This window comes from Nisaea nitritireducens (assembly GCF_014904795.1).
In the GTDB taxonomy this organism is placed as follows: domain Bacteria; phylum Pseudomonadota; class Alphaproteobacteria; order Thalassobaculales; family Thalassobaculaceae; genus Nisaea; species Nisaea nitritireducens.
This window is the reverse complement of record NZ_JACZFS010000040.1, coordinates 1-57,671: the sequence shown is the minus strand read 5'-3', so window position 1 is coordinate 57,671 and position 57,671 is coordinate 1. Positions and strand designations below refer to the sequence as shown.

Below are 57,671 nucleotides of genomic sequence, written 5' to 3'. Positions count from 1 at the left end.
AGCGCCGCCGTCCGTGTCTCATCCTCCAATGCCTCACGCAGCATCAGGGCAATGGTTTCCGCTTCCTCGTGATGGCCAGGACAGGCCAGCATGGACAGGCCGTCGATGCCGCCGGACAGAAGCTCCGCATGCTCTTCCGGAAGCCGCCGCCAGGCTTCCGTCGTCTCCGCCGGGCGCAGGGTTTCCTGGATCAGCCGCCTGCGCGGCGCCCGCACGGCACCGGCTCCCGATGTCGGCCATTCGCGCACGTCCGACCGCTCGCGACCGAGACTCTTCAGCAGGTGAGCCAGTCCATGCTGTGCATGGCCCGGGTCCTGCCCGATGGCGGCCCAGGTTACCTCATCCGCGTCCCGGTCCAGCCCTGGCAGCACCACGGCGCCGAGCGGCAGGTCCAGCACTGCGCCCATCAGGCGCGCGGTGGCCGGGATACTGCCGGTCGAGCCAGCGACGATGACGGGATCTTCAGGGGGATGCTCCGCCCAACGCGCCGAAAGCCGGTCGACCAATTCGGAATGCCTCAGCGGCGCTTCCACCGCCCCTTCCTCTGCCAAGAGAGCGGGCCAGAATTCGGTAGCGATGGAGAGGAATTCCAGCACTTCCTGCCAATGCGATGCGTAGCGCTCTTTCGCGAGGCTGGCGAGGCCCGCATAGGGCACCTGTTCGGTATGGACCTGATCGAGAAAGTTCGCGAGTTCGCCCGCCAGCAGGGCCGCATGATCGATCCCGGCCGCCTGGATCGCGGTCCCGCTATCTTTCCGCTCAAGAAAACGCTGAACAAGCTGGGTCAGCAAAAGCTGTCGGCGCAGGCCCGGAATGGCCGGCGCCAAATCGCCAGCGGCAGCGGCACCGTCGAGCCCACTGAATCCCGCTTCGTCATCGTCGATATCACCAACGGGCCGGAGCGCGGGCAACAGCATTGGACGGCCGTTGCCGAGACGGAGAAAGCTCTCGCGAAGGGTCCGGACCGCACGGCGGGTCGGCACCAGGACGGACATCCGGGCAAGGACCATCGGGTCTTCCCCGGCCTCCTGCCAGAGCCCCCGCGCCAGCGTATCAGCGAAACCGTCCGTCGCCTCGATGGCGTAGAGCCCGCCGACACCCATGCCGTCTCCCTTGTTACCGGACCTCAGAAGAAGGGCACATCGGGCACATGCCCCTGCGCGAAAAGCCTCCGCGCCTGCTCAAGATCCTCAACCGTGCTGATATGATACCAGAGCCCGTCATGCAGGGCACCGTAGAGACGTTCCGCCTCCTGGGCCTTGTCATAGAGAAGGTTCAGGGAGAAGGCCCCGTCCGGCGCACCCTCGAACAGGCGCGGATGCAGGATCGAGGTGCCCATATAGGTGTAGGGCGCGACTCGCCTCTCTTCCCGACGGGTAAGGTGGCCAACCACGTCCATGGTGAAATCCCCGCGGCCAAGAGAGCCGGAGACTCGGGCCGAAGGATGCAGCAACAGCAATGCATCCATGTCTTTCGCATGCCAAGCCTCGGCCAACCGCGCCAGCGTCGGCTTCATGGCATCGACCCAGAGGCTGTCGCCATTGATCACGAAGAACGGATCGCTCCCCAGAAGCGGCAGGGCATTCACAACGCCTCCGCCGGTATCGAGAAGGCTATCCTCACGGCTGATGACGATCTCCACATCCGTCCGGCCGTCGAGATGCGCTTCGATCTGCTCGCCGAGGTAGAAGACATTCACCACCACGCGCTTCACACCGACCGCGACCAGGCGCTCCAGAATGTGGTCGATCAGGGCCTTGCCGTCGACTTCCGTCAACGGCTTCGGAGTCTTGTCGGTCAAGGGCGCCAACCGTGTGCCCCGTCCGGCTGCGAGGATCATTGCAGTCTCGGGAATCGTGGTCTTTTTCGTCTTCAGTCGGGTCAGCAGCATGGCGTTCGGATTTTCCTCAGGCAGCGTATCCGCCCGGCGGCGGTGTCACGCGATGGGACTCTGGCACGTGTTTTTCGATCCATTCCCGGACGGGCGCAAGAGCTTCATCGGATAAATTCTCCAGAGTAAGCCTCCAGAGCCGCGGCATATGCACCAGATAGCCGTGATTGCCGTAAAGCACCGTCTGCCGACCGAAGATCCCGAGCACCTTGAAATGACGCTGGGCTCCAAGCACGCGATAGGAGCTCAGGAACGCCTGCTGGTTCACGATCTCTGGCATGGCCGCGAAATAACGCTCCATCGCCGATTTGACAACAGGTCCAGAGATATCCCGGCGGCAATCCTGCAACAGCGACACCAGATCGTAGCTGGCGGGACCGACCACCGCGTCCTGGAAATCCAGCAACCCGCAGGCCGCTATGCCAGGACGATCCGGGAGCAACATCATATTGTCTACATGATAGTCTCTGAGGACGAGCACCTCCGGAGCGGAACGCGCAGCAGGCAGGCAAGCCCGCCAGGCATCTGCGAAAGCTTCGCGCGCCGAATCGTCGACCTCAAGTCCGACGCCTGGCCGGAGATACCAGTCGACAAACAACATCACTTCCTGCAGCAGCTTTTCGTCGCTGTAGGCCGGAACATTGCCCGCGACACCGTCGAGCCCGCGCCTTGCCAGATCCGTCAGCAGGTCCGTCGCAAGGCTGTAGAGAGCATGTTCGTCCTGACCCGCCGCCAGCGCGCGGGTATAGGTCGTGTCGCCCAGATCCTCGAGAAGCAGAAAGCCGTCCGCATCATCGGCAGCCAACAGGCGCGGGACGCTGTAACCGAAACCCGAGAGGATTTCTCCGACAGAAACGAACGGCCGGACGTCTTCCTTCTCGGGGGGCGCGTCCATGACGACCGCAGCCCGGCCATCCGCGTGCTTTAGCCGAAAATAGCGCCTGAAGGACGCATCGGCGGCAAGCGGTCCTTCCACGGCGCCTTCCCACCCGGCCCGCTGCCAGAATGCGCGGCGCTTGGCTTCTCTGGCATCCACCGCATTCATTTCACTCATCTGGTCCACGCACCTCAACTCCGGCTTTCTCACAGGCGGCGGCAAAGTCCGCGCGCCATTTGTCCGGAACCCGCGCGATAACCTCCCGCACTTCCGACCCCGCGCCTTTATCCGCTGCAAAGTCGAAAATCAATTCAATGGCATCATTCGGTGCAAAAGAGCCAAGACGATCCGGCCACTCAATGAGGCAAATTGCAGTCCCGAAGGCTTCGTCTAACCCCAGTTCAAGAACCTCGTCCGGGTCGCCGAGCCTATAAAGATCGGCATGCCAAATCTCGATATCGACGCCGCCACGATCAATCGGGCCATATTGCTGGACCAAGGTAAAAGTCGGACTGGGCACCTCCTCGTCCGCTCCAATCAGAGCACGGACAAAGGCGCGGGCGAATGTCGACTTTCCGGCACCGAGGCCACCTGAAAGCAGGAACGTACAGCCCGGGATGGCAAAACCGGCGCAGGCGCCGGCCAGGTTCTCGGTTGCCGGCTGCCCATTGACGGTAAGGCGCACCAAGCCAACGCCTGATGTCATAAGACCAGCTCACCTGCCAGTTTTGCCGTTGTGCCCGGCGTAATGGCATGGCGCGGCAGACGGCACTGAATACACAGTCCCGCTCCTTCGACCGGCTCCACCGACATGGCTCCGCCATGCAATTCGACCAGGCGCCTTACGAGGGGCAGCGCCAGATCCGGCCCCTGCGCTCGGCCGCCGCGATCGGGTCCGCTAAACGCTTCGAAAATCAGGTTACGCATTTCGTCCGGAACACCGCTGCCGTCATCCATGACAGAAAACAGAATATCGTCGTCCTGTGCTCGGACGGAGAGATTGATACGCTCCCCTTGCGACGTGAACTGGAGCGCGCTGGACACGAGATTGAACAGGATTTGCCGCAGCCGACGGTCGTCTGCCTCTATACCGGACACCGCGTCATCAATTTCGACCTCTATCTCGACACCCTGGCTACGGGCTCTTTCCTCTATCAGCAAGATAGCCGCATCAGCGACCTCGCGGACGTCAAGCTCCTGCGGCTCCAGTGTCAGGTACCCCGCCTCGATGGAAGCGAGATCGATAATGTTGCCGATCAATGCCGAGAGACGGCCGGACGAGTCGAGAATTGCCTTCAGGTAATCCCGCTGCTTGTCGCTGACTTCGCCGACATAGCCGTCATTAAGCATCTCGGCGAAACCGATGATCGCGTTCAGTGGCGTACGCAGCTCATAAGACACATTGGCGATGAACTCACTCTTCAGCCTATCCGCCGTTTCCAGCGCCTCGTTCCGGTCCTGCAATGCACGCTGGACGTTCAGTGTATCCGTCACATCCAGGAAATTGACCAGCGTTGCGCCGTCGGGCAACGGAACAAACGAATATTCAAGGGCGGTCCCGTCAGGACGCTCCGTGCGTCCATGCTCTGAGACCCGGTCTGCAAACCGGGCGGCGAATTCCTGCTTGTAGCTGTCCCAGTCCCGTTCTTCCAAGGGCGGAAAGAGTGGCCGCATGGCATCAAGAACGTCTGACACATGAAGCGATTGATCCCGGAAATCCGGATCGAGGTCCCACATACTGAGGAAGGTCGGGTTGGACAATGTCATCCGCCCGTCCGCGCCGAACACGACAACGCCTTCGGCAAGATTGTCGATGGTCTCACGCTGCACCTCGTTCAGCGTGTTGTAGCTCCGTTCCAGCGCGAGCCGATCGGTCACATCCTCGAAGGTCAGGAAAAGACCGCCGAAAGGATGCGGCATCACCACCATGCGCAATGTGCGGTCGTCCGGCAGGAAGAAGAAATCCTCCATCGGATCGATCAGACGCGTGAAGAGCCCGTTCCAGTGATCCCGGTACGCACGGAAATCCGATTGCTCCGGCAGCCGGCGCAACTCCCGCAGCAATTCAAGAAACTCGGTGATGGTCGGATCAGCATCAAGCTGCGCCGGATCGACTTGCCAAAGCTCCGCGAAAGCGCTGTTGAAGAATTTCAGCCGCTTGTCCGGGCCGAAGATCGCGATTGCCGTGGACAGCCCTTCAAGCACGTCTTCATGCGCTGCGATGTGTCGCGCGATTTCGGCCTGCGACTCTTCCAGAGACGTAACGTCAATGGCCCAGCCGACCGTCCCGCGCGCATCCGGGCTCGGCGCCTCGGTCACCTCGAACAGCCGGCGCTCGCCATCGACGACGATAAACCGGCTTTCCGAATAGGGCGCCCCAAGACGCCGGGCACGCCGTGAGGTATCGCGCGCCGATTCCGAATCCAGATCGATGATATCCGCCGCAATGTTGGCAAAACGGATCTGCAGGTTTTCGTCGCGGCGCCAGAACGGCGTGGTCTGCAGATTGATGGAAGCGAGCAAATCCTCGTTCCTGCGCCTTCTGCTCCGCGCTTCTTCTTCCGCAATCGCGCGGCTTTGCACTTCGTCGGAGATGTCGACCAGCGCGAGAGCCGCCCGAGGGGACTTGCCGGAGCCGGCTTCGACCGGAATACCCGAAACCTTGAGAACGCGCGCTCCGTGGCGGATCTCGGCGACGAAGGAGAAGGATTTCCCTTCGGCCATCAGCGTCCGAACCGCAGACCCCAAAGTGACCCCTGAACCTTCGGCGAGATAGCCGGCAATATCATCGATGCTTTGAAGGCGTTCAGCATCTGCGCGCAGCAACGTGCAGACGGACGGGCTAACATAGCGCAGCACAGACCCGCCCCCGGACGCATTGTCCGTGATCAGCCCGATCATTCCGACAGAAGGCATCTGAAGAGCAGCGTCGCGTCCGTCCAGGGCGGCGGCAAGCGTATCGCGTTCCGCCCGCAAGGCATTGAAACGCCCACGGTACAAAAACTGGACCACCCCCAATGCGATCACAGAGGCAAGCGCAAATGCGAGAAGCACCGCGGTGAACGGGCTCGATGAAATGCCGAGCGAGAGACTTTCCATCGCCTCTACAGGTTCCGCACGCGCGACCGGGATCAGAGCGGCCAGACAGACGGCCGACACGGACAGGGCACTACAACGGATCGCATAACGTTTCATGCGCGTCAGCCTACGCGCCCGATAAACACCGCTCAAGGAAAGACGCTCCGTGCTTACCGGTTGTTCCCAAAAAGAAAACCGTAAATTGTTTGATCCAGACTGGCCGCAGCGACACCTGCTTCTTCCAAAGCCTCCGCCAGCCCGTCATTTGCGTCCCGTACCGATGCCTCTGTAGCGCCATCCAGCAGCACGACCCATTCCGGGGTCTGCCCTGGCGGCACGGGTTTTCCCTGAGCAGCGAGACCGACGTTACTGACATCGATGTTGTTCTCGGCAAGGCAGCCGCCAAGCATGTTCAGGCGCTTGCCGAGCTCCGGCAGCACAGTCGTCTTGAGAGACTCGCGCAGCCGGTCATGCACGCCTTGTTCCGGAAACAACCGGGTCACGCCGAGCCAGCCGGAAAATCCATGGGTCTGATCGACAGTGACATCAACCGTCAGCCGGTCGAACTTTGTGAAGCCTGCCATAACCTTCTGGCTCCACTCACTCTGCACCGCGAGCCGGGCCATATAGTCCGGGTCCGCCAGGTCCTGGACCGTCCCGGTCTCATAGCTGGCGAAATATTTCACGCGGGCATCGGCATCCGCCGCGACATAGCGACGGGCACGATGGAAACCGGGCATCCAGACGCGCTCGTCGATATGCTCGCGGTTGTACCACTCGTTGAACTCGTCCTCGTCTTCCGGCGCGACCTCGGTGAAGGTCATCAGCATACCGGTTCCGTACAAACTCATAAGTCCCCCTGGCTCCTGTTGTTCAGAGTCCCGTTTCCAGACTGCGTGCTATTTCGGTGACCACGTCCCAGCCTTCGCGGACATGGCGCTCTTCGGTATTGGTCTGCCCGATGGAAAAGCGGATCGCCGCCCGGCCCCGCACCTTGTTCTGGGTGAGGTATATTCGTCCATCGTCGTTGATCCGTTCAAGCAAGGCCGCGTTGAGACGGTCAAGAGCCTCCGGCTTGTCGATGCCCGCCGGGCGATAGCGGAAATTGATCAGCGCAAGCGAGCGCGGTGCGACGATTTCGAAATCCGGCTCGGCCTCGATCCGCTCCTCAAGCTCCGCTGCGAGATCGATATGTTTGCGGATGATCTTGCGCAGGCCCTCGACGCCGTAGGACCGGATCACCATCCAGAGCTTCAATGCCCGGAAGCGGCGGCCAAGCGGCACGCTCCAGTCCCGGTAATCGATCACAGCGCCCTGCTCCCGGCTTTTCAGGAACTCCGGCAGGATCGAAAGCGTGCGGATGAGCGCATCCGGATCGCGCACGAAATGGGCGGAACAGTCGAAATTCGTCAGCATCCATTTGTGCGGGTTGAAGACCAGACTATCGGCATATTCGATGCCGTCCAGCATCCAGCGCTGTTCCGGAAGCAACCAGGCCGTCCCGGCCCAGGCAGCATCGACATGCAGGAAGATGTTGTACCGCTCGCAAATCTCGCCGATAGCCCGGAGCGGATCGACAGCACCAACACCGGTGGCACCGACGGAGGCAACGACACAAGCCGGAACGCATCCAGCCGCAATATCAGCCTTGATCCGCTCTTCCAGCACCTCCGGGCGCAGGGCGAAATTATCGTCAACGTCGATCAGCCGGAGGTTTTCCCGGCCAAGACCGATGATCTTCACATTCTTCTCGGTCGCGGAATGGGTCTGATTGGACGTGTAGACGGTCAGTGCCGGCTGCTTGCCGAGCCCCTGTTCGTTCGCTTTCCAGCCCGTCGCCTTTTCCCGCGCCGTCAGCAGCGCACAGAGAATCGCTCCCGAGGCAGAATCCTGGATGACGCCGGTCAGCCCCTGCGGCAGTCCAGTCATCTGCCGGAGCCAGTCCAGCACCCTGGTTTCCATCTCGGTCGCCGCCGGACTGGTCTGCCACAGCATGCATTGCGCGCCGAGCGTCGCCGTCAGCATTTCCGCCAGCACCGAAGGCGGCGAGCTGTTGGCCGGGAAATAAGCGAAAAAGCGCGGATGCTGCCAGTGGGTGATGCCCGGCATCACGTCCGATTTGAAATCCGCGAAGATCCGCTCCATCGGCTCCCCCGCTTCGGGCGGTGCCTCCGGCAGCTTCGACGCGATCTCGCCCGGCGCAGTCTGCGCGCGCACCGGATATTCCTCCACCGTCTCCATATAGTCGGCCATCCAGTCGACAAGGTCGTGGGCGTGGCGGCGGAAATCTTCGGGCGTCATCGTGGTCGCTGCCTCCATCTCGATTTTGAGCGGCAGCTTAAACGGACGCTCCGGCATAGGCCAGAGCGTCCCGCACCTTCAGCGCTGGGCGGCCTCGATGGCCTCGCCCATGATCTCGAGGCCCCGGTCGAGCTCCTCGTCCGTCACCGTCAGCGGCGGCGCGATCCGGAATACTGCCCCCATCGCCGGGACCTTGACGATATTCATGCTGAGACCGCGCGACATCGCCTCGGCGCCGATCCGGTCGCCCATTTCGAGATCCGGCACCCGGCTGTTCCGGTCTGTCACGATCTCGATCCCGAGCAACAGTCCCCGGCCGCGCACATCGCCGATACATTCGAAGCGCTGCTGCAGGGATTCGAGCCCGTTCCGGAGGCGGGCTCCGGCCGTCACCGCGCGCGCCATCAGCTGATCCCGCTCGATGACGTCCATCACCGCCAGGCCGACGGCGGCTGGCAACGGGTCGGAGACATGGGTGGTGAGGAAGGTGAAGCCGCGTTCGAAGGCCTGTTCCTCAATCTCCCGGCTTGTCAGCACCGCTGCGAGCGGCAGTCCGGCACCAAGGGTCTTCGAGAGAGTGAGGATGTCCGGCGTCACGCCATCGCGCTGGAAGGCGAACATGTGACCGGTGCGGGCCATGCCGGTCTGCGCCTCGTCGAGGATCAGCAGCATGCCGCGCTCTTCGCATTTCTTCTTCAGGGCGGCGAGATAACCCTCGGGCAACTCGATGATCCCGCCGGAAGAGAGGATCGGCTCCGCGATGAAGGCGGCGAGATTGCCGGTGCACTGACTGTCGACCTGCGCGAAGGCGTCGTCCAGTTCGGTCTGCCAGTCGAGGCTGCCGTCAGCATGCTTGAAGCGCGGCCGGTAGGCATTCGGTACCGGGATGGCGAAGGCGCCGACATTTGCCGGCCCGTAGCCGCGCCGGTTGGTACTGTAGGTCGCCGAGGCCGCACCGCCGGTCATGCCGTGCCAGCTGCGGGTGAAGGCGACGACCTCGTGCTTGCCGGTGACGAGCTTGGCGAGACGGATCGCGGCCTCGTTCGATTCCGCGCCGGTGGAGAGCAACAGGACCTTTTCCAGGCCGGGCACCAACGCGCCAAGCCGCGTGCAGAGGTCGACGACCGGGCGAGACAGCATGCCGCTGAAAATATGGTCGAGATTGCCGATCTGCTCGCGCACCGTTTTGACAATTTCGGGGTGCGAATGGCCGAGCACCGCGCTCATCTGACCCGAGGTGAAATCCATGATCGGTTCACCGTCGGTGTCGTACATGAAGCACCCTTCGGCACGCTCGATCACGCGTTTCTCGAACTCTGGGCCGTAGCGCATCACATGGTCAGAAACGTTGGACCAGAAGGCGGCATTGGGAGCGGCGGCGGGCATGGCGGTTTCCTTCATTCCGGCGGGGCGCGATCAATGCCCACAAAGGTAGGGAGAGATCAAAACCAAGAACAATTCATAATGCAAAATTCCGTAATCAATTTTATTGATATCAAATGCAGACCCTGGATATCCCGCTGCTCCGCAGCTTCCTTCTCGTCGCTCGCGGCGGCTCCGTCAGCGCCGCCGCGCAGCAGGTCGGCCGGACGCAGTCCGCCGTCAGCATGCAGATGCAACGGCTGGAGACCATCATCGGCGAGCCTGTCCTGCACCGGACCAGCAAGGGCGTCGTGCTCACCGCCGCCGGGGACCGCCTGCTCGCCCATGCCGAGCGCATCCTCAGCGCCCATGACGAAGCCCTTGCCACGCTGTGCGGCGCAGGGTTGCAGGGTTCGGTCACTTTCGGCTGCCCGGAGGACTATCTGACTGCCTTCTTTCCGGATCTCCTGCGGGGCTTCGCCGCGCGTCACGGAAATGTCGAGATCGAGGTGATCTCCGCCCCGACGATCGAACTGCGGGCCCTGCTCGAACGCCGCCGGATCGATGCCGCGCTTATCTCGCTACCCTCGGACGCCGATCCGGAGCAGATCATCCGTCCGGAAAGCTTCGTTTGGGTCGGCAACAACCCGAACCCGGAGATTCTGCAAAACCGGGTCTTGCCGCTCGCGCTTTCGGCGCCGGACACGCTGGATTACCGGGCCGCGCTTTCCGCCATGAACCAGGCCGGGCTCACCTACCGGATCGCCTTCGCCAGCAACTCGCTGGCCGCCCTGCTCGCGATCACCCGCTCGGGCCAGGCGATCAGCGTGGTGACCCGGAGCGCGGTGCCCGAGGACCTGCATGTGCTCGACGCACTGCTGCCGCCGCTCCCCGATATAGGCATCAGCCTCTCCTACGCTTCTCCGCGCCCCTCCCCCACCGTCAAGGCCTTCGGGGAATATGTAAAACAGAGTCTCCGCCCCTAAATCCCCGCCGCCAGCAGAACTCCCCGGACGCGGCATCACCGGTAAGCACGCGAGATGTAGCGTGCAATTGATTCAAAAAATTAATCGAATTTTAAGGAACTCGTTCCATATACGAAAAAGGAAACTCCAAAATTCGCCTGCTATCCGCACTCCAGCTATCTGCATCAGGGTAGCGCCTGCCGGTCACTTCCCGACCGGCACCAGGCATCAGGAAAGGCTTCAGAACGGAGCCGGAAAAGTGTTCGCCGCATGATCATGGGTCACTATCGAGCCGATCATAGATACCGACGCGACCACAAGCATGCCTGCAACCGGGCGGAGGGCCTGCTCGCTTTCTGGCACGCCAGCTGCGAAGGTGGTGGCATTCCGGACCGAAACGCTTTCGACCCTCAAGCTCTCCGTAAATGGCTCGGCTTCATCAGCGTTTATAAATATGTCGAAGAACTCGATGATTTCGTGAACGCTCTCGAAGGCACGCTGATCTCGCAAATCACCGGGCAGGACTGGACCGGAAAACTCGCCTCCGATGTCGACAGCGAATTCGGCTCAACATTTCATGATGAACTGTGCGCCGTACGCAGATCGCGGAACCCATTGATGGATCATGTTACGATCTATCAAAAAGAGTATAAATCCGCGACAAGACTGCTGATGCCTATCTCCGACAAGGGCAGCCAGGAAGTGGACCAGGTGTTCCTCGGGCTATTTCCGGACTGGTCATGACGGGCTGCTGAAAGCGCTTTTCCGCTTCAGCCATTCCGCCCGGACATCCGGGTCATCCTCGCCTTCAGACAATCCTCTTGCCAGATCTGAAAACCGCTGCTCCGGCAGCAACCGCCCCAGCGCCCAGACCGCCATGGCGCGCACCAGCGGGGACGCATCCGTCAGAAGCGCTTCGATCATCGGCACAAGACGGTCATCACCGCTATTGCCACAGGCGATCAGCACGTTGCGCAGAAACCGGTCCCGGCCGATCCGCTTGACCGGCGATCCCCGGAACCGCTCCCGGAAGGCTGTATCATCGAGGCCGAGAAATTCGGCCAGCGGCGGCAAGGTCAGATCATCCCGTGCAGCGAAAGCGGCTTCGGCGGATTGTTCGGCGAACTTGTTCCAGGGGCAGACGGAGAGGCAATCGTCGCAGCCATAAATCCGGTTGCCCATCGGCACCCGGAATTCCTCCGCTATATGGCCTTTATGCTCGATGGTCAGATAGGAGATGCAGCGCCGTGCATCGAGGGCATAGGGACGCGGGAAGGCGTCGGTCGGGCAGATATCGAGACAGCGGGTGCAATTGCCGCAATGGTCGATCTCCGGCGCATCCGGCGCCAGCTCCATGTCGGTGAAGACTTCGCCAAGAAAGATCCATGAGCCGTGCTCGCGGGAGACCAGATTGGTATGCTTGCCTTGCCAGCCAAGCCCGGCGCCGGCGGCGAGCGGTTTTTCCAGCACCGGCGCCGTATCGACGAACACCTTCACCTGACAGCCGAACTCGGCGACCATCCAGCGGGCCAGCCGCTTCAGGCGCTTCTTGATCAGGTCGTGGTAATCCTTGTTCCGGGCATAGACGGAGATATTGGCCCGGTCGGCAGCATCGAGATTGGCCATCGGATCGTGGTCCGGGCCGTAATTCTGGGTCAGCACGATAACGGACCGGGCGTCTTCCCAGATCCCTTTAGGGGCAATCCGGCGCTCCATATGGGCTTCCATCCAGCCCATGTCGCCATGCTCGCCATTATCGACGAATTCACGCAGCCGATCCTGCTCCCGCGTGCCGATATCGGCAGCGGTGATACCGGCGGCGGAAAACCCGATCTCCGCCGCTTCCTGCCTGATCCGCTGTTCCGGCTGCATAAGCCCTTTCCGTCCGGAGACCTTACTTAGAGGCGCTCGATATCGCCCTCCGCCTGCCCGGCCCGGAAGGCCGCAGCATGCGCCGACAGAGTGCCGGTCTCGATCGCGCCGCGCAATCCGGCCATCACTTCCTGGAAGTAAGAGAGGTTATGCCAGGTCAGCAGCATCAGCCCGAGCACTTCGCCGGTCCTGAAAAGATGATGCAGATAGGCCCGGCTGTAACTGCTGCAGCACGGGCAGGAACAACCCGGGTCGAGCGGGCGCGGATCGTCCATGTGGCGGGCATTGCGGATATTGACCGTGCCGCGCCGGGTAAAGGCCTGGCCCGTGCGCCCGCATCGGGTCGGCAGCACGCAATCGAACATATCGATGCCGCGCTCCACCGCGCCGACCAGATCGTCCGGCTTGCCGACGCCCATCAGATAACGCGGCTTGTCGGCCACCATGGACGGCGTGGTGAAATCGAGGGTCGAGAACATCATCTCCTGCCCCTCGCCGACAGCCAGACCGCCGACCGCGTACCCGTCGAAACCGATCTTGGTCAGCGCCTCGATGGATTCATGCCGCAGATCTTCGAACACGCTGCCTTGCACGATACCGAACAGGCCGTAGCCGTCACGGTCGACAAAGGCATCGCGGGAGCGCTGCGCCCAGCGCATGGAAAGCCGCATGGACTCCGCCGCTTCCTTCTTCTCCACCGGGTAGGGCGTGCATTCGTCGAAGCACATGGTGATGTTGGAATCGAGCTGGTGCTGGATCTTGATCGAGCTTTCCGGGGTCAGCTCGTGGGAGCTGCCATCGACATGGCTCTGGAAGGTCACGCCCTGTTCGGTGATCTTCCGCAGCTTGGAGAGCGACATCACCTGAAACCCGCCGGAATCCGTCAGGATAGGGCCGTCCCAGTTCATGAACTTGTGCAACCCACCCAGCTTCTCCACCCGTTCCGCGCCGGGGCGCAGCATCAGGTGATAGGTATTGCCGAGCAGGATTTCAGCACCGGTTGCCTTCACCGATTCCGGCATCATGCATTTTACCGTCGCCGCCGTGCCGACCGGCATGAACGCAGGCGTCTCGATGCTGCCATGCGCCGTGGTCAGGCGCCCGCGTCGGGCGGCGCCGTCGGTCGTGATGAGTTCATAGCCGAGTGTCATGTCACATTATCCGCACGTTCGAGCAGGCAGGCATCGCCATAGGAGAAGAAGCGATAGCCTTCCCGCTTGGCATGTTCATAGGCGACGAGCATGCGCTCGCGCCCGACCAGTGCCGAGACCAGCATCAGCAGGGTCGATTTCGGCAGGTGAAAGTTTGTCAGCAGCATATCGACCGCCTTGAAGCGATAGCCCGGCGTGATGAACAACCCGGTCTCGCCGGAGAAAGCCGGCACGGTTCCATCTTCCAGTACCGCGCTTTCCAGAAGGCGCAGGCTCGTGGTGCCGACGGCAACGACACGGCCGCCCGCAGCACGGGCGCGGTTGATCCGCCGCGCCATTTCCATCGAAATCTCACCCCATTCGAGGTGCATCTTGTGGTCGTCCGTATCCTCGGCCTTCACCGGCATGAAGGTTCCGGCACCGACATGCAGGGTCAGCTCCGCACGCTCCACACCGGCGGCATCGATCTCAGCCAGCAACCGGTCGGTGAAATGCAGCCCGGCGGTCGGCGCAGCGACGGCACCGTCGCGGGCGGCGAACATGGTTTGATAGGAGGTCGCGTCATCAACGGCGGCATCGCCATCGCGCTTTATATAAGGCGGCAGCGGCATACGGCCGACGCGCTTCAGGGTCTCGATAAGGGCCGCGCCAGTTTCCGGAAAAGCCAGAATGACCTCCCCGCCGTCGCGTTTTTCGCGAACCTCGGCTTCGAGTTCGCCCTCGAAGAGGATGATATCGCCGACACGGCATCGTTTCGCAGGGCGTACGAAAGCAGCCCAGGATCCGTCGGCTTCCGCCTTGTGCAGCGTCGCCTCGATCTTTCCCTCGCCCCGGCGCCCGGTCAGCCGGGCCGGGATCACCCGGGTGTTGTTGTAGACGAGAATATCGCCCGCGCGCAGCAGACCGGGAAAATCCGAAATGGAGCGATCCGCCAGCCCCGCCCCGGTCAGGTCGAGAAGCCGCGCGCTGTCGCGCGGCTCCGCCGGTTCCGTGGCAATAAAGTGTTGGGGCAGTTCGTAGTCGAACAGATCGACGTGCATGCGGAGACCTTACTGGGCAGCGTCCGCCGCCGTCTCTTCCTGCGCAAAGCGCTGCGGCAGAAGCGAGATGAAGGCACGGAACGGCACCAGAAGGACCGCTGCCATGGCCAGCTTCGCCCCGTAATCGCCAATCGCCCATGTCACCCACGGCAAGCCCGTGGCGTAGAAGGCGAGAGAGAAGAACAGCGCCGTATCGAGGGCGGAGGACAGCAACGAGGAAATCACCGGCGCTTTCCACCAGCTTTGCTGGCGCAACCGGTCGAACACCCAGATGTCCAGCAGTTGGGCGGTCAGGAAGGCGGTGCCGGAGGCGAGCGCAATGCGCTGATCGGCGAACCACAGGGACAGCGCGACACCGGTCGCGAAGCCGGCATAGACAACCTTGCGGGCGGGTTTCGGGCCAAAGATCCGGTTAACCAGATCGGTAACGAGAAACGCGATCGGGTAGATCAGCGCGCCCCAGGTCAGCCAGTCATTGATTGGGTAATTGACCGCGATGTTAGAGGCGAGCACGACAACGCCCATGGCGCTCATACCCGCGACAAGCCCTGTACGGCTGAACGCAGCGTTTTCTGTGGTGGTCATGGACCAGGTCCTTTTCTGTTCTTGCCGATGCGGGAAGCCACATCGGCACGATGTCTTCTGCCGGTGTGGGAAGCCTCACCGGCCAAACAGTGGGGCAGCTCATAGGTCTTTCACTGCGCTTTGTCGATGCGAAACTGCCCTCAAGGCATCAACGGCCCGCAAGGCATGTAAACAAGCCCGCAGTATACCGCAGCGCAACATGCATGATACTGCACATTCATGCTGGCTGCGATGCATTCTCCTGCTGCATAGCAGCCTCCAATTATATCCATTTTGGCATCAATTTGATGTCAAAAATATTAATTACCGGATTATCGGCAATTGTTATGCTGCACTCATAGCCAATTCAAAGGAGGCCGATATGAGAACCACCCTGATCCGCACTCCGAGTAACGCCGAAATCGTTGCCGGCATTGCCCACGGCAAGTGCGAGCGCGCAAAGGCAGTAAAATCAATGATTTCCGATATCTACGATACTGTCAGGAAACACTTTGAATGGCGCGCGAACATGAGCCGCACCGCCATTTCAGCCCGGTGCCCCGATTGCAGTTGCTGATTACAGGGCACGAAATCGCCACTGCGCGGCATCTCGCACATGCATCATTTCCAAAACGGCATACCAGCCTTGCTGCATCGCAACATTGAAATGTCAATGAACCTGACCTAAATTGTCAGTCATTGGGAAACGCAAATGGCCAAGCAGCAAGAATCAGCGGGCTCGCCGAGCAAAAGGAGCACTGTTATGACTGCTACAAAAACCCTCATTAATCGAGAAACCATCAACTTCTCTGAAGTCGAGCGTTATGTCGCCGCCGGCCGCGCCGAGCGGTCCAAAGCCGTCCACGAAGCGCTGCGCGCTCTTGGTCGGAGCATCGCGACACTGTTCGACCTTCATGCAGCGATGCAGAAGAAGGTGAGCTTCGAGCCGACCATCAAGGTCGCCCCGAAGCACTAAACTAATACCCTCCCCCGAGTTCGAGGCCGGGAAATCGCCGATCAGGCGGTTTCCCGGAGCTTGAACCGCTGGATCTTTCCTGTCGCCGTCTTCGGCAGCTCGTCCGCGTAGATAATCCAGCGCGGATATTTGAAGCTCGCCAGATCCTTTTTGACGAAAGCGGTCAGATCCTCCGTCAGCGTATCTGACGCATCGACACCCTCCGCCAGCACCACATAGGCTTTCGGCTTGATCAGACCGTCATGGTCCGGATGGCCGACCACGGCGACTTCAAGCACGGCTTCGTGCTTCAGCAGCGCGCCCTCGACTTCGAACGGCGACACATAGATGCCGCCGACCTTCATCATGTCGTCATTGCGCCCGCAATAGGTATAGACCCCGTTTTCGTCCGCGACATACTTGTCGCCGGTCCGCGTCCAGGCGCCCCGGAACGTGTCGATGCTCTTGGTCCGCTGGTTCCAGTACATCACCGCAGCTGTCGGCCCGGACACCTCCAGAATGCCCATTTCGCCGGGCTTGCAGTGGGCCCCGTTCTCGTCGACCAGACGCAACTCATAGCCCGGAACGGCCTTACCGGTCGCCCCCGGCACGATCTCCCCGATCCGGTTGGAGATGAAGATATGCAGCATTTCCGTGCTGCCGAGTCCGTCCAGAATTTCCGTGCCCGTTCTCTGTTTCCAGCGATTGAGCAGTTCTTCCGGCAGCGCTTCTCCGGCCGAGACACACAGCCGCAACGCGTGCTCCTCCCCTGCCGGTAGATCCTTTGACGCGAGCAGCATGCCGTACAGCGTCGGCACGCCGAAAAACAGCGTCGGCTTGTGCTCCCGGATAATCTGGCAGACAGCGGCCGGCGCGGGCGGGCCTTCCAGCAGGATTGCCGTTGCCCCGACCGCGAAGGGGAAGGTCAGCCCGTTGCCGAGCCCGTAGGCGAAGAACAGCTTGGCCGCCGAATAAACGACATCTTCCTCGGAAATACCGAGCATTGGCACGGCGTAAAGATTGGCACTCTCCATCAGGTGGGAATGCAGATGTACCGCGCCTTTCGGCATGCCCGTCGTGCCGGAAGTGTAGAGCCAGAAACAAAGATCGTCCGGCGTGGTCTCCTCAGGCGCCGTGTCGTCCCCCGGTGCCGCAATGAAATCCGCGAAGGATTGCCGTCCCGCCACGTAGGCGCCGGAGACCACGACATGGCGCGGCTCCGCCCCGACTTCCGAGAGCACGGAGTCGATCAGATTGTCGGAAACGAACAGGGCTTCGGCCCGGCTGTCGGACAGGATGTAGGCATAGTCCCGCGGTGCCAGCCGGGTGTTGATCGGCACCGGGATCGCACCGGCCCAGATCGCCCCGAGAAAGGCCGTCGGAAAATCGATGGTGTCATGCAGGGCGAGAATGACGCGCTGCTCCGGCAGCACACCCACCGCCCGGATGGCGTTCGCAAACCGCTCAATCCGGTCCGCCAGCTCCTGATATGTGTACGAGCCGCCACTGTCGATAACAGCGGTCTTGCCTCCTCGGCCCGCCTTGAGATTTCGGCCGATCAAGTCTTCTGCCGCGTTATAGAAACGCGCGGCAACGGCGTCCTCCGCCATATGTCCCTCCCAGTTTGGCCGTTTTGGCCGAAATGAACGGGTGCCGTTTACCGGCACTCCATTTTTCTTAGATTGAGACGCCGCGCCAGGGAATCAGGCGGCGGCTTTCGCCTGCAGCGCGCCGATCCAGCCTTCGATCCATTCGATGGCCTCGTCTTCCGCGAGCGCACCGGAGTTGGCATCATGGATATGCCGCTCGATCACGCGTTCGGCACCGCATTCCGAGAGAATCGCGTCGAATTTCTCGCCAGCGAAATTGAAGGTGTCTTCGTATGTCGTATCGCCAAGACCGAAGACTGCGAAGCTAACCCGCGCGAGGTCCGGCTTTCCGGAAACCAGAGCTTCGAAGAATTCGGTGCCGTTATCGGGGATCTCGCCATACCCGTAGGTCGCGGTGCAAATGATGACGTGACCGCCCTCATCGAAGACCTCGATACCGAAATCTCCCATCAGAGTCGCTTCCGCCTCATATCCCCGGTCTTCCAGGATGTCGACCATCTCCTGTGCGCAGAGATCTGCCGTACCGCCTTGTGTGGCAACGAGAATCTTTACCTTCATTCCTCGAATACTCCTCTTCGGCCGGGTCCCGGTTTGGTAATATGAGCTAAATCAGACACGCACTATAATTCATGTTATCGTAAGGCGCAAAGAATGATAATTCAGGTTCATCCGGTTTATCGGAAACCGGTACGACAACCGCAAGGAACTGTCCCAGGGCCATGAGGCAGAGAACGCACAGCGAAGTGCCGCACCAGCGCCGCAATACTCTCGGGATCGAGGATTACCTCACCCGTCTCGGCGATCGGGTGCGCGCGGCACGAGCGCAGCGCGGCATGTCCCGGAAAATCCTGGCGCGGGATTCCGGCGTCTCCGAACGCTATCTTGCCCAACTTGAAAGCGGCCGCGGCAACCCGTCGGTTGCGGTGCTGCACCAAGTGGCCGACGCCATGGACATGTCCGTGATGGAACTCGCCGACCCGCATGGCGGCACCGATCCGGCGCTGGCGGAAATCCAGGCGCTGCTCGCGCCGCTGGCACCGTCGGAATTGTCGGAAGCGGCAGAAATTCTGGAACGGCGTTTTGCCGGCAGCGGCACGCGGGGACGGCGGATTTCGCTGATCGGCCTGCGCGGCGCCGGGAAAACCACGCTCGGCAAGGCTCTGGCGGACGCGCTCGGCTTTCCCTTCATCGAGCTTAACCGGGAGATCGAGCGGGATTACGGCGCCAGCATCGGCGAGATGCTGTCCCTCTCCGGCCAGCCAGCCTTCCGGCGTTACGAGAATCGCTGCCTCAATGCCATCCTGAACGAGTATGACGAAGCGGTGATCTCCACCGGCGGCGGCATTGTCGCCAATACGGACACCTACACCATGCTGCTGCGCCGCTCGCACACGATCTGGCTGCAGGCGAGCCCGGAAGAACATATGCAGCGCGTTGTCGAGCAGGGTGACATGCGCCCGATGGCCCAGAACCGGGAGGCCATGTCCGACCTCCGCGCCATCCTCGAAGCCCGCGCCCCGCTCTATGACCGGGCCGAGACCAGCGTCGACACGGCGGGCGAAACGCCGGAGTCCAGTCTCGCAAAACTGACCGAAACGGCGCGTGAGCTGATCGCCTAGGCGAAAGCGGAGATATCGACGGGCAGGCGCTTCTGCCCCCAGTTTCCCGGTTTCGGATCGAACACGCCCGCGAGTTTCGTGCCGCAACCGGTACAGCAGCCCTTCTCATCCAGGTTCCAGTCCGACAGCACGTACCAGTCCCGGCCGATCACCCTCTCGCCGCAGCCGCTGCAATAGGTGCTCTGCCGGCCGAGATCGTGCACGTTCCCGGTATAGGCGTAGCGCACGCCGTTGCGGCGGGCGATCCGGCGCGCCCGGGCCAGGGTATCGAACGGCGTCCGCTCCTTGTCCAGCATCCGGTAATCGGGATGGAAGGCTGAGAAATGCATCGGCACGTCGGGGCCGAGATGCTCGACCACCCAGCCGGTCATCTCGTCGATCTCCCGCTCGCTATCGTTCTCGCCGGGGATGATCAGGTTGGTGATCTCGAACCAGACATCGGTTTCTTGCCGCAGATAGAGCAGCGTATCCAGCACCGGACCAAGCTCGCTCTTGGTCACCGACTTGTAGAAACTTTCGGTGAAGGCCTTCAGATCGACATTCGCCGCATCGACATTGCGGAAGAAGGCGGGCCGCGCCTTGTCCGTCAGATATCCGGCCGTCACCGCGACGGTCTTCACCCCGGCTTCCCGGCAGGCGATGGCAACATCGTCGGCATATTCATGAAAGATGATCGGATCGTTATAGGTGTAGGCGACGGAGCGGCAGCCGAGCTTGGCGGCGGCCCGGGCAATCGCCTCCGGCTGCGCCTCGGACTGCATCGAGTCCATCTCGCGGCTCTTCGAGGTGTCGTGGTTCTGGCAAAAATTGCAGGCCAGATTGCAGCCCGCCGTGCCGAAAGACAGCACCGGCGTGCCGGGCAGAAAATGGTTCAGCGGCTTCTTCTCGATCGGATCGACGCAGAAACCCGAGGACCGGCCATAGGTGGTCAGCACGATCCGGTCATTCTGCCGCGCCCGTACGAAACACAGTCCGCGCGCGCCTTCCTTCAGCTTGCAGTAACGCGGACAGAGCTCGCACTGAACCCGCCCGTCATCCAGCAGGCTCCAGAACTCTGTCTCGACAATCGGGCCCTTGCCCTTCAGCGCGGGAGGCGCGCTTTCGGCAAGGCCCGGTGCTTCGTGCATGACCATTTCGCTCACCAGCAATGTTCTCTCGCCGGGTTCTCGCCCGGACTTTTAAACGACTATACTCCGGCACGGTTTTGACCGCTTCCCCAAACCCGGGACCGCTCCTTGTTCTTCGACCTCATCCTGCCCATTGCCCCGATCTTCCTGCTGATCGTCCTCGGCCACCTGCTGCGCCGGGGCGGTATTCCGAGCCTCGAATTCTGGAACCTGAACGACAAGCTGGTTTACTGGGTGCTGTTTCCCTGCCTGCTGTTCAACAAGATCGCCACAATCGATTTTTCCGGCGTGCATCTGGGCGGGCTGGCGGTCGCGGTTTATAGCGGGTTCGGCGCAGCGGTGCTGTTCTCGCTGCTGCTGTTCTTCCTGTTCCGCACGGAGCGGCCGCTCTGGACCTCCGTGCTGCAGGGCTGCTCCCGGCACAACACCTTCATCGCGCTGGCCGTGGGGGAGCAGGTCTTCGGCGCGGAAATTCTCGGCACCGCCGCGCTTGTCACAGCCCTGCTGATCCCGGTTACCAATGTGGTGGTTGTCTGCCTGATGGCAACCGCGCTGGCCAAAAAGGACGGCGGCAGCCTGACGGCGGCGATTTTCCGGGATCTGGCGCGCAACCCACTGCTGCTCGCCATCGGGCTCGGCCTGGTGTTCAACTTCATGGGCTGGACCGAGGTGCCGGTCCTGACCGACATGACGACAATCCTCGGTGCCGCCGCCCTGCCCATCGTCCTGCTCTGCGTCGGTGCCAACATCCGGATCCGGGCCATGGCTACCGATATCAAGGCGACCCTGTTCTGCGTCGTCGGCAAGATGATGGTGTTTCCGGCGGCTATGGCCTTTGCGGGTTACGCCATCGGGCTGGAGCCCACCCTGTTCCTGGCCGCCATGCTGTTCGGCGCCTCGCCGACGGCAGCGGGCGCCTACACGCTGGCCCGCGCCATGGGCGGAGACGCTCCGGCGATGGCCGGGATCGTGACGATCCAGACCGCGTTGTCTTTTGTGACCATGCCTGCGACGCTTTTGCTCGCTCAACACCTAATCGGGCAATAACCCCTCCCGTTCGCACCAATCGCTCCCTATATTCGGTGCATGGAACAGGAAATGACCGCAACCACCGCTCTCCGTGCACCCCACGTCGCCGGTGCCTTCTATCCGGGTGAGCCGGACGCACTGGAAAACATCGTCGCGCAGTGCATCACCGGCGCGGCGGAGACGCCGGTGCCGGATGCGAAAATCATCATCGCGCCGCATGCTGGCTATGTCTTTTCCGGCCCCATCGCCGGGACCGCGTTCAAGCCGCTCGCCAGACGCCGCGATAGCATCAAGCGCGTGGTTATCGTCGGCCCGGCCCACCGGGTCGGGTTCAAGGGGCTGGCGACGACCAGTGCCGATGCCTGGGCGACGCCGCTCGGCACCGTGCCGGTTGCCTGGGACGCGTTGCGCACGCTTATGACCCAGCCGAATTTCCATGTCTCCGATCGGGTGTTCGAGGGCGAACACAGCCTTGAGGTGCATGTCCCCTTCCTGCAGCAGGTGCTGGGCGATTTCGAAATTGTGCCGATCCTGGTCGGCGATGCCAGCGCGGGTGACGTCGCACGGGCGCTCGATGCCGTCTGGGGCGGGCCCGAGACGCTGATTTCGGTCTCCTCCGACCTGTCCCATTTCCTCGATTACGACAGCGCCCGCACACTCGACGCCAGCACCATGCAGCGGATCGAGCTGCTGAAGCTGGAAGAGATCGACGGCAAAGGCGCCTGCGGGCACCGGGCGATTGCCGGTGCGCTCAGCCTCGCCCGGCGGCGGGACATGCGGGTGACGGCACTCGACACCCGCAATTCAGGCGACACGCATGGTCCCAAAGACCGGGTGGTCGGCTATGGCGCGGCGGCGATGGAATATGCCGGGAGCGCGCGCATTCCGGAGGCAGACCGGGAGCAGATGATCGAGGCCGCCCGCTTCGCCCTGCGCTTCGGCGCCGAGCATGGCCGCCCGCCGGATGCGCAGCTTGGCAAGAGCCTGTCGCCTTCTCTGACGGCCATGCGGGCCAGCTTCGTCACGGTGAATATCGGCGGCAAGCTGCGCGGCTGCATCGGCAGCGTAATCGCGCATCAGCCGCTGCTGCTGGATGTCATCACCAATGCCTACAAGGCCGGTTTCGGCGATCCCCGCTTCCCACCGCTGACGGCAGAGGAGCTGGCGACGGCGGACCTGCACGTCTCCATCCTCTCCACCCCGCACGCCCTGCCCTTCACCAGCGAGAAGGATCTGGTGTCCAAAGCGCGGCCGGACGTGGACGGCCTGATCATGCAGGAGGGCAACAAGCGCGGCCTGTTCCTGCCGAGCGTCTGGGAAGGCCTGCCGAAAGCCGAGGATTTCATCCGCAACCTGAAGCGCAAGGCCGGTTTGCCGATGGACCACTGGTCCGACAGCCTGCGGGTGTTCCGCTATACAACGGAGAGCTTCGGCGCGCCGTTTGCGGGGCCGGGACAGAGGTGACGCGTGCGGCGTCCCAGGCTATCGCCCACTAGACTATCCCTCATTAGATAACCGTCATCCCTGGGTCCCCATTTTCATGAGGATGACGAATACGGGGGATGACGAATGTGGAGAGGGGGAAGAGGTGTGTGATGACGCCTAATCCGCGCGCCCCCAGCCCATCCCCCGAATAGAAAACCGTCATCCCTGCGCACGCAGGGACCCAGAGATCATAAAGCTGCGCCCGTCATCCCTGGGTCCCCATTTTCATGGGGATGACGAATGTGGGGGATGACGAATGTGGGGAGATGATAAATATGGGGCGTGCTTAACCCGCGGCCCCCGGCAAGGCCGTCACCTGTTTCGACCAGACTGCCAGCGGCGCTTCGAAGCCGCGGATTTTTTGTTCGCCGAGCGGCTTCAGCAGATCATCCGGCTTTGCTTTCCCCGCCACACCGGCATCGGCCAGCACGGTCGCGCCGACATCCTTCGCCAGAACTTCCAGCCGGGCCGCCCGGTTCACCGTGTCGCCATATATCGTGAAGGCCTGCCGCTGGTCGGAGCCGACACGGCCCGATGCGATCTTGCCGGCCGCGAGGCCGACACGCACCCGGAACCCGCACGCGTCAGCGCATTTCAGCAGATCGGACGCGGCGTCCAGCGCGGCCCGCTCTGGCTCGCGGATCTTCAGCGGCGTGTTGAAGGCGGCGAGCAGACCATCGCCGGTAAAACTGATCACCACCCCTTCGCGCCTCGAAATCGCCTCGGCGGAGCGGGCGAGGAAAGCGCCCAGCGTTTCGATGACCTCCTCCGGTGGGCGGCCATCGGCATAGGCGGTGAAATTCTCGATATCGAGCACCAGCGCGACCCCGTGCCGGACTTGAGGCGCGAGAGCTCCGCGGGACGAGGCCAGTCGCTCTGCAATGGTTTCGGGAACGAAGCGGCCGAAGGTCCGGACTGCCCGCTCACGCGCCAGCTCGGCCTCCACCTGGGCCACGAAAACGCAGCGCGCCCGGTAGACGGCCAGCGCAAGAACGAGAGCGGCGATCATCAGCAGCACGGTTTCCTGCAGTCGGGTCCCGTAGCCGACAAAATACGGGGAGAAGAACAGGCTGAGATATTCGGACGCCGTCGCATCGGGAGACAGATCCCCCCAGGAAAGCCGCAGATCCATCCCGGCGATGACCAGGCCAAAAGCGGCCCACCACCCCGCCACGGCGACCAGGCCTGACCAGGCGACCAAACGCCAGGACAGGGTCAGGCAGGCCATGGCGACCAGCGGGAACAGGAAATGCACGCCAAAGGCGCGAAAGGCGAGCACTTGCGGCAGCTCCGGTGCGGACTGGCTGACCGGAATGACGACGAAGACGCCACAGACCCCGAAGATGTCGAGCGCGTACAGGGCATATTTCAGCCACCAGCGCTCGTACCGCGTGCCGATTACAACATAGCTGGCAATCCCGATGGCAGCGAACAGGGCGAGTGCGGAAATGCCCATCAGGTTGGGTGTGAAGCCGGAAAGATTCAGTCCAACCGTCAGCCAGAACATGCCGACGGCAACAGCAGCGGTGCGGCAGAGGATGGCCAGTTTCAGCCCCTGCCGTTCCGCGACCAGCAATCGCTCCCTTGCCACCCGACCCGCCATATATTCGTCCCCGGCTCACGCGGGCACAGAAATGCGCGCCGCAATCACTGCATTCAGCCTGATCACGGCGCCATAGGCTAGACCGCGAGTGCTGTCGAAAGCGGCGTCGTCGGATGCGCCGACGCCGTGACCCCACTATCGGAAACCATTGCCCCGAGCGGGCAGGCATACATGATCGGGTAGGTGGTCGCCGGCCAGCGCTCGGTCGGGGCCACAGCCTTCAGTGACGCCATGGTCGCTTCGTCGAAGCGGGTATCGGCATAGATTGTGTCGATGGCGCTCAGATCAACACGCGGCATGTTCAACGCGGTCTGCATGTCCATGCCGAAATCGTTCATGAAGGAACAAAGCTGGTAGACGGCGGGCATGATCTTGCGGCCGCCGGAAGCGCCGAAACCGAACCAGGGCTTGCCGTCCTTCGTCACCACCGCCGGCACCATGTTGCACAGCGGCTTTGTGTCCGGCTTCAGCGAATTCGGCCGGCCCGGGCGCGGATCGAACCAGTTGATGCCGTTATTCATCATGATACCGGTCTCCGGGAACAGCACCCGGCTGCCGAAGCGGGACAGCAATGTCGTCGTGATCATCACGATATTGCCCTCGGCATCAGCGGCGGCGATATGGCTGGTGCAACTCCGGTCGCCATGGTCTCCGGCATGGCCGAGATTTTCCATCCGATATTCATAGGCAGCTTTCAGGGTGCGGGCGTAGGCGGCATAAGTTTCCGCGTCCGGCTCTGAACCGGAGAAGGCCGGCAGATCTTTCAGGGCATCGGCAAAACTCGGTCCCGCTGTCAGGCCGCCCGGCACGTGGTAGGTCGCCTCGCCGCGCCTCATCGACAACGGCTCCTGGATTTCCGCCTCATAGGCCTCCAGGTCCGCCATCCGGACAGAGGAGCCGAGCCGTTCCGCGTCCCTTGCGATACGTTCACCGATGGCGCCGCGATAAAAGCTCTCCGCGCCGTCCCGGGCGAGTTCCTCAAGCGTGTCGGCGAGATTGCCCAGGGAGAGGAATTTCGGTGCCGGGTCGGCACCCATTGCCGGGGGGAAGCCACCGGGAAGCCAGGTTTCCGCCGTCGCCGGGCTTTTCTGCAGCGCGGACATGTCGGCACCGCACATCAGCATGGTCCACCAGGTCACCCGGTGCCCGCGCCGCGCGAGAGCGGCAGCAGGCGCAATGACATCGGCCAGGCTCTTGGTTCCGTATTTCTCCATCGCCAGTGCATAACCGGCGACCGTGCCCGGCACGGCAATTGAATACGGGCCGTTCACGTTCCGGTCGTCCACGACGGCAGGCCAGCCGAACAGATCGGCGCCGGTGCCTTCGGCCAGCGGATAATCAGCCGGGTTCAGCCCCTTGGCGGACTTCATGGCGAAATCCACGACCCGAACCGCCTTTTCCTTCGCCGAATACAGCGTGATGTAGCCGCCACCGCCAAGACCGCTCATCCAGGGCTCGGCAACGGTCAGGGCAAAGGCCGTCCCGATTGCCGCATCCATGGCATTGCCGCCATCCTTCAGGATTGCCTGCCCGACAGCGGCCGCTTCGACATTCTGGGAGGCCACGGCACCGCGCGGACCGGTTGCCGCAGGCTTTTCCGATTGCCATGTCTCATAGGTCCGCTCGAGCGCGGCGACGGAAGCGGGAACGCTCATCAAAGGTACTCCGGGCATGAAGGTTGCATTGCCGCAAGAGGGTGCGACACCCTGAGTGTGATATCGATGGTATGTAAAAAGCAATTCGGACGTCAGAAAGGGTGATGTTCCAATGACCAGCGACGGGAAATCGGCCCGCTTGGCTGTCCTCGCGATCCTGACGGCGCTGTGCCTGCAGTTTTCCACGCTGCATTCAGCCGGAGCACAGGAACAGCAGCCGGATGAACCCCCGAAGGATGTTAAAGACGAAGACTGCTCGAAAATCCCGGGCGGCAATGCGCCTATCAATATTCTGGCCCGGCTGAAGGGCGGCATGGCAGTCGAGAATCTGGAATTCACCTACTTCAAGAAAAAGCTCTACGAGCTGACCCAGGAAGATTTCGACTACCTGAAAAAGCTGATCCCCTATTGCGGAGAACAGAACTCGGAACAGATCGCTTACATCCTCGACCGCCTCTCGGTTCTGGTACTCGAAGCGCAGCAAACCCGTCAGAAGTCCATCGACTGGATCAAGGAGACGGTTGAACAGCTTGAGAAATTACCGGCCACAAAGGAGTCGATCGAGGAGGTGCATAACATCGAGATCGAACTGAAGAACCGGCAACTCGAGATGACCCGGGCCGATCTGAACTATCTGGCGATGAAACTGAATGAGTCCCGGGACCGCCTCTATCGGGATGCGAGCACAGAGCCTACAGGCGATAAGCGACAGGACCCGCAGATCAGGGTCAGCCCGTTCATGCCTGAAATTCCCCCGGAAGATCGCCGACCCGATCCGGGCTGACACGGCAGTCTTTTCGTTTTTCCGCGTGCCAAGCCGCCCCGCGCGCGACAAACTCCCGTTCTCAAAAAAGATAATGATGGGGGGAAGTCATGTCGGGGAATGGAAAAACCGCACTCGTAACCGGAGCTGGAACAGGCGTCGGCCGGGCAGTTGCGCTGGCATTCCAGAAAGAAGGCTACAATGTCGTTCTTGCCGGGCGCCGGCTGGAGCCGCTTGAGGAAACCGCCGCGATGGCTCATGCGGGCGGTGGCGCCATGCTCGCGGTGCCGACGGATATCGGCAAGGTCGCCGAGGTCGATGCACTGTTTGATGCATTGAAAAAAACCTTCGGCCGGCTTGACCTGCTGTTCAACAATGCGGGCATGGGCACGCCGGCCATCCCGATGGACGAGCTGACCGCCGAGCAATGGCAGGCGGTGGTCGACGTCAATCTGACCGGCTCTTTCCTCTGCGCCCAACGCGCCATGGCGATGATGAAAGCCCAAAAGCCACAGGGCGGACGGATCATCAATAACGGCTCAATTTCCGCTCATGTGCCGCGGCCGAACTCCGCTCCCTACACCGCGACCAAGCACGCCATCACCGGCCTGACGAAATCGATTTCCCTCGACGGTCGCCCTTTCGACATCGTCTGCAGTCAGATCGATATCGGCAACGCGGTAACACCGATGACCGAACGTATGGTCAAGGGAGAAGGTGTGCCGCAGGCGGACGGATCGATGATGATTGAGCCGCGCATGGACGTGGAACATGTGGCCAGCTCGGCAGTCCATATCGCCAGCATGCCGCTTGAAGCGAACGTCCAGTTCATTACGGTGATGGCAACCAAGATGCCCTTTGTCGGGCGAGGCTGATCTAGCTCACAGAAAGTCCTGCAGCATCGCCACCAACGGGATATCGGCGGGCGGCATCGGGTAGTCCTTCAGACGCATCGGACGCACCCACTTGACCGCCTGCCCTTCCTGCGGCGTGACATCTCCCCACCAGCGGCGGCAGAGATAGAGCGGCATCAGCAGGTGAAAATCCTCATAGGCATGCGACGCGAAGGTGAAAGGCGCGAGGCAGCTCTCCTTCGTGTCGATGCCGAGTTCTTCCTGCAACTCCCGGATCAGCGCGTGCTCCGGGCTTTCCCCCGGATCGACCTTGCCGCCCGGGAACTCCCAGAGCCCGGCCATGGATTTGCCTTCCGGCCGTTGCGCCAGCAGCACCCGGCCGTCCGCATCGATCAAGCCGACGGCAACCACCATGACGATCGGCTTTGCTGTATCCGCGCTCATGCCGGCACCACCTTGTCGCCAGGCTCCGGTGCCAGGAAAGCAAGCCGCTCCGTCGCCACGTTTTCCATCGTGCCGGATCCTAGCTGCGATAATCCGCGTTGATGCTGATATAGCCGTGGGTCAGATCGCAGGTCCAGACAGTGGCGGCTCCGTCACCCACACCGACACTGACATCAATGCCGATTTCCTGCCCCTTCAGATGGGCGGCTACCGGCGCTTCGTCATAGTCGGGGTTCAGCTTGCCGCCAACCGCGATATCCACCCCGCCGAAGCCGATGCTGATCGTGGACACATCGATCGGCTGCTCGGACTTGCCGACTGCCATGACCACTCGTCCCCAGTTCGCGTCCTCGCCCGCGATGGCGGTCTTAACCAGCGGTGAATTGGCAATCGAAAGCGCGATCTTGCGCGCGGACTCGTCGGACACGGCACCGGTCACCCGGACCTCGATCAGCTTCTGAGCGCCCTCGCCGTCACGCACCACAAGAAGAGCCAACTCCCGCAGAACTGTTTCCAGAGCCTGCTTGAAACCATCGAGCGCCGGATCCGACGCCGAGGACGGAGCCGCGTTCCCGGCAGCACCGGTCGCGAACAGCAACAGGGTGTCGCTGGTCGAGGTATCACTGTCGACGGTGATGGAATTGAACGTCCTGTCGACCGCCGGAGAAAGAATCTCCTGCAGGATCGCCGCCGGAACCGCCGCATCGGTGAAGACAAAGCTCAGCATCGTCGCCATGTTCGGCTGAACCATGCCGGAACCCTTGGCAATACCGGCGATGGTCACCGTCTTGCCGCCGATGTCGGCGGAGGCACTGGCGCCTTTCGCGAAGGTATCCGTCGTGCGGATCGCGCCCGCCGCCGCGTCCCAGCCGCCGGCAGTCAACCTAGCTTTCGCATCCGGCAATCGGGCGATGATCTTCTCATGTCGCAGGACCTCGCCGATCACCCCGGTCGAGGCGATGAACACTTCGTCCGGCGCACAGCCGAGAATGGCCGCCGCGGCGGATGCGGTCTCACGCACCGCTGCATCACCGACAGCGCCGGTGAAGACATTCGCATTGCCCGCATTGACGACAAGGCCGCGCCCGCTGCCTTTGGCAAGGATCTCCCGGCACCATGTCACCGGCGCACCAGGTGTCGTGGAACGTGTCAGCGTGCCGGCGACAGTGGTGCCGGGCGCAAGCTCGGCGATCAGCACATCATCCCGGTTCTTGTACTTGATGCCGGACAAGACTGTGGCTGTGCGCACGCCGGCGATCGCCGGAAGTGTCGGAAAGCTGTCCGGAGCGAGCGGCGAAACCTGGTCGGTCATGGTCAGGGTCCTGTGAAAGACTATTTCGTTGGAAGTTCGGAGCCATCCGGCCCGTAACGCTTGATATCGACACCAGTCCGAAGTTCCTCGACAGCCTTGGTCAGGATCTCGCGGGTCATCTCCTGCGCAAGCTGCGGCTGCATCTGCTCGAAGCTGGGCGGCTGCACTGCGCGACGGTCCTCGACCTTGATGACATGCCAGCCGAACTGGGTCTGCACCGGCGCTTCAGTGAATTCGCCCGCCTTCATGGCAAAAGCAGCCTCGGAAAAAGCCGGCACCATCGCATCGGCAGTGAAATAGCCAAGATCGCCGCCGCTGGAACCGGACGGGCCGGTCGACTTCTCAGCTGCAAGCTTGGCGAAATCAGCGCCTTTCTTCAGTTCTTCGATAATCGCCTTCGCATCGTCTTCGCTGGCGACCAGGATGTGGCGAGCCTTGACTTCCTCACCCTGCCCGGCGCTGTCTTCGACACTCTCTTCATAGCGCTTGCGCAGGGCAGCCTCGTCCACCGTCGCCTTCACGATATCGGTCATGTAGACCTCGGAGATGATGTCGTTCTCCGCCCGTTCCACCCGTTCCTTGACCGCGTCGCGATCCTGGATCCCCGCTTTGCGCGCCGCCTTGGAGATCAGGCGTGAATCGATCACCCGGTCCAGCATGGGCGGATAAATCTGCTCCATCGGCGCCTGCTGATACTGCTGCGGCAGCTGCTGGATCTGCTGGAGAATTTCCGCGAGATAAATCGGCTCACCGGCAACAGTCGCAACGACGGTCGTCGCCGGATCGATAGCTGCCTGCTCGGCGGGCTTGGTTTCGGGCGCGGCATTTGTGGTCTGCGCGGCTACCGGGACGGCCGACAGGGTCACGCCCAGAAACAGAACAGGCAATGCCAGCACGGGAAGCAGCGCCGTCAGCGGGAGACGCAAGGCCGGGACGCACTGTGCAGGCCGGAAGCGGAAATGTTTCATTGAGGCGCCTTTCACCGGACCTTCGGCCCGCATTTGTTCTGAAGAATGGCGCGGGAGCCCGGCTTCCGCGCGACGAGCAGCCCTATCAGATCACCCAGAGAGCGGCAAGGCACGTTTGCGGCCTGCAGCATGACAAGTTCGCGGGTGGTATAGCCGGAGGATGTCAGCGCGCGTGGAACGGCAGGATAAGATCGAAGCGCAGCCATTCCGCCGGAGCGCGGTGGTCGGAGAAATCACTGTTATCGGCGCGGATCAGGACGATGGCGCCTTCGGTATCCTCGCTGCCGCCGAAAAGCGGCAAATCCCGCCGCACGGTCTCGATGATCCTGTTGGCTATGGCCGCACCGTGATCGCCGGTATCGACGAAAATTCCCGGCCGCGCATCATGCACCGCGGCGCTGCCGCGCACGTCGAACACGACCCCGGTCGCCCGCATGTCAATGCGGTCCAGGAATTCGGCCGTTCCGATCTCGATTGCCGCCGTGCCGCGCAGCCCGTCATAGCGGACGGATATGTTTTCGAAAGCAAGGCCACGCGGATTGCTGTTCGCAGTGCCCGCTTTCCGGAGATACCGCTCCCGTCCCAGGCGCACGGCACTCAATGCGGCAATGTGGAAGCGCCGTTCGACATCGTGGGCGGCATTGTCCGGAACCTGCATCAGGCCATGCACGAGCAGCCCGACATTGCTGACCGCGCGGCGGATCAGACTGCTGAGATCTTCCGTCAAAAGGACCGCAGTGGATCGGGAAATCAGCACATCGTCAGTGCTCGACGAAGCAGACGGGAGTGCCGCATTCGCATAAGCATTTGCCCCGTATGGCGAACGCGAGCGCGCTGGTACCGGCTCATTGGAGAACCGCACATCGACGCTGTCATCATCCTTCGGGGAGTGCTTTGTATCTTGGTGAGAAGACTGATCGCGCGCATTATGCTCGTCACGCTGCTTGTCGCGGCGCGGCAAAACTCTCTGATTGAGCGCCTCTCCAGCAACCTGGCGGCTTCTCCGCCCTGCTGTCGGCGCGATCACCCCGGATGTGTATCCGGTGATCCGATCAATCATGCGCTCACCCTTTCTAGGTAATGCATCAAATGCATTAACGAATTTTAACCTAAATTAATCGTAATTTCGAATTATCTCCAGAAATCGATTTTCTTTAAAATGAATGCCTAATGTAACACGCATTGCAGCTTAATTCACACCCATACCGAGAACAGGTTGTGACGCCCCACGATTCATGGCGGCGGAGCATCCCTGACGGGACACGTCACGACCCCACCGATCTCAGCGAAATGCCACGGAATTCCGTGACAGATCCTTGACGCTGCTGCAGCCCATCAGCCGCATGTCGCGTTCTATTTCCGCCTTCATCAAGGTCAGCGCCCGTTCGACTCCGCCCTGCCCGGCCGCCGCGAGCGGATAAAGGTAGAAGCGCCCGGCACCGACGGCCTTGGCACCGAGCGAGAGCGCCTTCAGCACATGAGTACCGCGCTGCACGCCGCTATCCATGATGACGTCTATCTCGTCGCCGACCGCCTGCACGATGGCGTCCAGCTGATCGAAGGACGAGCGCGAGCCGTCGAGCTGACGGCCGCCATGGTTCGAGATCACGATGCCGGTGCAGCCGATCTCGACCGCCTTCTTCGCATCCTCGACCGACATCACGCCCTTCAGGCAAAACTGCCCGTCCCAAAGCTCGACCATCTTGGCTACATCGTCCCAGGTCATCGAGGGATCGAGCATTTCGGTGAAATACCGCCCAATGGACATCGCGCCGCCGCCCATATCCACATGCTCGTCGAGCTGCGGCAATTTAAAGCCCTCATGGGTCAGGTAGTTGATGCCCCACATTGGCTTCAGAGCGAACTGCAGCATGCCGCCGAGGGTGAGCTGGAAAGGAATGGAGAAGCCGGTCCGGAGATCCCGCTCCCGGTTGCCGCCGGTGATGCTGTCCACGGTCAGCATCATGACATTGACGCCGGCCTCCTTGGCCCGCTGCATCATCGCCTTGTTCAGGCCCCGGTCCTTGTGGAAGTAGAACTGATAGCATTGCGGATTGTCGTGTTTGCGGCGCAACTCCTCGAGGCTGACCGTGCCGAGGGAGGAGACCCCGAACATGGTCCCGAACTTCGCCGCCGCCGCGGCCACGGCCCGCTCGCCGTCATGGTGGAAAAGCCGTTGCAGGGCGGTTGGCGAACAATAGATCGGCATGGCGAGCTTCTGCCCCATCACCGTCACCGACATATCGACATCCGCCACCCCGCGCAGGATGTTCGGCACCAGATCGCAGCGCTCGAAACTCTCCGTATTGCGCCGGTAGGTCACCTCGTCATCGGCCGCGCCGTCGATATAATTGAAGATCGGTCCCGGCAAGCGGCGGCGCGCCAGTTCGCGGAAATCATGAAAATTATGGCAATCCGAGAGTCTCATCCGTCCTCGCGTCCCCGTCGCTCAAACTCGCTTCGGACAGTGCTAGTACATGATCGGAAATCTTGTAATCGGAAACTGTCCACTTAATGCTGATTGCCATCGGGCCGATAACGAAGGACCGCTTGCCAGCCGCTCCTCCTAGCCGGACGCGTTGACAGAGTTTGCGCTACCCCCTATCTGTCAGCCACCCGGTCTATGCCGGGAACCTGTTTCCTTATCAGAGGTCGGCATGTTCGGCGCACTCGCCAAGGCCATCTTCGGCTCGGAAAACGAGCGGATACTCAAACGCCTGCAAAAAACCGTCGAAGCGATCAACGCGCTGGAGCCCGAGATTTCGGCGCTCGACGATACGGCCCTTGCAGGCAAGACAGATGAATTCCGGCAGCGACTGACTGACGGAGCGACCCTCGACGACATTTTGCCGGAAGCTTTTGCGACCGTCCGGGAAGCGGCGAAACGGACGCTCGGCCAGCGGCATTTCGATGTCCAGCTGCTCGGCGGCCTGGTGCTGCACCAGGGCCGGATCTCGGAAATGAAGACCGGTGAAGGTAAAACCCTCGTTGCCACACTGCCGGTCTATCTCAATGCCATCGAAGGCAAAGGCGTCCACGTCGTTACCGTGAACGACTACCTGGCCAAACGCGATGCCGGCTGGATGAGCCAGGTCTACAACTTCCTCGGTCTGTCGACCGGCTGCATCGTGCATGGCCTCAACGACGCCGAGCGCAAGGCCGCCTACGAGTCAGACGTGACCTACGGCACCAACAACGAATTCGGCTTCGACTATCTGCGCGACAACATGAAGTTCCGGCTGGAGGACATGGTCCAGCGCGACTTCAATTTCGCCATCGTCGATGAAGTCGACTCGATCCTGGTCGATGAGGCGCGGACTCCGCTGATCATCTCCGGCCCGGCCGAAGACAGCTCCGCCACCTATACCGCCATGAATGCCGTGGTCCCCGGGCTCGTTCCGGAAGATTACGAAAAGGATGAGAAGCAGCGCACCGTCGCCTTCACCGAGGCCGGTCAGGAGCATATCGAGGAGCTGCTGCGCGACGCCGGCATGCTGGAAGAAGGCGGGCTCTACGACATCAACAACATTTCGCTGGTGCACCACGCCAACCAGGCACTCCGGGCGCACCACCTCTTCGCCAAGGACACGGATTACATCGTCAAGGACGACAAGGTCGTCATCATCGACGAGTTCACCGGCCGGGCGATGGAGGGACGGCGCTATTCCGAGGGCCTGCATCAGGCGCTCGAAGCCAAGGAAGGCGTCACCATCCAGAACGAGAACCAGACCCTGGCCTCGATCACCTTCCAGAACTATTTCCGGCTTTACCCGAAGCTGGGCGGCATGACCGGCACGGCCATGACCGAAGCGGCCGAGTTCGCGGAAATCTACAATCTCGAAGTCGTCGAGATGCCGACCAATGTTCCGATCGCGCGGAAAGACTATGACGATGAGGTCTACCGCACGGCCGACGAGAAATGGGACGCCATCATCGATACCATCGCGGAATGCCGTGAAAAGGGTCAGCCGGTGCTGGTTGGCACGGTTTCCATCGAGAAATCGGAACTGCTCTCCGGCCTGATGAACAAACGCCGGATCGAGCACAAGGTCCTGAACGCCCGCTTCCACGAGCAGGAGGCGACGATCATCGCCCAGGCCGGTCAGCCGGGCGCTGTGACCATCGCAACCAACATGGCGGGCCGCGGCACCGACATCCAGCTCGGCGGCAATGCCGACATGCGGATCGCGCTGGAACTCGGTGACAACCCGGATCCGGCCAAGATCGAGGCCCTTCGAGGCGAGATCGAGGTGGCGAAGAAAAAGGTTCTGGAAGCCGGCGGTCTCTACGTCATCGGCACCGAGCGGCATGAAAGCCGGCGCATCGATAACCAGCTCCGTGGCCGTTCCGGCCGTCAGGGCGATCCGGGGGCATCCAAGTTCTTCCTGTCGCTCGAAGACGATCTGATGCGGATCTTCGGCTCCGAGCGCATGGACGGCATGCTGCAGCGTCTCGGTCTGGAAAAGGGCGAAGCGATCGTCCACAGCTGGATCAACAAGGCGCTCGAGAAAGCCCAGCAGAAGGTAGAAGCCCGTAACTTCGACATCCGCAAGCAGCTGCTGAAATACGACGATGTCATGAACGATCAGCGCAAGGTGATCTTCGAGCAGCGCAAGGACATCATGCGCGCCGAGGAGATCGCCGCGACTGTCGCCGACATGCGGCACGAGGTGATCGAGAATTTGGTGGCCCGTTGCATTCCGGAAGGCGCCTATTCCGAACAATGGGATATCCCGGCCCTGCACGAGGAATGCCTGCGACTGCTTGCGCTCGACCTTCCCGTGACCGAATGGGCAGCGGAAGAAGGCATCGCCGATCAGGAGATCCTCGAGCGGATCACCAAGGCATCGGACCGTGCGATGGCCGAGAAGGCCGCGAATTACGGCCCCGAAGTCCTGCGCATGGCGGAAAAAAGCCTGCTCCTGCAGATCCTGGACCAGCAGTGGAAAGAGCACCTGCTATCGCTCGATCATCTGCGCCAGGGCATCAATCTGCGTGCCTATGCCCAGAAGGACCCGCTGAACGAGTACAAGCGCGAAGCCTTCAATCTGTTCGACGGCATGCTGACCGGTCTGCGCGAGACGGTCTGCGGTGTGCTCTCCCATCTGGAGATCCGCATCCAGGCGACACCCGAGGAAATGGAAGCGCGCATGGCGGCGGAGCGCGCCGCGGCGGAAATGCATGAGGGCCGTGAAGATCCCGCCCTTGCCTCCAGCAAAGGCGATGATTCAGCGGACGGGGAGACCATGGTCCGGTCCAGGCAAAGCGCGGCCAGCATTGACCCGCAGGATCCCTCGACCTGGGGCAAGGTTCAGCGGAATGCGGCATGCCCCTGTGGTTCGGGCAAGAAATTCAAACAATGCCACGGAAAACTCTGATCGCAAATGAGGCTGCCTGCCGCCAGTCGGCGGGCGGTTAAGCCTTAGCGAACGAGTGAGATAACCGTCCCGCCGGTGTGGACTTCCGCACTGGCGATGCCGACCAGCCCAACCAGCACGACATCGACCGTGCCGAACTCCCCGCTGAACGGCAGACACAGAATCTGCATCTCTCCCATAGCCCCAGATGCCGGTTCCTGCGTCTCCGCCGCCGCGAGGATGCAACGCGAGAGCGCCGTCGGCAAATTGCCGCCGGGCTCTGTTGTCGCCCCGATCGGCGTACCGCCCAACAAATCGGCTGCTGCGTCGCCAGAAAATTCAACCTGGAATCTGGAATTTTCTCCATAGGCGAGCAGAACGTAGGGCATCTCGTCTACAAGATCGGAGATAAACAGGTTCTCGGACAGTGGAAGAGTTAATTGCGCGCGGGAAAAATCCCAATAGACTCTGAGATCTCTTAATATCGGGGACAGTGGCTCCGTCTGCGCGAAACGTCTGTCCGGTTTAAAATTCAAGATCATATTCCCCTCCCTCAGCGTTGCCATGCGCCGTGGTTATGGACGGTCGACGATGATTTTTTCATCGACAGACGCTGCTCCAGGCTACCCCCTGTTCCTTTCGTTCCGGTTCCAGTTGCCACGCGGAACCAGCATCACTTCGCTCCTAAAGCGCTGTTCCAAGCACATATTGTTCTTCACAACGCTGCACCAGAGCGTATGTGACAAGATAGGTATCCGCAACGCCCCGTAAGGCATGCGCGCGTTTTTCAATCATGAATTTTCAGTATTATTCGGCTGAATTAGTAACCCTGAGGCTAAATATCAGCGATTTCGGGAAAATTTCGGATGGCCGCGATTCTCTGAATGCAAGCGGGCTGCGGAACAGTCACCGTGAGGTCCTCGAACGCGATAACCCTGAGTTCAGGTCGGCAAAAAATCAGGAGTTCTTCACTGTGCAGCAGAAAATCCGGATTCCGTGGCCTGCCAAAAGCTTCATTGCCTCTTGCGAAGGTCTCGTAGATCAGCATGCCGCCCGGAGCAACTGCCGAGACGATGTCACGCATAATCGGCCGGTGCAGATAGTTGGTGACAACAACGCAGCCGAACTGCCGGTCCGCAAGCGGCCAGGGCCGGCCTGCTTCAAGATCGAACGCAACCAGCTGGACCCCGGGATCGGCGGCCATATCCGCGATGGGGGCGATGTTCCGGTCCAGCATTACAATCGGATTTCCCCGCCCCCGGAAGAACCGGCCATGACGCCCCGTGCCGCAAGCCACATCCAGCACTTCCGCCTCTTTCGGCACCATTTCGGCGAACCGCGCAACCCAGCCAGATACTGCCGGGATCGTCCCGGTTTTGGCCGGTGACTTGCTCATTCCGCAGCCTCGACAGCATCAAGGACAGGAACAACCGCACCGGAGAACGAGCAATCGGGAACCGCAAGCCGCAGAAAGACTGGCCCCGCCGCCTCGACCGGCGTGACCGCCCCGGGATCCTCGTCCGGAAATGCCGAGGCGCGCATCCCGGTACGCATGGCGCCAGGATCCACGGCATTGGCCCGAATGCCGAATTTACGGTTCTCCGCCGCATAGACACGCATCATGGCCTCAAGACCAGCCTTGCTTGCGGCATAGGCGCCCCAGTTCGCATGGCTACCACGAGCGGCGCCGGAGGTGACGAAGATGCAGCGGCCCGCGTCGGACACCGCCAACATCGGATGCAAGGCGGTCAACAGACGGTAGGCAGCATTGAGGTTGAGGTCGATAACGGCGTCCCAGGTTGCATTTTCTATATCCGGCACTGGTTTCAGATCACCGAGCAGCGCCGCATTCAGGACCAGTACATCGAGCCGCCGGCCGCCATCCTCAATGACTTTCAGCAGGTCTGCCATTCCCTGCGGGGTGCACAGATCGGCCGGAACAGACACAGCCGTTCCTCCTGCCGCCTCGATTTCGGCCTGCCGGGCAACAAGTCCGTCAGCATCGCGTGCGACAAGCAGAACCATAGCGCCGGCTCGGGCGAAAACCCGCGCCACCTCGGCGCCGATACCACGGGAAGCACCAGTGACAAGCGCGACCTTGCCGGCAAGCGGCTTTGCCGTATGCTCAACCGCCTCCGCCGCCTTCTGCTCCTCGGCGATGATCCCGAGTTCTTTGCGGATATATTCCAATGCTGCTTCGAGCGTATCCACGATATCGTCGACCTGATCATGCGTGACCACGAATGGCGGGGCGATCAGCAGCGTATCCCGCACCGCCCGCACGATGATGCCCCGCTCCCTGAGGTTCTCGCGGCAGACAGCAGCAACCACACCGGGCGGATCGAACAGGATGTGTCGGGCTTTATCCTGGATCAGTTCAACCGCCCCAAGCAGACCGAGACTACGCACCTCGCCGACAAGCGGATGGTCAGCAAGGCGGGCAAGCGCACGCTGGAAATAAGGGCCGATGTCCTGCGCGACCCGCTCGACCAGCTTTTCACGCTTGAGAATATTCAGGTTTTCCAGCGCCACGGCGGCCGCAACCGGATGCCCGGAATAGGTAAAGCCGTGAGCTAGCCCACCCTCTGCATCGCGCAGTTTGTCCGCAATCGGGTCCGAGATCATCAGCGCGGAAATCGGCTGGTAGCCGGAGGACAGACCTTTCGCCAAAGTGATGAAACCGGGACTGAGATCATACAGTTCCGCCGCCGACCAGGCGCCGAGCCGACCGAAGGCGCTGATGACCTCGTCCAAGACGAACAGCACGTCGTGCCGCTGACAAATCCTCTGAACTTCCTGCAGGTAGCCTTCCGGCGGAAAGATCAGACCGCCGGCTCCCTGGATCGGCTCGCAGATAAAGAGCGCGACATTGTCGGCGCCGAGCTCCTTGATCTTGATCTCAAGGGAATGCGCAGCCTGCTTCGCAAACGCCGCCTCCGCCATGTCATGACCATGAAGGAACTTGTAGGGCGCCATGATATGGGCGAAGTCCGGCATTCCGGCGCCGCCCTGCTCATGCATCGCACCGACACCGCCAGCACTGATCGTGGCCAGGGTGGAGCCGTGATACCCTTCCTCCCGACCTATCACGATCCGCTTCGAAGGCTTGCCAACCTGCTGCCAGTAATAGCGCGCAAGACGGATCGCACTGTCACAGACCTCGGAGCCGGAATTCGCGAACAGGGCGGTGTTAAGATGACCGGGCATCAGCGCTGCCAGCGTCTCCGCAAGCTCCGCTGTCGGTGCCGTGGTCGTATTGAAGAAGGTATTGTAATAGGCGAGCTGCTGCATCTGGCGGGCGGCCACGTCGGCCAGCTCCTTGCGGCCATAACCGACATTGACGCACCACAAACCGGCCAGCGCATCGAGATAGCGATGCCCCTGGTCGTCCCAGAGGTAGCAGCCCTCACCCCGCTCGATCACGGTCGCTCCGCCAGACTCCGCAAGGCTCCGGTTATCCGTGAAAGGATGCAGGTGATGGGCGGCGTCCCGCTGCCCCAGAGTTTTGCCGTCCGGATCGATCACACTCTGTCCCCCGCGCAACGACACACTGGCTAATTAGTAATTATTACACTATTTCGACACCATGCTACCCGATAGCTGCCAAAGCTACCTGATAGCTGACAGGACGACAGTGGGTCAGTTGGATGATCAAATACAGATTGCGTTGCGACAAGGACCATAGCTTCGACGCCTGGTTTCGCGATAGTGCAACCTATGACAAGCAGGCAGACGCAAGTTTGCTGGCCTGCCCGGCCTGTGGCTCGTCCGCTGTCTCCAAAGCCCTGATGGCGCCGAATGTCTCCTCCTCCAAAAAGAAGGATGACAGCGCGCCGGAGCAAACCGTGCCTGCGGTCAGCGAGGTGCCGCAGGAAATGATCGAGCTTCGCCAGAAGCTCGCCGCGCTCCGCACCGAGGTGGAGAGTAATTTCGACTATGTCGGCAAGGACTTCGCCGAAGAGGCGCGGAAGATTCATTACGGCGAAAAAGATCCGCACGGCATTTATGGCGAAACCACCCCTACGGAAGCAGAAGCCTTGCGGGACGAAGGGATTGGCTTTGGCGCCATTCCCTGGCTACCGAAAAGCGACGCCTGATCAGGCTGCTTTCGGACGGACCGCCAGCATGGCGTAATTGATCCCGAGATCCGACGAGCGTTCGAAGGTATCGCCGAGCGGGTCGAACCGGATCCCCGTCTTCTCCGCCATCACAAGCCCTGCTTCCGTCAACAACGCCCGCAACTCTTCCGGTGTCAGGAATTGCCGCCAGTCGTGCGTACCGGCCGGAACCCAGCGCAAGACGTATTCGGCTGCGAATTTCCCGAACAAAAGCGACTTCATGGTCCGGTTGAGCGTGGTGACGAAGACAGCGCCGCCCGGACGGACCAGCTTGGCGAGAGATGCCACGAAAAGCTCCGGGTCAGCGACATGCTCGATCACTTCGGAGGCGATCACGGCATCGAAAGCGCCCGGCATTTCAGCGGCAAGGTCTTCCGCCAGACAGGTCCGGTAATCGATCTCGAGACCTGTCTGCTCGGCATGCACCTGCGCCGTCCCGATGGTCCGCTCATCGGCATCGATCCCGGTCACCGCCGCGCCGAGTCGGGTAAGCGGCTCCGATATCAGACCGCCACCGCATCCGATATCGAGCAATTTCAGACCGTCGAACGGCACCTCCGCGGTTTCTGAAAGCACGAAATGGTCGCTCAGCCACTCCCGGATCAGTCCAAGGCGGACCGGTGTGAATTTATGCAGCGGCGCGAAAGGCCCCTGCATGTCCCACCATTCCGCCGCCACAGCGGAGAAGCGGGCGACATCATCCGGATCGATCGTGCTTGCGACTGCGTTCTTCTGGTTCATGGGTGCTCCATTCAACACCGAGCCCGGCCTTGCCCGGACAGCGACGTGTCGCTATGTATAGCCCCGCCGGGAGCCATTAGGAACGCTCGCGTTCCGGTTTTGGGCATTGGGGATACACTCCTGAAAAGCGGAACGAAATGGCGCGTATCGTGCAAAAGTTCGGCGGCACGTCCGTCGCCGATATTGAACGCATCAAGAATGTGGCTCAGCGGGTCAAGAAAGAGGTCGATGCCGGCAACGAGGTCGCCGTCATCGTCTCTGCCATGGCCGGGGTCACTAACCAGCTGGTCGGCTATGCGCGCGAGATGAGCGTGCTGCATGACGCCCGCGAATACGACACCATCGTCTCGACCGGCGAACAGGTGACCAGCGGCTTGCTGTCCATGGCCCTGCAGAATATCGGCGTCAACGCCCGCTCCTGGCTCGCCTGGCAATTGCCATTCCGGACCGACGGGGTACATAGCAAGGCGCGGATCGAAAGCATCGAGACCGGCGAGATCGTAAAACGCTTCGAGCAAGGACAGGTCGCTGTCCTCGCGGGTTTCCAGGGCATCGGGCCGGACAACAGGATCACCACGCTCGGCCGAGGCGGATCCGACACATCGGCCGTTGCCCTCGCCGCAGCGCTCAACGCAGACCGCTGCGACATCTACACGGATGTCGATGGCGTCTATACTACCAATCCGCGGATCGTTCCGTCGGCCCGAAAGATCGACCGGATTACCTACGAGGAAATGTTGGAACTGGCCTCCCAGGGGGCCAAGGTGCTGGAGACGCGATCCGTCGCGCTTGCCATGCAGCACAATGTCAGACTCCAGGTGCTCTCCAGCTTCATCGAAGCTCCCGGCACCCTGGTCTGTGATGAGGATGAGATCGTGGAACAGCAAATCGTCAGCGGCATTGCCTACAGCCCGGAAGAAGCCAAGGTCACCGTGCGCCATGTACCGGACCGGCCGGGTATCGCCGGATCGATCTTTGGCAGCCTCGCCGACGCGGCTGTCAACGTCGACATGATCGTCCAAAACGTAACCGAGGACGGCGCCACCACCGACATGACCTTCACCGTCGGCAAGACCGATCTCGAGCGCGCCCGCCAGGTGTTGGAAAAGCTGCAGGACGAACTCGGCTTCAAGGAAATCAACGCGGACCCGAACGTTGCCAAGGTCTCGGTCGTCGGCGTCGGCATGCGCTCCCAGCCGGGCGTCGCCAAGACGATGTTCCACACTCTGGCCGACAAGGGCATCAACATCCAGGTGATCTCGACTTCGGAGATCAAGGTCAGCGTCCTGATCGCCGCCGAATATACTGAACTGGCGGTCCGGGCTCTTCACACTGCATACGGCCTCGACGGGCCGCCGGCGAGCTAAGGCATGACGGCCGCGGTCGAGCAGAACGGCTTCGGCCGCAACTCCCGCACCATGTTGCGCAGACTGCGCGATGTGATGGCGGATACGCGCGCGCCGCAGGAACGTCTCGACAGCATCACCTCGATCATCGGCGCCGACATGGCCGCAGAGGTCTGCTCAATCTATGTCCGCCGCTCCGATAACCTGCTGGAGCTCTGTTCTACCGAGGGCCTGAACAAGGACGCCGTCCACCGCACGCTGATGCATTTCGGCGAGGGCCTTGTCGGCGACATCGCAGCGCGCGCCCAGTCGCTCGCCCTCTCGGACGCGCAATCCCATCCGAAGTTCGCCTATTTCCCGGAAACCGGCGAAGAGATCTACCAGTCCCTCGCCGGCGTGCCGGTGATGCGCGCCGACCGTGTTCTCGGCGTGCTGGTGGTCCAGAACCGGTCCCGCCGGCAGTATTCCGACGAAGAGATCGAGACGCTCGAGACCTTCGCCATGGTGCTGGCGGAACTGCTCGCCAACGGCGTTCTCGACGGGCAAGAGAACAAGCACGATGCCCCCGTCCGCCTCGCCGGTCAGTCGGTTGCCCCCGGCGTCGGGATCGGGATCGCACATTTCCACAGACCGAGCACCGCGATCCGCCGTGTCGTTGCCGACAACCCGGCGATCGAAAAGGAACGGCTCGACAACGCCATGCAAAGCGTGCGCTCACGCATCGACACACTGCTCTCGGCGCCAGACCTCGCCGAGGCCGGCGAACATCGTGACGTACTCGAAACCTTCCGCATGATCGCCCATGACCGCGGCTGGCTGACCCGAATGAACGACGCGATCGACAACGGCCTGACCGCGGAAGCCGCAGTGCAACGCTCACGCGCCGACATGCGGGCCCGCCTCGGCTCGGTCCAGAACCCCTATCTGCGCGAGCGGCTCGCCGATTTCGAGGATCTCACGAACCGCCTGCTCGCCCAGCTCGCCGACGAAGAAGAGAATGGCGATACTGCGGGAACGATCGACGACGATCAGCCCTATATCGTCGTTGCCCGATCCATGGGCCCGGCAGAACTGCTCGACTACGACCGCACGAACCTCGCCGGACTGGTTCTAGAGGAAGGTTCGGCAACGGCGCATGTGGCGATTGTCGCAAGGGCTCTGGACATCCCGGTGCTCGGCAACATTCCGGGGCTGCTGAGCGAGGTCAATCCGGGCGACCACCTGATTATCGATGCCGACAACGGCCAGGTCCTGCTACGGCCAACTGAAGACGTCCAGGACTCTTTCCATGCCGGTCTCCGCGCCCGGGCAGAAACCAAAGCACGCTACCAGGCACTCCGCGACCAGCCGGCCCGGACGCTGGATGGTGTCGATATCAGCCTGTTGCTGAATGTCGGTTTAATGTTCGACCTGCAGCAACTCGACGCGACCGGCGCCGAGGGGATCGGGCTTTACCGGACCGAGATCCCCTTCATGGTCCGTCGCGACATCCCGGACGTGTCGCAACAGACGGACGTCTATCGCCGTGTCCTCGATGCCGCCGGCGGTCGCCCTGTCACCTTCCGCACACTGGATGCAGGTGGCGACAAGAATATTCAGGCATTCGATCACGACCCCGGAGACAATCCCGCCCTCGGCTGGCGCTCGATCCGGATATCGGTCGATCACCCGAGCCTGTTGCGGAACCAGATCCGCGCGATCCTGCGGGCAGCGGCAGGCGCCCCGGTCGACCTGATGTTCCCCATGGTTTCCACCGTGGGAGAATTCGATGCCGCGCGTTCAATCCTCGACAGGGAGCTGGAACGTGCATTGCGCCTTGGCGAAGTACTTCCGTCGAAACTTCGCCTCGGCAGCATGCTGGAAGTACCCTCTCTTGCCTGGCAACTTCCCGAAATCTTGCGCCGTGTCGACTTTCTCTCTGTAGGGAGCAACGATCTACAACAGTTCTTCTTCGCAGCGGACCGTGGGGACCAGCGCGTAACTCATCGTTACGATGCCGTGTCCGTTCCCTTCCTGAGGCTGCTCAGAAATATATCCAATGCATGTAAAAAGCACGATAAGCCATTGACTTTATGTGGAGAGATGGCTGGATCGAGAATTGGCGCAATGGCCCTAGTCGGAATCGGGTATCACAGATTGTCGATGGCGGCGGCCTCGATAGGCCCGGTAAAGGAAACTATAAGGTCATTGAATTACAATGACTTGCAAATACTTATGTCAAATTTACTGGAAACACGAGAGGGCCGATTGGTGGAGAATTTAAAGGCATTTGCCCGCGATCATCAGGTACCCGCATGAGTCTTCGGATCGAAAAATCCGAATAGATCATTGATTCATTGGAGAATTTATTCTAACTTGGCTTTCAAGCCTGGTTACTCCATGGTGACGCGGTCAGTTTTTCGAAATAGTTACTGCTGAAATTGTGGACTGAGGAAGACGCAATATTCGCGGGCAATTAGGTCGTGGATGATATGAGCGCAAAAGCAAAGTTGAGACTTCAGCACATCGAAGATGCCGCGAAGTCAAAAGCCGAGGAACGCATGTCTCCCGTGGTGACAGCAGTGGCTGTCGCGCCTACGGACATTGCCCTCAAGGCAACGAAATCCAAATCAGCAGAGCCTTGGCTGAACGCCGAGGCGGAATCTGCTTCTGCGGTTGGTGAATTGCTTCGCCACAATCGTGTCGAAAGAGAGCTTTCTCTTCAGGATATCGCGCAGCAATTACGAATTCAGCGCAGTTATCTTGAAGCCTTGGAAGAGGGCGATTTCGATAGTCTTCCAGGACTGACATATGCCATCGGATATGTCCGCAGCTATGCCCAGCTTCTGGATCTTGACCAAGATACACTGATTGCCGACTTCAAGGCCGAAGCCAAAAAGCTTCAGGAGCCCACTCAGCTTTCCTTCCCCTCACCTGCACCGGAAGGGAAAGTGCCGGGAGGCGCCCTGGTTTTTGCCGGCGTTCTGCTTGCCGCGCTCAGCTATGGCGGCTGGTATTATTTCTCGACCTCGGAAACCGCAGTCTCCGAGCTGACGCCGGGCATTCCGGATCGTCTGGCCTTCCTGCTTGAAGAGCCTGCAATCAACACGCCCGCTGCGGCAGAGAGTGCCCCCGTCGCGCCCCAGCCGACCGCAGCGATCGCCGTAACGAAGACACCGGCGGCCAGCAAAGCGCCCTCCGCACCAATCCAGGCCGCCTCTGAAGCCGCGCCGTCGAAGCCGGAGACTGAACCCGTCACCGGTACGACACCGGCACCGGTCGTAGCATCAGTGAGCCAGGAACCCACTCAACAGGCCGAGACGCCTGCAGCTGCGGTAACCGCCACGGATACGACTCCGGCAGCGCCCGAAATTGCTTCAACGACAAATACCGGCGCCGAAGAGGCCGCCGAGATAGCCGCCGCCCCTCCGAGCGGCGAAACGATCACCGCTACCGAACCAGTCACGGAAGCGTCGGCACCGGTTGATACAGCAGCCACGGAAGACACAACGGCCGCAGTTCAGGTTGCCAGCATACCGGAACCCGCTCCTGCGTCCGGAACAACCGACATTCCCGCCATCCCTGAAGTGCCCCTTCAGGCGGCGACAACGACCAGCCGGTCCGTTGTCGAAGCAGAAGCGGCGGCAATCGACAGCAAGCCGAAACCTGCTTCTACCGTCGCCGGGCCACTTATCGTGATCAGCGCGACAGACGACAGTTGGGTCCAGGTCCGCGGCACCGATGCCTCACCGTTGCTGACACGCATTCTGCGCAAGGGCGAACAATACAAGGTTCCGGCCCGCACCGGCTTGAAGCTCTTCACCGGGAATGCCGGAGCCCTGAAAATTTCCGTAAATGGGACCGAGGCACCGAGCCTTGGACCGTTCGGCAAAATCGCCCGGAACATCCCATTGGACGAAACTCTGCTGACTTACACAGTCACAGACTGACGCCGACATTCTTCAATCGTAACGAAGGCGCCGTTTACCCGCGGCGCCTGCTTGCTTTATAAGACCCCAAACGCCATCTCGCAGTGGCGAGTACAGCGAGCGGAACGATCTCATGAGTGTGCGGCCTTACCGCGACATCTTCAGACGCAAATCCCGTCAGATCTCTGTCGGCAACGTTTTGGTCGGCGGCGATGCGCCGATCACGGTGCAGACCATGACGAACACGCTGACGGCGGATGCCAAGGCGACCATCGCGCAGATACAGGCCTGTGCGGACGCCGGGGCCGACATTGTGCGTGTCTCCTGCCCGGATGAAGCCTCGACTGCTGCCATGCCGGAAATCTGCAAGGCCAGCCCGGTGCCGATCGTCGCGGATATCCATTTCCACTATAAGCGCGCCATCGAGGCCGCCAAGGCGGGCGCAGCTTGCCTGCGGATTAATCCCGGCAATATCGGCAATGCCGAGCGGGTGCGCGAGGTGGTGAAAGCCGCCAAGGATTACGGCTGCTCCATCCGGATCGGCGTCAATGCAGGCAGCCTTGAAAAGCACCTGCTGGAAAAATACGGCGAGCCCTGCCCGGAAGCGATGGTGGAGTCCGCACTCGACCATCTAAAAATTCTTGAGGACAACGACTTCTTCGAGACGAAAATCAGCGTGAAAGCCTCGGACGTCTTCCTCGCGGTCGCCGCCTATCAGGGTCTGGCCGACGCGTGCGACTATCCGCTGCATCTCGGCGTCACCGAAGCCGGCGGCTTCCGCATCGGCTCGGTGAAATCCTCCATCGGCATGGGCATGCTGCTCTGGAGTGGGGTTGGCGATACTATCCGCGTCTCGCTCTCCTCCGATCCGGTGGACGAGGTGAAGGTCGGCTTCGATATCCTGAAGTCGCTCAATCTGCGCCATCGCGGTGTGAACGTGATTTCCTGCCCCTCCTGTGCCCGCCAGCAGTTCGACGTCATCAAGACTGTCGAGGTTCTGGAAGAAAGGCTCGCCCATATCACCACGCCGATGACCCTTTCGGTTATCGGCTGCGTGGTGAACGGGCCGGGTGAAGCGCGGGAAACGGATATCGGCTTCACCGGCGGCGGCAAGGGCAACCATCAGGTCTATATCGCCGGTCTGCCCCATCATCGCCTGCAGGACGACAATGTCGTCGACCATCTGGTCTCTCTCGTCGAGGAAAAGGCGGCCGAGATCGAGAAGGAGCTGGCCGAGGCGGATGAAAACACGGTGCCGATGGTTTCTCCGGCAGCCTCCTGACCCCGCACAGACTTTCCAACCACCGCAAAATCACCGCATCCGTTTGAATCCGGGACGGAAACGCGGCATAAACCGAGCCTCCCCGGCATTCTGTCGGCTTCGGGGACGTTTGAAAGGACCTCTATCATGGCCAAGTTGCAGCCCGTTCGCGGCACCCACGACCTCCTCGGTGAGGACGCGCGGCGGCATCGCCATGTTATCGAGACGGCCCTCGCGACCGCCAGCCGCTACGGTTTCAGCGAAATCCAGACACCGATCTTCGAATTCACCGAAGTCTTCGCCCGCACTCTCGGCGAGACTTCCGACGTGGTTTCGAAAGAGATGTACAGCTTCACAGACCGGGGTGACGAAAGCATCACCCTGCGCCCGGAAGGCACGGCGGGCGTGGCGCGCGCTTTCATTTCCGGCGGCCTGACCCAGGACCTGCCGCTGAAGCTATTCTATCAGGGCCCGATGTTCCGCTATGAGCGCCCGCAGAAAGGCCGCCAGCGCCAGTTCCACCAGATCGGCGTCGAGCTTATCGGCGTGCCGACGCCGCAGGCCGATATCGAAGTGATCACGGTGGGCGCCGACATTCTCGACGCACTCGGCATTTTCGACGGCATCGTGCTGGAGCTGAACACGCTTGGCGACACGAAAAGCCGTCACGCCTATCGCGACGCATTGGTCGAATACCTGATGGGCCACAAGGACGGCCTGTCCGAGGACAGCCTGCGCCGGCTGGAAGCAAACCCGCTGCGCATCCTCGACAGCAAGGATGAGGGCGACCGCAAGATCGTCGCGGACGCACCGTCCTTCGGCGATTACCTCAATGCGGCTTCCGAAGATTTCTACGGTTCGGTCAAACAGGGCCTCGACGCGGTTGGCATCCCCTACCGGCAAAACGACCGGTTGGTGCGCGGCCTCGATTACTATTGTCACACCGCATACGAATTCGTCACCGACCGGCTCGGGGCCCAGGGCACCGTGATGGCGGGCGGACGTTATGACGGCTTGATCGAGACTATGGGCGGCCCCTCCACACCGGGTGTCGGCTGGGCTGCCGGAATCGAGCGGATCGCCATGATGATTGAGGCGCCTGTCGCTCCGGCACGGCCGCTTTCCCTGATCCCGGTCGGCGAGGATGCGACTATCGCGGCGATCAAGCTCGCGCACGACTTGCGCAAGGCGGGCCACTCTGTCGAAATGGGCTATTCGGGAAATCTTGGAAAGCGCATGAAGCGGGCCAACAAACTCGGTGCAAGCCACGCCGTCATCATCGGCGAGACGGAACTCGAAAAGGGCGTAGCGACGATCCGCGACCTGGACACAGGCTCGCAAGTCGAAGTCGCGCTGGACAAGATCGGGGACCATCTCGGCGCCGAGGCCTAGCGAGGCGCGCGTTGGCGGACCGCTCCGCTTCCCCGCTCTTTCAGGACCTGCACCGCTTCGCCGTCGTCGGCGTCAACCACCGGACCTGTCCCGATGCGATCCGTGAGCAGCTATTCGTCGCCGACGAGGAGTTGCCGGTCGTGCTTCGCTCGCTCCGGGTTTTCGGAGTCGAGGAAGCCATGCCGCTCTCGACCTGCGACCGGGTCGAAGTCGCCGGCATCTTCCCGAACCCCGAAGAAGCCCGCAGCATCATCGCGAAGATCCTCTGCGCCCCAATCGATCTCGACCCGGCACTGCTGGAGCCGCTGCTTTACCGGCATGTCGGCGGGGACGCGGTGAGTCATTTGTTTCGCGTCGCCGCCTCTCTCGACAGTCAGGTCATCGGCGAACCCCAGATCCTCGGCCAGATGCGAGCGGGGCACCGGCTGGCCCGCAGCCTGAAATCTTCCGGTCCGCTGCTCGACGCAACCATGAGCGCCGCCTTCGAAGCCGCGCGGCAGGTGCGTCGTGAAACGCGGATCGCGGAAGGTCCTGTCTCCATTGCCGCCGCCGCCCTCTCCGTCGCCCGCGACGTGCATGGCGCGCTGGAACGGACCCGTGCGGTGCTGCTTGGCTCTGGCGAACTCGGCCTGATTCTGGCGGAACAGCTTCACAACAGCCATGGCACGCCGGTCACGGTGCTGGACCGCATTGCCCGGCGCGCCGAGGCAACGGCCAGATCCATCGGCGCCCATCATGCAGCCATGGACACCCTTGCGGAAACGCTCGTCGATGCCGATATCGTCATTGCCGCCGTCGGAGAAGGCCGCACCGTGTTGACCGAAGAGATGGTTTCACGGGCGCTGGTGAAACGCCGCTACCGGCCGATCTTTCTGGTCGATCTCTCGATCCCTGCCGACATCGATCCGGCGGTCAACAGGATCGACGAGGCCTTCCTGTTCGATCTTGAGGATCTGGAACGGTCCGCGACCGAAGGCAAGAATGCCCGCCGCGCCGAAGCGGAGGCCGCTCGCGAGCTGGTCAATGCCGCCGTCGCCCGGTTTCTCTCGGATCAGAGCGGGCGCATCGCGGCCCCCTCCATCGCACGCCTCAGAGCGCATCTGGAAAGCATGCGTGAGGCGCTTCATGCGGAGCAACCAAACCTTTCCGCGGAAGACGCAACCCGTCTGTTGCTGAACCGCATCATGCACGGCCCGTCTGAACATCTTCGGCGCCTGGCGGCAACGGACCATCTGGACGACCGGACCCTCTCCACGCTGGAGGAACTGTTCGGTCTCGACCAAGAACAAGGAGAAGACCTGTGAGCTTGCAGGCAAATCTGGAACGCGTGCTGGCCCGTCACAAGGAACTGGAAGCCATTCTGGCCTCCGGCGACAGCTCGGACATTGCCAGGCTGTCGAAAGAACTCTCGGAGCTGGCACCCGTCGCCCACAAGGTGACGGAATTGAACGACATGCGGCAGGAGCTGTCCGACTCTCGCGAATTGTTGGAAGATCCGGACATGGCGGAGATGGCCGCAGACGAGGTTCAGCGGCTTGAGAAGGCGCTGCCGGAGCTCGAACGCGAAGTTCAGATCCTGCTGCTGCCGAAGGACGAGGCGGACGAAAAGAACGCCATCCTCGAAGTCCGGGCCGGCACCGGCGGGGACGAGGCAGCCCTGTTCGCCGCCGATCTGTTCGGCATGTATCAGCGATATGCCGCTCTGAAGGGCTGGAAGTTCGAGGTCATGGAAATTTCCGAGAACGATATCGGCGGCTACAAGGAAGCCACGGCCGAGATCACCGGCCGCTCCGTCTTCGCCCGCCTCAAGTTCGAGTCTGGTGTGCACCGGGTACAGCGGGTGCCTGTGACCGAGTCCGGCGGCCGTATTCACACTTCCGCCGCCACCGTCGCGGTATTGCCGGAAGCCGAGGATGTCGACCTCCATATCGAGGACAAGGATCTCCGGGTCGATGTGTTCCGCGCCAGCGGCGCGGGCGGCCAGCACGTCAACACGACGGAAAGCGCAGTGCGGATCACCCACCTTCCCTCCGGCATCGTGGTTTCCCAGCAGGACGAGAAGTCGCAGCACAAGAACCGGGCCAAAGCGATGAAGATCCTGCGCGCCCGGCTCTACGATCACGAGCGCCAGCGCCTTGCCAGCGAACGAGCCGCAGACCGGAAGGACCAGATCGGCAGCGGCGACCGGTCGGAACGTATCCGGACCTATAATTTCCCGCAGGGCCGGGTATCCGATCACCGTATCAACCTGACCCTCTACAAAATCGACAAGGTGATCGCCGGGGAGGCCCTGGATGAGCTGGTCGACGCCCTGACCGCAGAAGACGAAGCCGCCCGCCTGGCCGAGATGAGCTGATGCCGCAGGACCATTCCGACACGGCGACAACGGTCGGCGCCCTGTTGCAGGCGGCAACGCAACGCCTGGCAGCGGAGGGCAACGACAACCCACGGCTCGATGCGCGACTGCTGCTTGCCCATACCCTCGGCGTGGAGGGGCGGCTGCATGGCCGCGATGACGATCCGGTCTCAGCGGAGCAGCGCACCCGCTACGCCGCATTTCTGGCTCGCCGTATCGACGGGGAGCCCGTGTCCCGCATTCTCGGCTCCCGCGAATTCTGGAGTCTGGAGTTCGACCTCTCGCCAGCGACCCTCGATCCGCGCCCGGACAGTGAGACCTTGATCGATGCCCTTCTTGAGCTACATCCGGAACGCGATCACGCCTACCGCATTCTGGATCTCGGTACAGGCACCGGCTGTCTCCTGCTGGCGGCTCTCTCCGAATTTCCAAATGCAGAAGGCTTGGGGGTGGATATCGACGCGGATTGCATCGCAATAGCACGCCAAAATGCTGAGAAACTATGTCTTTCCAGGCGTGCACGAATGATCCGTTCCCGGTGGGCAGACAATGTGAATGGTCCATTCGACATCGTGCTTTCCAACCCGCCATACATTCCCACATCGGACATTGCCGACCTACAACCAGAAGTAAAAGTACACGACCCCATGCAAGCGCTGGACGGTGGCCCGGACGGCCTCGACGCCTATCGTAACATCGCGGAATGCTTGCCTTCCCTACTCGGTGAAGACAGCGTCGCAGTGCTCGAATTTGGAGAAGGACAAGGGCCCGACATTTCCCGCATCGTGGAAGCATCAGGCCTCATCGTGGATGGCTTCCGGAGCGATCTGGCGGGCATCGAACGCTGCATTCTGATCCGCCGGACCTAGCCTTTCGCAGCTCCCCCGCCGCACTGCAGCAGGGGAATTAGAACTTGGAATGCCGCGCTCAAACCGGTAGTCTCCCTTCATGCAACAGAGGCCGGAGGGGGCAGGTCTGTTGCAGGAAACCATCCTGGTTATGAGATGATCGCATCGGTTTGGACTCTGGTCCTACCGGATGCTCCGGATGTTTCGGTCACACACATGGTGTGGATCGGTGTTTTGGCACGGGAGCCCATTTGGCACCCTTTAAAACGGCAAAGAATCAAGCATGAGACAAGGTCCCCATCAGAAACGTGGGCGGGGTCGCGGCGGAAATAACAATCGTCGCCCTAGTACCCCCAACAGAAATCAGACCTTCGACAGCAACGGTCCCGACGTCCGGATCCGTGGCAATGCGCATCAGGTGTTCGAGAAATACCTGACGCTTGCCCGCGATGCCTCGACCGCCGGAGACCGGGTGCTGGCTGAAAGCCTGTTCCAGCATGCGGATCACTATTTCCGTATCTACAGCGCTTTCAACGAAGAGAACGAAGCCCGAAAGAATGCGCAGCAGGATACCGGGCAACATCAGCCCGACAGTCAGCCGCGTAATGACGACAGCCGCAGAGACGACGACAGCGATGCGGGTAATGTCGTCGAAGTGCGTCCAGCCCAGCCCCCGGTGGCACAGCCTCAACCGACATCCTCGTCAGACGATGACGAGGCTCCGGCACGCCGGACCCGAAGCGAGCGCCGTCAGGATGCCGAAGCTGCAGAGCAGACCGGCGAGCCCGAACAACCGCGTGCTCCACGTCAGCCGCGCCGCCGCCGGAATGGCGCGGCAGCTCCGAAGGATGCTGCTGCTCCGGCAGCAGATAATGACTCCGCGCTGCGGGCCATGCTCGGTGCCAGTGAAAGCGGCGCACCCAAAGCAGCGGCGCCGGAAGAAGCTCCCGCTGCCAGTGCCGAACCGGAAGCAAAGCCGGTCCGCCGCAGAGGCCGCCCGCGCAAAGTCGTCGAAGCGGTCGAACCCGCCCTGCCGCTGGCCGGCGAGGACTGATCGGCCTGTAGCCACTACGCTTTGAAAAACCGGTCGTCAGCAATGACGGCCGGTTTTTTTATGCCCAAATTGCCTAGCGCCTGGAACGGCTCTGTTCCTAGATCTGCTTTGTGAATGAATATGATCGCGACGAACGCTGATAGCCGATGCGTTCGTAAAAGGAATGCGCACCGGTACGGCGCTCATTCGACGACAGACTCACAGTCTTGCAACCGAGCTCCCTGGCCAGCCGTTCCGCCTCTGTCATGAGATGGCGCCCTGCTCCGCTGCCCCTCACCCGCTCATCCACGACGAGCGCCTGAACGCACAACATCATCCCTTTGTCGATCGTAGGGGCCTGATAGCAGTGCAGATAACCAAGCAGGACTTCCCCGGAGAAAGCGCCGAACGTGTGATGCCCCAGAGCCGTGAGCACATCAGAGATGCGCGCTTTGGCCCCTTCCGCCTCCAGATCGTAGCCAAGCTGCACCGTAAGCGCGGCAACCTCTACCGCATCCTCGACAGACAAACTCCGCAGGGTCAGGTCTTCCGCCACCACGATACGCCGCTTTCCGAACCAGCCCGGCCTAGAGGATGGTGATCTCGTCACCGACACGGATCGTTCCGCCACCGGTGACATCGACATAGATGCCGCAATCAGTGTGGCCGAAACCATTTTGCAGATCCCGCGGGATCGTCAGGTCACGCTGCGCCGTCGCCGGATCGACATTGGTAGCGGGACAGCGGCCAATCCGTTCGGCAACGCGGATTTCGGCGTCTCCGATCTTCACCGTCTTTCCAACCCAGGTGAATTCTTCCCAGGCCGGCACACCCTCAATCAGGAGATTGCCCCGGAACCGCAGCGGATCGACCGGCTGGCCAACCACACGCTCGAGATCCCGGACACTTTCCAGATTGATGATCGAGACGAAGGGAACCTTCACATCGGAATAGGGCTGATCGCCGCTTTCGACAATGCGCGGCTGGCCCCGGCTTTCCTTCGTCATGAAGGCGGCGAAGAACTGCTCCAGCACCGTCCGTCCATTGACGTCGGTGAGCTTGCCGCTGGCAACGTTCCGCCCCTTGCGCCAGATCTGCAGGATCTCGCTATCCTCGTCGAAGCGAGCTTCGAGCTGAGCGAGCTTCTCTGCCTGCGCCAGTTGCAGGAAATTGGCTTTCGCCTTCCAATCCCGGTCTCCGGCTTCCGCACGCCGCGCCGCGGCGCCGTTCAGAATCCCGAAACGTCGGTCGTTCGGGAGCATACGCCCCGCTTCCAGCGGCACGCTCTCCAGAGATTCTCCTGTCATACCTTTGACCGGGAACCTGTATATCGCACTGATTTTTCCCATAGTGCACCGCACCATAAATAGCTTCGGAAACCTGTCAACTCGCATTCACGCCACTTGCGATGACGTAGCCACTCACCATATCTGTGATGTGGGTTCCGAATGCCGCAATCGGGTTCGGCCCCCTTCCAAGACGGAACGCAATCGGCGATGCTGTAATGATCGTCAGTGCATTCCGAAAAGAGGCTCGCATACCGCCATATTGGGGTGTGTGGAGCTGTATCGGCAACCTTGCGGTACGAAGGAGACGACCGTTGGATTTCGAAAAACTCTCGGAGCGCCTACGCGGCTTTCTACAATCTGCGCAGACCTATGCCACCGGCGCGGGCCACCAGCGCCTGACCCCCGAACATCTGCTGAAAGTCCTGCTCGACGATAAGGAAGGCATGTGCGCCAAGCTTATCGACGCGTCGGGCGGCAATGCGAAATCGGCTCAGCTCGCCGTCGAGGCCGAACTCGGCAAGCTGCCGACGGTCGAAGGCAGCGGTGCCGGGCAGGTTTATCTCGCCCCCGAAACGGCCCGCCTCCTGACACAGGCTGAAGAAATCTCCGAAAAGGCCGGGGACAGTTTCGTCACGGTGGAGCGGCTTCTGCTCGCCATCGCCATGGCGGAAGGCACGGCTGCCGCGCGCATCCTGAAGGATGCCGGCCTGACCGCACAGGCCCTGAACCAGACCGTCAACGACGTCCGCAAGGGCCGCAAGGCCGACAGCGCGACGGCCGAGAATTCCTATGAGGCGCTGGAAAAATACACCCAGGACATGACCGAGGCGGCCCGCACGGGCAAGCTCGACCCTGTGATCGGCCGGGATGAGGAAATCCGCCGGACCATCCAGGTTCTTTCCCGCCGCACCAAGAACAACCCGGTGCTGATTGGTGAGCCCGGCGTCGGCAAGACCGCGCTTATTGAGGGGCTGGCACTGCGCATCGTGAATGGCGACGTGCCGGAGCCGCTGAAACAAAAGCGGTTGCTGACGCTCGACCTCGGCGCGCTGATCGCAGGCGCCAAGTTCCGGGGCGAATTCGAGGAGCGGCTGAAATCTGTGCTGCAGGAAGTCTCCCACTCCGAGGGCGACATCATTCTCTTCATCGACGAGTTGCACACGCTGGTCGGCGCCGGTGCGGCGGAAGGCGCAATGGACGCCTCCAACATGCTGAAGCCGGCTCTCGCCCGCGGCGAGCTGCACTGTGTCGGCGCCACCACGCTGGATGAATATCGCAAGCATATCGAAAAGGACGCGGCGCTGGCCCGGCGCTTCCAGCCGGTCTTCGTCGAGGAGCCGACCGTGATCGACGCGATCTCGATCCTGCGCGGCCTGAAGGAAAAGTACGAGCTGCACCATGGCGTGCGGATCACAGACAGCGCGCTGGTTTCAGCGGCGAATCTATCCAACCGCTACATCACCGACCGGTTCCTGCCGGACAAGGCCATCGACCTGATGGACGAGGCAGCGTCACGCCGGCGCATGGAGGTTGATTCCAAGCCAGAGAAGATCGACGAGCTCGACCGCAAGATCATCCAGCTCAAGATCGAGCAGGAAGCCCTGAAGAAGGAAGCCGACAAGGCGTCCAAGGACCGCCTCTCAAAGCTCGAAGGCGAGTTGGCGGCGCTTGAGAAAACCTCTTCGGAGCTGACCGAACGCTGGCAGTCCGAGAAGGAAGTCGTCGTCGGCGTCCAGAAGATGCAGGAGAAGCTGGAAAAAGCCCGCCTCGAACTCGAAAACGCGAAGCGGCAGGGCGATTTCGAAAAGGCCGGCGAGCTGATGTACGGCGTGATCCCCGATCTCGAAGCCACCATCGGTCAAGCGGAGAACGCCTCCTCGGAAAAGATGGTCATGGAAGAAGTGACCGACCGCGACATCGCCGCCGTCGTCTCCCGCTGGACCGGTATTCCCGTCGACAAGATGCTGGAAGGCGAGCGCGAGAAACTGCTTCAGATGGAGGAAGCCCTGCATGGACGGGTGATCGGCCAGGATGAAGCCATTGCCGCGGTCTCCAACGCCGTGCGACGGGCCCGTGCCGGATTGCAGGACCCGAACCGCCCGATCGGCTCCTTCCTGTTCCTCGGCCCGACCGGCGTCGGCAAGACGGAACTGACCAAGGCGCTTGCGGAGTTCCTGTTCGACGACGAGCACGCCATGGTCCGACTCGACATGTCCGAATATATGGAAAAACACTCGGTCAGTCGTCTGATCGGGGCGCCTCCGGGCTATGTCGGCTATGACGAGGGCGGCGCCCTGACCGAAGCGGTACGGCGCAGGCCTTATCAGGTCGTGCTGTTCGACGAGGTGGAGAAAGCGCACCCGGATGTCTTCAACGTGCTGCTTCAGGTTCTCGATGACGGCCGCCTGACCGACGGACAGGGGCGGACAATCGATTTCCGCAACACGCTGATCATCCTGACCTCGAACCTCGGCTCCGAGTTCCTCGCGGCCCAGGGCGAGGGCGAGACGGTGGATGCGGTGCGCGAGCAGGTGATGGAAGTCGTGCGCCGGGCCTTCCGGCCGGAATTCCTGAACCGTCTGGACGAGACGCTGCTGTTCTCACGGCTCGACCGTTCGAACATGACGCATATCGTCGATATCCAGCTGGAACGACTGCGCAAGCTGCTGGAGGACCGCAAGATCACGATCGATCTCGACGATGCGGCCCTGCGCTGGCTCGCCGACACGGGCTACGACCCAGTCTATGGCGCCCGGCCGCTGAAAAGGGTGATCCAGCGCTCGCTGCAAAACCCGCTGGCCAACCAGATCCTGGAAGGCAGCATTCTCGATGGTAGCCACGTGAAGGTGACGGCGGAAGATGGCAAGCTGATCATCAACGGCAAACCGTCCGCCCCAAGCTCCGAAGTCCGGATCGAGGCGGCGGAATAAGCTTTAAAAAGAGCGCTCCCTCCTTAGGGAGCGCTCTACCACAACCTTAAGCTTTCTATATCTATGCCGACTGAATAAACGATTCCACTCCGCTTCAAGCCGTATCATAAATCGATTTTACAATAGCAAGCCAAAAATCTGTCGCCGTAATTAGACTGCTAATCTGATATCTGAACTCGATCACTGAACCTTAAAATAACCAACACTCTCTAAGCATAGAGTATTTGCAAAACATCCAACTGGACAGATACAATCAATTTTTCGATAAAATAATCATTATTGAGGGAAATCGATGAAACGAGCATGGATCATTCTTGGCGAGGCAAACACTAAAAAATCCTCTGTAATTAGAACATTAACGGGCCTACCCAAAATCAATGATGGGGGCATACCTGGATTCGTTCAAATCGAACAAACGAACGGCTTAAGGTTTAGCCTTTTATCTTACATCAGTGCCATGCAGGAAGCGAAAATTTCTCCGGAAGAATTATTAAAAAAAATTGAACTTTCGAATACACGTCAATTAAGAAAATTAAAAAACACAACCGACCCCACAAAAGAACACCG

General features: G+C 61.4%; 50 protein-coding genes (1 of these 50 running past the window's edge). 22 read left to right on the top strand and 28 right to left on the bottom strand.

What is annotated here, in order from left to right; all coding sequences use genetic code 11:
* The 8 genes in view from addB to IG629_RS14050 are tightly spaced (at most 53 nt apart) and all read right to left on the bottom strand, a layout consistent with a single transcriptional unit that may run on beyond the window.
* A protein-coding gene (gene addB / locus IG629_RS14085) for a double-strand break repair protein AddB (protein ID WP_193172582.1) crosses the window boundary here: on the bottom strand, positions 1-1,103 show its 5' portion. The gene continues 1,891 nt to the left of window position 1, outside the view; the window shows 1,103 of its 2,994 coding nt (coding positions 1-1,103); the start codon lies at positions 1,101-1,103; its stop codon lies beyond the left edge, outside the window.
* Between the two features lie 23 nt (positions 1,104-1,126).
* Positions 1,127-1,891 (bottom strand): nucleotidyltransferase family protein, encoded by a 765-nt coding sequence (locus tag IG629_RS14080; protein WP_193172581.1) that lies wholly within the window; start codon positions 1,889-1,891, stop codon positions 1,127-1,129.
* Between the two features lie 16 nt (positions 1,892-1,907).
* On the bottom strand, positions 1,908-2,945 hold the full coding sequence (locus tag IG629_RS14075; protein ID WP_226886726.1) for an aminoglycoside phosphotransferase family protein: 1,038 nt from the start codon (positions 2,943-2,945) through the stop codon (positions 1,908-1,910).
* Positions 2,938-3,474 (bottom strand): tRNA (adenosine(37)-N6)-threonylcarbamoyltransferase complex ATPase subunit type 1 TsaE, encoded by a 537-nt coding sequence (gene tsaE, locus IG629_RS14070; protein WP_193172580.1) that lies wholly within the window; start codon positions 3,472-3,474, stop codon positions 2,938-2,940. The genes IG629_RS14075 and tsaE overlap by 8 nt, the downstream gene beginning before the upstream one ends.
* Complete coding sequence (locus tag IG629_RS14065; RefSeq protein WP_193172579.1) at positions 3,471-5,963, bottom strand: sensor histidine kinase; 2,493 nt, start codon at positions 5,961-5,963, stop codon at positions 3,471-3,473. Before IG629_RS14065 ends, tsaE begins: the two co-directional genes overlap by 4 nt.
* 53 nt (positions 5,964-6,016) lie before the next feature.
* Positions 6,017-6,697, bottom strand: coding sequence for a DUF4286 family protein (locus IG629_RS14060; protein ID WP_193172578.1), 681 nt, complete (start codon positions 6,695-6,697; stop codon positions 6,017-6,019).
* Between the two features lie 22 nt (positions 6,698-6,719).
* Positions 6,720-8,204 carry a pyridoxal phosphate-dependent decarboxylase family protein gene (locus tag IG629_RS14055; RefSeq protein ID WP_226886725.1) on the bottom strand — a complete coding sequence of 495 codons (1,485 nt, stop codon included), beginning with the start codon at positions 8,202-8,204 and terminating at the stop codon, positions 6,720-6,722.
* A gap of 21 nt (positions 8,205-8,225) precedes the next feature.
* The gene (locus tag IG629_RS14050) at positions 8,226-9,533 is read right to left on the bottom strand and encodes an aspartate aminotransferase family protein (protein ID WP_226886723.1); all 1,308 of its coding nucleotides are present in this window, start codon (positions 9,531-9,533) and stop codon (positions 8,226-8,228) included.
* Positions 9,534-9,646: 113 nt separating this feature from the next.
* Between IG629_RS14050 and IG629_RS14045 the strand changes: the two genes are divergently transcribed.
* Positions 9,647-10,495 (top strand): LysR family transcriptional regulator, encoded by an 849-nt coding sequence (locus IG629_RS14045; protein WP_193172576.1) that lies wholly within the window; start codon positions 9,647-9,649, stop codon positions 10,493-10,495.
* Positions 10,496-10,744: 249 nt separating this feature from the next.
* Complete coding sequence (locus IG629_RS14040) at positions 10,745-11,218, top strand: PAS domain-containing protein (protein ID WP_193172575.1); 474 nt, start codon at positions 10,745-10,747, stop codon at positions 11,216-11,218.
* On the opposite strand, the gene queG is transcribed toward IG629_RS14040, so the two are convergent.
* From queG to IG629_RS14020, 4 genes are read right to left on the bottom strand one after another with little or no spacing between them, the layout of a single operon-like run.
* Positions 11,213-12,346, bottom strand: coding sequence for a tRNA epoxyqueuosine(34) reductase QueG (gene queG / locus IG629_RS14035; protein WP_193172574.1), 1,134 nt, complete (start codon positions 12,344-12,346; stop codon positions 11,213-11,215). The two genes, IG629_RS14040 and queG, sit on opposite strands and share 6 nt — an antisense overlap.
* Positions 12,347-12,372: 26 nt before the next feature.
* Positions 12,373-13,497: a tRNA guanosine(34) transglycosylase Tgt gene (gene tgt, locus IG629_RS14030; protein WP_193172573.1), complete on the bottom strand. Its 1,125-nt coding sequence runs from the start codon at positions 13,495-13,497 to the stop codon at positions 12,373-12,375.
* The gene (queA, locus tag IG629_RS14025; RefSeq protein WP_193172572.1) at positions 13,494-14,537 is read right to left on the bottom strand and encodes a tRNA preQ1(34) S-adenosylmethionine ribosyltransferase-isomerase QueA; all 1,044 of its coding nucleotides are present in this window, start codon (positions 14,535-14,537) and stop codon (positions 13,494-13,496) included. The genes tgt and queA overlap by 4 nt, the downstream gene beginning before the upstream one ends.
* 9 nt (positions 14,538-14,546) lie before the next feature.
* Entirely contained in the window at positions 14,547-15,122 is a 576-nt protein-coding gene (locus tag IG629_RS14020) for a queuosine precursor transporter (protein ID WP_051285046.1), read from the bottom strand.
* Positions 15,123-15,483: 361 nt separating this feature from the next.
* Here IG629_RS14020 and IG629_RS14015 point away from each other — a divergent pair, with 361 nt between their 5' ends.
* Together IG629_RS14015 and IG629_RS14010 are read left to right on the top strand one after the other, a co-directional pair.
* Positions 15,484-15,678: a hypothetical protein gene (locus IG629_RS14015; protein WP_193172571.1), complete on the top strand. Its 195-nt coding sequence runs from the start codon at positions 15,484-15,486 to the stop codon at positions 15,676-15,678.
* A gap of 186 nt (positions 15,679-15,864) precedes the next feature.
* The gene (locus IG629_RS14010; RefSeq protein ID WP_028467071.1) at positions 15,865-16,077 is read left to right on the top strand and encodes an RSP_7527 family protein; all 213 of its coding nucleotides are present in this window, start codon (positions 15,865-15,867) and stop codon (positions 16,075-16,077) included.
* A gap of 41 nt (positions 16,078-16,118) precedes the next feature.
* Here IG629_RS14010 and IG629_RS14005 read toward each other — a convergent pair whose 3' ends face one another.
* On the bottom strand, positions 16,119-17,666 hold the full coding sequence (locus IG629_RS14005; protein ID WP_193172570.1) for a benzoate-CoA ligase family protein: 1,548 nt from the start codon (positions 17,664-17,666) through the stop codon (positions 16,119-16,121).
* Positions 17,667-17,759: 93 nt separating this feature from the next.
* Positions 17,760-18,224 carry a flavodoxin domain-containing protein gene (locus IG629_RS14000; RefSeq protein ID WP_193172569.1) on the bottom strand — a complete coding sequence of 155 codons (465 nt, stop codon included), beginning with the start codon at positions 18,222-18,224 and terminating at the stop codon, positions 17,760-17,762.
* Positions 18,225-18,385: 161 nt separating this feature from the next.
* On the opposite strand from IG629_RS14000, the gene IG629_RS13995 reads away from it, so the two are divergent.
* Positions 18,386-19,285 (top strand): helix-turn-helix transcriptional regulator, encoded by a 900-nt coding sequence (locus IG629_RS13995; RefSeq protein WP_193172568.1) that lies wholly within the window; start codon positions 18,386-18,388, stop codon positions 19,283-19,285.
* On the opposite strand, the gene amrS is transcribed toward IG629_RS13995, so the two are convergent.
* Positions 19,282-20,418, bottom strand: a complete 1,137-nt coding sequence (amrS, locus tag IG629_RS13990) for an AmmeMemoRadiSam system radical SAM enzyme (protein ID WP_193172595.1) — start codon at positions 20,416-20,418, stop codon at positions 19,282-19,284. The two genes, IG629_RS13995 and amrS, sit on opposite strands and share 4 nt — an antisense overlap.
* 102 nt (positions 20,419-20,520) lie before the next feature.
* Here amrS and IG629_RS13985 point away from each other — a divergent pair, with 102 nt between their 5' ends.
* Together IG629_RS13985 and amrB are read left to right on the top strand one after the other, a co-directional pair.
* Positions 20,521-21,459, top strand: coding sequence for an AEC family transporter (locus tag IG629_RS13985; protein WP_193172567.1), 939 nt, complete (start codon positions 20,521-20,523; stop codon positions 21,457-21,459).
* Positions 21,460-21,510: 51 nt separating this feature from the next.
* A complete protein-coding gene (gene amrB, locus IG629_RS13980) occupies positions 21,511-22,905 on the top strand; it encodes an AmmeMemoRadiSam system protein B (RefSeq protein ID WP_193172566.1) in 1,395 nt (464 codons plus the stop codon).
* Positions 22,906-23,212: 307 nt separating this feature from the next.
* On the opposite strand, the gene IG629_RS13975 is transcribed toward amrB, so the two are convergent.
* Both IG629_RS13975 and IG629_RS13970 read right to left on the bottom strand, forming a co-directional pair.
* Entirely contained in the window at positions 23,213-24,529 is a 1,317-nt protein-coding gene (locus IG629_RS13975) for an adenylate/guanylate cyclase domain-containing protein (protein WP_193172565.1), read from the bottom strand.
* A 77-nt stretch (positions 24,530-24,606) separates the two neighbouring features.
* Positions 24,607-26,184, bottom strand: a complete 1,578-nt coding sequence (locus tag IG629_RS13970) for a gamma-glutamyltransferase (RefSeq protein ID WP_193172564.1) — start codon at positions 26,182-26,184, stop codon at positions 24,607-24,609.
* A gap of 112 nt (positions 26,185-26,296) precedes the next feature.
* On the opposite strand from IG629_RS13970, the gene IG629_RS13965 reads away from it, so the two are divergent.
* Complete coding sequence (locus tag IG629_RS13965; protein ID WP_193172563.1) at positions 26,297-26,968, top strand: hypothetical protein; 672 nt, start codon at positions 26,297-26,299, stop codon at positions 26,966-26,968.
* 89 nt (positions 26,969-27,057) lie between these two features.
* On the top strand, positions 27,058-27,822 hold the full coding sequence (locus tag IG629_RS13960) for an SDR family oxidoreductase (protein WP_193172562.1): 765 nt from the start codon (positions 27,058-27,060) through the stop codon (positions 27,820-27,822).
* Positions 27,823-27,828: 6 nt separating this feature from the next.
* Here the strand turns inward: IG629_RS13960 and mutT are convergent, their stop codons facing one another.
* From mutT to IG629_RS13935, 5 genes are all read right to left on the bottom strand, one after another.
* Entirely contained in the window at positions 27,829-28,245 is a 417-nt protein-coding gene (mutT, locus tag IG629_RS13955; RefSeq protein ID WP_193172561.1) for an 8-oxo-dGTP diphosphatase MutT, read from the bottom strand.
* Positions 28,246-28,324: 79 nt separating this feature from the next.
* Positions 28,325-29,557, bottom strand: a complete 1,233-nt coding sequence (argJ, locus tag IG629_RS13950; RefSeq protein WP_193172560.1) for a bifunctional glutamate N-acetyltransferase/amino-acid acetyltransferase ArgJ — start codon at positions 29,555-29,557, stop codon at positions 28,325-28,327.
* Positions 29,558-29,577: 20 nt separating this feature from the next.
* Positions 29,578-30,525: a peptidylprolyl isomerase gene (locus IG629_RS13945; RefSeq protein WP_193172559.1), complete on the bottom strand. Its 948-nt coding sequence runs from the start codon at positions 30,523-30,525 to the stop codon at positions 29,578-29,580.
* Between the two features lie 163 nt (positions 30,526-30,688).
* Positions 30,689-31,585 carry a hypothetical protein gene (locus IG629_RS13940; protein WP_193172558.1) on the bottom strand — a complete coding sequence of 299 codons (897 nt, stop codon included), beginning with the start codon at positions 31,583-31,585 and terminating at the stop codon, positions 30,689-30,691.
* A 222-nt stretch (positions 31,586-31,807) separates the two neighbouring features.
* A complete protein-coding gene (locus IG629_RS13935; RefSeq protein WP_193172557.1) occupies positions 31,808-32,953 on the bottom strand; it encodes an alpha-hydroxy acid oxidase in 1,146 nt (381 codons plus the stop codon).
* A 229-nt stretch (positions 32,954-33,182) separates the two neighbouring features.
* On the opposite strand from IG629_RS13935, the gene secA reads away from it, so the two are divergent.
* Entirely contained in the window at positions 33,183-35,903 is a 2,721-nt protein-coding gene (gene secA, locus IG629_RS13930) for a preprotein translocase subunit SecA (protein WP_193172556.1), read from the top strand.
* A gap of 44 nt (positions 35,904-35,947) precedes the next feature.
* Here secA and IG629_RS13925 read toward each other — a convergent pair whose 3' ends face one another.
* The 3 genes from IG629_RS13925 to IG629_RS13915 form a co-directional block, all read right to left on the bottom strand.
* The gene (locus IG629_RS13925) at positions 35,948-36,424 is read right to left on the bottom strand and encodes a hypothetical protein (protein WP_193172555.1); all 477 of its coding nucleotides are present in this window, start codon (positions 36,422-36,424) and stop codon (positions 35,948-35,950) included.
* A gap of 293 nt (positions 36,425-36,717) precedes the next feature.
* Positions 36,718-37,278, bottom strand: coding sequence for a class I SAM-dependent methyltransferase (locus IG629_RS13920; RefSeq protein WP_193172554.1), 561 nt, complete (start codon positions 37,276-37,278; stop codon positions 36,718-36,720).
* Positions 37,275-39,407, bottom strand: a complete 2,133-nt coding sequence (locus IG629_RS13915) for an aminotransferase (protein ID WP_193172553.1) — start codon at positions 39,405-39,407, stop codon at positions 37,275-37,277. The genes IG629_RS13920 and IG629_RS13915 overlap by 4 nt, the downstream gene beginning before the upstream one ends.
* Positions 39,408-39,529: 122 nt before the next feature.
* On the opposite strand from IG629_RS13915, the gene IG629_RS13910 reads away from it, so the two are divergent.
* On the top strand, positions 39,530-39,979 hold the full coding sequence (locus tag IG629_RS13910; RefSeq protein ID WP_193172552.1) for a DUF1178 family protein: 450 nt from the start codon (positions 39,530-39,532) through the stop codon (positions 39,977-39,979).
* Here IG629_RS13910 and ubiG read toward each other — a convergent pair whose 3' ends face one another.
* The gene (gene ubiG, locus IG629_RS13905; protein ID WP_193172551.1) at positions 39,980-40,741 is read right to left on the bottom strand and encodes a bifunctional 2-polyprenyl-6-hydroxyphenol methylase/3-demethylubiquinol 3-O-methyltransferase UbiG; all 762 of its coding nucleotides are present in this window, start codon (positions 40,739-40,741) and stop codon (positions 39,980-39,982) included. It lies immediately after the preceding gene.
* A 137-nt stretch (positions 40,742-40,878) separates the two neighbouring features.
* On the opposite strand from ubiG, the gene IG629_RS13900 reads away from it, so the two are divergent.
* The 9 genes from IG629_RS13900 to IG629_RS13860 all read left to right on the top strand — a co-directional run bounded on the left by IG629_RS13900 (position 40,879) and on the right by IG629_RS13860 (position 52,906).
* A complete protein-coding gene (locus IG629_RS13900; RefSeq protein ID WP_193172550.1) occupies positions 40,879-42,108 on the top strand; it encodes an aspartate kinase in 1,230 nt (409 codons plus the stop codon).
* A gap of 3 nt (positions 42,109-42,111) precedes the next feature.
* Positions 42,112-44,385 (top strand): phosphoenolpyruvate--protein phosphotransferase, encoded by a 2,274-nt coding sequence (gene ptsP / locus IG629_RS13895; protein WP_193172549.1) that lies wholly within the window; start codon positions 42,112-42,114, stop codon positions 44,383-44,385.
* Between the two features lie 173 nt (positions 44,386-44,558).
* A complete protein-coding gene (locus IG629_RS13890) occupies positions 44,559-46,016 on the top strand; it encodes a helix-turn-helix domain-containing protein (protein ID WP_193172548.1) in 1,458 nt (485 codons plus the stop codon).
* 112 nt (positions 46,017-46,128) lie between these two features.
* On the top strand, positions 46,129-47,277 hold the full coding sequence (gene ispG, locus IG629_RS13885; protein ID WP_193172547.1) for a flavodoxin-dependent (E)-4-hydroxy-3-methylbut-2-enyl-diphosphate synthase: 1,149 nt from the start codon (positions 46,129-46,131) through the stop codon (positions 47,275-47,277).
* 126 nt (positions 47,278-47,403) lie between these two features.
* On the top strand, positions 47,404-48,648 hold the full coding sequence (gene hisS, locus IG629_RS13880) for a histidine--tRNA ligase (RefSeq protein ID WP_193172546.1): 1,245 nt from the start codon (positions 47,404-47,406) through the stop codon (positions 48,646-48,648).
* An 11-nt stretch (positions 48,649-48,659) separates the two neighbouring features.
* On the top strand, positions 48,660-49,952 hold the full coding sequence (hemA, locus tag IG629_RS13875; protein WP_193172545.1) for a glutamyl-tRNA reductase: 1,293 nt from the start codon (positions 48,660-48,662) through the stop codon (positions 49,950-49,952).
* Entirely contained in the window at positions 49,949-51,004 is a 1,056-nt protein-coding gene (gene prfA / locus IG629_RS13870; RefSeq protein ID WP_193172544.1) for a peptide chain release factor 1, read from the top strand. The genes hemA and prfA overlap by 4 nt, the downstream gene beginning before the upstream one ends.
* Positions 51,004-51,873 (top strand): peptide chain release factor N(5)-glutamine methyltransferase, encoded by an 870-nt coding sequence (prmC, locus tag IG629_RS13865; RefSeq protein WP_193172543.1) that lies wholly within the window; start codon positions 51,004-51,006, stop codon positions 51,871-51,873. Before prfA ends, prmC begins: the two co-directional genes overlap by 1 nt.
* Before the next feature lie 262 nt (positions 51,874-52,135).
* On the top strand, positions 52,136-52,906 hold the full coding sequence (locus IG629_RS13860; protein ID WP_193172542.1) for a DUF4167 domain-containing protein: 771 nt from the start codon (positions 52,136-52,138) through the stop codon (positions 52,904-52,906).
* 97 nt (positions 52,907-53,003) lie between these two features.
* Here the strand turns inward: IG629_RS13860 and IG629_RS13855 are convergent, their stop codons facing one another.
* Both IG629_RS13855 and IG629_RS13850 read right to left on the bottom strand, forming a co-directional pair.
* Entirely contained in the window at positions 53,004-53,444 is a 441-nt protein-coding gene (locus tag IG629_RS13855) for a GNAT family N-acetyltransferase (protein ID WP_193172541.1), read from the bottom strand.
* A 28-nt stretch (positions 53,445-53,472) separates the two neighbouring features.
* Positions 53,473-54,234 carry an MOSC domain-containing protein gene (locus IG629_RS13850; RefSeq protein WP_193172540.1) on the bottom strand — a complete coding sequence of 254 codons (762 nt, stop codon included), beginning with the start codon at positions 54,232-54,234 and terminating at the stop codon, positions 53,473-53,475.
* A 251-nt stretch (positions 54,235-54,485) separates the two neighbouring features.
* Between IG629_RS13850 and clpB the strand changes: the two genes are divergently transcribed.
* Together clpB and IG629_RS13840 are read left to right on the top strand one after the other, a co-directional pair.
* A complete protein-coding gene (gene clpB / locus IG629_RS13845; RefSeq protein ID WP_193172539.1) occupies positions 54,486-57,104 on the top strand; it encodes an ATP-dependent chaperone ClpB in 2,619 nt (872 codons plus the stop codon).
* A 292-nt stretch (positions 57,105-57,396) separates the two neighbouring features.
* On the top strand, positions 57,397-57,671 hold a 275-nt coding region (locus tag IG629_RS13840; protein ID WP_193172538.1), incomplete at its 3' end, for a hypothetical protein.

Bases quoted from the DNA above. Each gene is read 5' to 3' on its own strand.
- IG629_RS14080 (WP_193172581.1), bottom strand. From the start codon at position 1,891: ATGCTGCTGACCCGACTGAAGACGAAAAAGACCACGATTCCCGAGACT.
- IG629_RS14075 (WP_226886726.1), bottom strand. From the start codon at position 2,945: ATGAGTGAAATGAATGCGGTGGATGCCAGAGAAGCCAAGCGCCGCGCA.
- tsaE (WP_193172580.1), bottom strand. From the start codon at position 3,474: ATGACATCAGGCGTTGGCTTGGTGCGCCTTACCGTCAATGGGCAGCCG.
- IG629_RS14065 (WP_193172579.1), bottom strand. From the start codon at position 5,963: ATGAAACGTTATGCGATCCGTTGTAGTGCCCTGTCCGTGTCGGCCGTC.
- IG629_RS14060 (WP_193172578.1), bottom strand. From the start codon at position 6,697: ATGAGTTTGTACGGAACCGGTATGCTGATGACCTTCACCGAGGTCGCG.
- IG629_RS14055 (WP_226886725.1), bottom strand. From the start codon at position 8,204: ATGCCGGAGCGTCCGTTTAAGCTGCCGCTCAAAATCGAGATGGAGGCA.
- IG629_RS14050 (WP_226886723.1), bottom strand. From the start codon at position 9,533: ATGCCCGCCGCCGCTCCCAATGCCGCCTTCTGGTCCAACGTTTCTGAC.
- IG629_RS14045 (WP_193172576.1), top strand. From the start codon at position 9,647: ATGCAGACCCTGGATATCCCGCTGCTCCGCAGCTTCCTTCTCGTCGCT.
- IG629_RS14040 (WP_193172575.1), top strand. From the start codon at position 10,745: ATGATCATGGGTCACTATCGAGCCGATCATAGATACCGACGCGACCAC.
- queG (WP_193172574.1), bottom strand. From the start codon at position 12,346: ATGCAGCCGGAACAGCGGATCAGGCAGGAAGCGGCGGAGATCGGGTTT.
- tgt (WP_193172573.1), bottom strand. From the start codon at position 13,497: ATGACACTCGGCTATGAACTCATCACGACCGACGGCGCCGCCCGACGC.
- queA (WP_193172572.1), bottom strand. From the start codon at position 14,537: ATGCACGTCGATCTGTTCGACTACGAACTGCCCCAACACTTTATTGCC.
- IG629_RS14020 (WP_051285046.1), bottom strand. From the start codon at position 15,122: ATGACCACCACAGAAAACGCTGCGTTCAGCCGTACAGGGCTTGTCGCG.
- IG629_RS14015 (WP_193172571.1), top strand. From the start codon at position 15,484: ATGAGAACCACCCTGATCCGCACTCCGAGTAACGCCGAAATCGTTGCC.
- IG629_RS14010 (WP_028467071.1), top strand. From the start codon at position 15,865: ATGACTGCTACAAAAACCCTCATTAATCGAGAAACCATCAACTTCTCT.
- IG629_RS14005 (WP_193172570.1), bottom strand. From the start codon at position 17,666: ATGGCGGAGGACGCCGTTGCCGCGCGTTTCTATAACGCGGCAGAAGAC.
- IG629_RS14000 (WP_193172569.1), bottom strand. From the start codon at position 18,224: ATGAAGGTAAAGATTCTCGTTGCCACACAAGGCGGTACGGCAGATCTC.
- IG629_RS13995 (WP_193172568.1), top strand. From the start codon at position 18,386: ATGAGGCAGAGAACGCACAGCGAAGTGCCGCACCAGCGCCGCAATACT.
- amrS (WP_193172595.1), bottom strand. From the start codon at position 20,418: ATGGTCATGCACGAAGCACCGGGCCTTGCCGAAAGCGCGCCTCCCGCG.
- amrB (WP_193172566.1), top strand. From the start codon at position 21,511: ATGACCGCAACCACCGCTCTCCGTGCACCCCACGTCGCCGGTGCCTTC.
- IG629_RS13975 (WP_193172565.1), bottom strand. From the start codon at position 24,529: ATGGCGGGTCGGGTGGCAAGGGAGCGATTGCTGGTCGCGGAACGGCAG.
- IG629_RS13970 (WP_193172564.1), bottom strand. From the start codon at position 26,184: ATGAGCGTTCCCGCTTCCGTCGCCGCGCTCGAGCGGACCTATGAGACA.
- IG629_RS13965 (WP_193172563.1), top strand. From the start codon at position 26,297: ATGACCAGCGACGGGAAATCGGCCCGCTTGGCTGTCCTCGCGATCCTG.
- IG629_RS13960 (WP_193172562.1), top strand. From the start codon at position 27,058: ATGTCGGGGAATGGAAAAACCGCACTCGTAACCGGAGCTGGAACAGGC.
- mutT (WP_193172561.1), bottom strand. From the start codon at position 28,245: ATGAGCGCGGATACAGCAAAGCCGATCGTCATGGTGGTTGCCGTCGGC.
- argJ (WP_193172560.1), bottom strand. From the start codon at position 29,557: ATGACCGACCAGGTTTCGCCGCTCGCTCCGGACAGCTTTCCGACACTT.
- IG629_RS13945 (WP_193172559.1), bottom strand. From the start codon at position 30,525: ATGAAACATTTCCGCTTCCGGCCTGCACAGTGCGTCCCGGCCTTGCGT.
- IG629_RS13940 (WP_193172558.1), bottom strand. From the start codon at position 31,585: ATGATTGATCGGATCACCGGATACACATCCGGGGTGATCGCGCCGACA.
- IG629_RS13935 (WP_193172557.1), bottom strand. From the start codon at position 32,953: ATGAGACTCTCGGATTGCCATAATTTTCATGATTTCCGCGAACTGGCG.
- secA (WP_193172556.1), top strand. From the start codon at position 33,183: ATGTTCGGCGCACTCGCCAAGGCCATCTTCGGCTCGGAAAACGAGCGG.
- IG629_RS13925 (WP_193172555.1), bottom strand. From the start codon at position 36,424: ATGATCTTGAATTTTAAACCGGACAGACGTTTCGCGCAGACGGAGCCA.
- IG629_RS13920 (WP_193172554.1), bottom strand. From the start codon at position 37,278: ATGAGCAAGTCACCGGCCAAAACCGGGACGATCCCGGCAGTATCTGGC.
- IG629_RS13910 (WP_193172552.1), top strand. From the start codon at position 39,530: ATGATCAAATACAGATTGCGTTGCGACAAGGACCATAGCTTCGACGCC.
- ubiG (WP_193172551.1), bottom strand. From the start codon at position 40,741: ATGAACCAGAAGAACGCAGTCGCAAGCACGATCGATCCGGATGATGTC.
- IG629_RS13900 (WP_193172550.1), top strand. From the start codon at position 40,879: ATGGCGCGTATCGTGCAAAAGTTCGGCGGCACGTCCGTCGCCGATATT.
- ptsP (WP_193172549.1), top strand. From the start codon at position 42,112: ATGACGGCCGCGGTCGAGCAGAACGGCTTCGGCCGCAACTCCCGCACC.
- IG629_RS13890 (WP_193172548.1), top strand. From the start codon at position 44,559: ATGAGCGCAAAAGCAAAGTTGAGACTTCAGCACATCGAAGATGCCGCG.
- ispG (WP_193172547.1), top strand. From the start codon at position 46,129: ATGAGTGTGCGGCCTTACCGCGACATCTTCAGACGCAAATCCCGTCAG.
- hisS (WP_193172546.1), top strand. From the start codon at position 47,404: ATGGCCAAGTTGCAGCCCGTTCGCGGCACCCACGACCTCCTCGGTGAG.
- prmC (WP_193172543.1), top strand. From the start codon at position 51,004: ATGCCGCAGGACCATTCCGACACGGCGACAACGGTCGGCGCCCTGTTG.
- IG629_RS13860 (WP_193172542.1), top strand. From the start codon at position 52,136: ATGAGACAAGGTCCCCATCAGAAACGTGGGCGGGGTCGCGGCGGAAAT.
- IG629_RS13850 (WP_193172540.1), bottom strand. From the start codon at position 54,234: ATGGGAAAAATCAGTGCGATATACAGGTTCCCGGTCAAAGGTATGACA.